Here is a 56385-nt window from a genome sequence, read left to right as displayed (position 1 = left end):
GTATTGGTGTTTTCTAATTGTTTTTCAAAAGTTGTTTTGTCTACAATAATCTGTTCTTTTAGTTGATTGAATTGGGAAGAAAATGCAATCAGTTTTTCTTCTAAACTAATTTTTTCCGACTGGAATCGGGCAGAGAAAATCAGTTTACCGATGAAAATACCAATAACGAGAGCAACAATGAAAATCAATAAAAACGGAAGCATATTTGACATAGAATTTCTTTTTGTAAGTTTGTAAAAATAAACAAAAGTTTCCTTGTTTCCTTTCGGAAATCAAAATACTACCTTAAGTTTTAGTATTGAGGGATTTGTAAATTTAGTTGTCAATTAATTTTTATACTTTTAAAAATATGCAGGATAAATCTTTAAAATTGAATTCTCGTTTTTTTGCAATTATAGCTATTGTCGGTTGGTTTGCTGTTGTATTGCAATTGTATCTTATCATTATCAATCGTGTGGCCTCTCTTCCGGAGACAATTGTTCGATTTTTTAGTTTTTTTACGATTCAAACGAATATTTTGGTGGCTATATGTTTTACTTTTCTTTGGCTTAAGCCAAAATCCAAATGGGGTTTGTTTTTTTCGAAACCTAAAAACACAACAGCAATTACGTTATACATCACCATTGTAGGACTTGTTTACAATGCGATTCTGCGATTTTTATGGGCTCCAACGGGTTCTCAAAAAGTAGTGGATGAATTGTTGCATTTGGTTATTCCAATTTTGGTTTTCGTATATTGGATTCTTTTTGTTCCTAAAAAAGCATTGGGATTCAAAGACATTTTCCTTTGGCTGATTTTCCCTTCCTTATATTTGGTTTACACTTTAATTCGGGGCGCTTTTTTTAATTTTTACCCGTATCCGTTTATCGATGTGAATCTGTTGGGTTACAATACAGTGTTGCTTAACAGCTTTTTTATGCTATTGGCTTTTCTTTTTTTTGGGACTTTATTGATTGGGATTGGGAAAATAAGAAGCAGTAATTTAGATAGAAAATAAAAATGGCCAATACGGAATTAGATTTGTATTGGCCTTTTTAAACTAAATTAATTTTTATTCGTCTAGTTTGATATTCCCTCTGTCTTCTTTGTTATCAGGATGTTCATTAGGATATCGATTTGGGATGATGTCTGAGTTATGATCTTTATTTTCTACCATTTTTTTAGCTTGTTCTTCGGAAACATTCGCGACATCTGAACTTAAGTTTTTAGGAGTACAGTCCTCATTCTGTTCGAGAGTTCCGTCAATATTACGTGCTCTTTGAACAATTTTTTGATTTCCATGACTATCAGTTTCTACCTCTGATTTTAGATGTGATACTTCAGGATTCGTATTTTTGGCTAGATTCTGACCGCTAAATCCTTCGTTTATATTTTGCTTATTGTTTGTTTTTTTTGAACCTAAATCGTTATTTTCCATGATGTTTAATTTTAATGATATCATATTAGCTATTATAATATTACGTCTTTTAAACGAAGTAATTTAATCATTTAACTTAGCTTTTGGTTTACACCAATAAATGTATCGCAACACTATTTTAAATCCAGCAAAAACAAAACTATATTTGCACGCACAAATAATACAATAAAATGTCTCATTCTCATTTCATCATTCACAAACCTTACGGGTATCTGAGTCAGTTTATTTACGAGTTAAAAAGAAAAAAGAAACTGCTTGGAGAATTGCACAATTTTCCCAAAGGAACGATGGCAATAGGCCGTCTTGACGAAGATTCCGAAGGATTATTGTTGTTGACCACGGACGGAATGATGAGCGAAATCATAAGAAGTAAAAAAGTCGATAAAGAATACTATGTTCAAGTTGATGGGGTTATCCATCAGGAAGCAATTGAGCAATTGCAAAAAGGTGTCGAAATAGGTTTTAATGGCACCAAATACATAACGAAACCTTGCAAGGCGTTCCTGATAAACGAAATTCCCGATTTTGGTGCAAGAGGGAAAAAAATACGGGATGAACGTCACGGACCTACTTCTTGGGCTTCCATTACAGTCAATGAAGGAAAGTTTCGCCAAGTACGAAAAATGACTGCTGCTGTGGGTTTTCCTACGTTACGATTGGTTCGTGTTCGAATAGGAAACGTACATCTTAATGATTTACAAGCGGGAGAAGTTCTGGAAGTAGAAAATTTTCAAATAGAAATTTAAAGGATTTGATCTGAATTTTTCAATTTTTTAATTTTTCAATCTTTAAAAAAGTATAATATGTTAAACATCGTTTTAGTAGAACCTGAAATCCCAAATAATACGGGAAATATTGGCCGATTGTGCGTAGGTACCGAAAGCCGTTTGCACTTAATCCATCCTTTTGGGTTTGTCATTAATGATAAAAACCTGAAACGTTCCGGCCTGGACTATTGGGTGCACCTTGATGTTACAGAATATCAAAATCTAGCCGAATGGAAAGTACAAATTCCAGATTTATCCCGGGTTTTCCTGATGAGTTCCCATGCTGAAAAATCGTATTTGGAGAATGATTTTCAAGATGGTGACTGGTTGGTTTTTGGAAAAGAAAGTAAAGGTTTGAGTGCAGCTGTCTTAAACGAATTTCCCAATCATCTGACAATTCCAATGTCGCCGTTAATTAGAAGTTTCAATATTGCAAATTCAGTGGCGTTTGTCATTGGCGAAGCAAAGAGGCAAATAACCGGTAAATTTTAGACTCTAAAAATACAGTCCGTTTTATGGGTAAAATGTCATATATTTGAGAAGGTGATTCCGGATTAAATTGTATTTTCCCTCCTTTAAAGCTTATTTTATGATTGATAAAGTTCTCCTTAGAAGTACCATTTTCAAACATTTGGATGGTTTGGTTACTGCACCTGTTGCGTATGAATTGCATAAAAAAGGAGTGCTGTCTTATATTCTTGACCGAAAGGAAGTGACACTTACCGAACTTACCTCACATTTTAAAGCAAATGAAGGTTATCTCAACTTGGGTTTACGGAATTTATGTTCTCAAGGATTTCTGAATTATCATGTCAATAATGCTACCGATACAATTAAATTTAGCATCAATGATAAAAGTGAAACTGCTTTTTCGATGTTTCATTTGTATAAAGATGTGATTGATTTATTGCATTTTTCGATGCAATTTCACCCTAGATTATTTGAAGAAGCTCCTTTTGAACGGTTGCGTGTTATTTTCGAAAAATACAAGCGCAATTACGAAATTTCTTTTTCGATTGATCCGCTGACGAATTCTGTTCAGCATCAGATTTTAACACATATAGAAGGATGTTTGGTAGGTCCTACTTTAGTTCGTCTTGGGATGAGTGGCATGTTTCACAAATATTTTATGGAGATTTCCTTCCGTCCCGAAGAATTTCATAAGTCCCCCGAAAATTTCAAAATAATTCTCGATTTCTTTACTCATTTGGGGTGGTTTACCCAAAAAAAAGGGAATTATCAGTTTACGGAAATGGGTTTGTTTTTTGCCAAAAGAGCTGCTGCTTATGGTGTGACGGTTTCTTATTTGCCTACTTTCAGTAAAATGGAGGATTTGCTTTTTGGTAACCCAAATATACTGCGAACGGTTGCCGAGGGTGAAGATGAAATTCATGTGGACCGAGAAATGAATGTTTGGGGAAGCGGAGGCGCACATGACACGTATTTTAAAGTTGTAGATGAAATTATTATCAAATTGTTTAATTTGCCAATTGAGGATCAGCCAAAAGGAATTCTCGATATGGGTTGTGGAAACGGAGCATTTATTGAACATATTTATACTGTAATCGAAAGACAAACCTTGCGGGGAAAAATGCTGGATGACTATCCTTTATTCCTTGTGGGTGCCGATTATAACCAGGCGGCGTTGAAAGTAACCCGAGCCAATTTAATCAAAGCTGATATTTGGGCCAAAGTAATTTGGGGAGATATTGGCCAGCCGGATTTGTTGGCCAATGATTTATTGGAAAATTATAACATTGATTTGAAAGATTTGCTGAATGTGCGAACCTTCTTGGATCACAACCGAATTTGGGAAATGCCTAAACAAATCACCAAAGGCAGACTGAGTCATTCCACTGGAGCATTTGCACATAGAGGAGAACGAATCCATAATAGTTTGGTCGAAGAAAACCTATTGGAACATCTGCATAAATGGTCGCCATATGTTCGGAAATTCGGATTGTTAATGATTGAATTGCATACGATTGCTCCAAATTTGACTGCTGCTAATCTGGGGAAAACGGCTGCTACGGCTTATGACGCCACGCATGGCTTTTCGGATCAGTATATTGTTGAAATTCCGGTTTTACACAAAGTAGCTGCTGAAGCGGGATTGTATCCGGATCCTAATTTCTTCAGGAGATTTCCGGATTCTGATTTAGCGACTGTCAGTATTAATTTATTGAAAGGGCAATGATTTAGACAATTGTAAACTTCCCTTTGTCAGCGTCAAAAACAATATGTTCATCTTTGAATAAAGTATTAAAACTTCCTTTAGAAATAAAATTACAAGGCTCGTCTTGAAGCACTGTTTCCGGTGTCATGATAATCATTTCGTCACTCAATTGTATCGCCATATCAATATCATGGGTAGAAAATAAAATGCATTTTCCGGTTTCATGGGTAAGCTTTTTCAAAAGTTTGAATAAAGCTACTTTATGCAATAAATCCAAATGAGTGGTAGGTTCATCTAAAATTATTAACGGAGTGTCTTGGGCCAATGCGCGTGCAATCAACACTTTTTGTAATTGTCCGTCACTGATCTCATAATGTTTTTTTGTTGCTAAATGACTGATTTGAGTCAGTGCCATGGCCTCGTTAACTTTTACAATATCAAGATCCGATAAAGTTCCCATCCAATTGGTGTAGGGCTGTCTTCCTAAAGCAATGAGTTCAAAAACGGTTAAATTACTGGGCGGTAATTTTTCAGTCAAAACGATACTTAGGTTTTGTGCTAAATCCAAAGGTTCGTAATCAGTAATTTTCTTTTCATTCAAGAATACAGCACCGGAAAGCGGTTTCTGGATTCCCGTTATCGTTTTTAAAAGGGTAGATTTTCCGATGCCATTGGCACCAATTAAAGCAATCAGTTTTCCTTTTTTTAAAGTAATAGAGATATTCGAGGCCACTACGATTTTCTCTTTTTTATGAGAATAGCCAATGCTGATTTGAGACGCTTGTAAGATGATTTTTTTTTCCATTAGGCAATCATTTTTCGTTTACTGACCAACAACCAAATTACTACAGGAGCCCCAATTATTGACGTCACCGCATTGATTGGCAAAGTGATCTCCAATCCGGGCAATTCTGAAATTACATCACAAATAAGCATAATCGAAGCCCCTAAAAGTAACGTACTCCAATACAAAACCGAATGGTTGCTGGTTTGGAATACTAATTTTGCTATGTGCGGAACTGCCAGTCCTACAAAGGCAATTGGGCCTGCATACGCGGTGATGCTTCCGGCTAAAATACTTGTTGCAAAAATAATAATTAATCGTGTTTTTTTGAAATTCAAACCTAAACTGCGAGCGTAATTTTCGCCCAATAACAATGCATTCAGTGGCTTGATGCTAAACAGACTTAATAATAAGCCAATTCCCACACAAACGGATAAAATTAATATAGAAGACCACGATAAGTTGCCTAAATTTCCCATGGACCAAAACGTAAACTTTTGCAATTGTTCAGCCGAACTAAAATACGTAAGAACACCTACTATTGCGCTGGTAAAACTACCAAACATTAACCCTACAATTAAGATGGCCATTGTATCGCGCAACCGTTGTGATACCATTAAAACGGCGAGTAATACAATAGAGCTTCCTATAGTTGAAGCTAAAACAACACCATACGAGGATAGTAAAATTGTACTTAGAAAAGGCGGAAGTAAGCTCGCTCCTAATATTACGAAAGCAACGCCTAAACTGGCACCAGAACTCAGTCCTAAAACATAAGGTCCGGCCAATGGATTTCGAAATAAAGTTTGCATCAGTAAACCACTGATTGATAATCCCATTCCAACGAGAATTGCCGTAATGGCTTTGGGTAACCGATAATTGATGATAATATATTCCCAAGTAGATTTACTCGCTTGACCACCCGTTAAACTGGTATAGACTTCTTTAAAAGGTATGGTGATGGAACCAAAACTAATGTTTACAAAAAACAATAGAACAAGCCCCAAAGTAAGCAAGAAAAATAGAATCGTATTTCGTTTTTGATTCGCCAATTTAATTTAGTTTTTGTGCAAAAGTAAAAGTATAATTTGGAAGCAGTTCAGGATGGAAGATTTTAATGTAATCTTTCAAGACCAAATCCGGTCTGCTTGGCGCCAATTCATAATAAATGGTTCCTCCTGTTGCGCCTAATTTACTTTCAAAAGTATATACATTTTTAGATTTTAAAGCGTCAAATTGCCCGTAATGCGTATTGCTGTTTTCGAATTCAGTACTATTTTTAAAAGAACCTGTTGCTATCCAATATTTCGCTGTTTTTGCTTTCTCTAATATTTTTTCAAAAGGCAAACTAAGACTTCCTGTTCCTTCCACATTTGCCCACAAATAATTTGCTTTGGCATCTTTCATAAATTGGGCTACCCAGCTATTTCCTCTTGCTACATACCATTGATTTTGATACATAGATCCGTATAAAACGGTTGCTGTTGGTTGTTGGGTTGCAACCAATTGTATCGCGTCATTGTAATTTTTAACGATTCCATCAAAAAGCGTTTTGGCTTCTTTTTCTTTTCCAAATAAAGCACCGTACAGCTTAATCCATTCTGCTTTTCCAAGCGGCGTTTGTTCCATCCAGTCCGCTTGTATGAGTACATTAAGTCCGCTTTTTTGTAAATTATCAATCATCGGATTGTTGTTGTCAACTCCAAAAGTTACAATTAAATTAGGCGCCAAATCAATGAGTTGCTCCATGTTTAATTTTTCGTTTTGTCCTATATTTTTAACAGCGCCACCATCAATTAGTTTTCTGGTTTTTTCAGAAGAAACATAATCAGTATGCGGAAAACCCACCAGTGATTTTTCAACTCCCAGCATTTCCAAAAAAGGAATATTGGTCGTTGAGGTAACGACGATTGATTCTAAAGGAACTGAAATTGTTGTGTATTTTTGAAGGCTATCAGGAATGCTGCCGTTTTTTTCTTTTAATATATAAGTGAAGTTTTTATTGGCTTCAGGCCAAGGATTTGAAACCGTCACTACTGAATATCCTTCGTAGGTATTAATAGAAAGTCCCGAGGCATATTCGATTGCATTTTTTGAATCAGTACTTTCTTTTACGGTTAGGTTTTCGCTTTTTTTACATCCAACGAAAGTTGAAAAAGAGAGAACAAAAAGGATTAATTTAAAGGTGAATTTCATGATTTAATTTTTCGATAGCGACAAAGGTATACCAAATTTATAAAATTTCTTGTTTATTTTTAGCAGTAAAAAATTGAACAAATACTATCTTTACGAAATGAATAGCATTAAAGTCAAAAACTGTTCTACTTGCGGAACTCCTTTTAATTGTGGGGACACACCTGAAGGAAGTAAATGCTGGTGCAATAATTTTCCACCCATTTTTACTCCGTCAGAAGTGGTGGATTGCTTGTGTTCCAGTTGTTTTACAACTGCCTGCTCCACTAAAATTGACGAATATGTTGCAACACTATCTTCTGAAACTGCAACGGATAATAAAGCCAAAGATTTACCCAAAACGACGAATCTCATAGAAGGAATTGACTATTATTTAGAAAATGGGAACTATGTTTTTAAAGCTTGGTTTCATCTAAAAAGAGGTAATTGTTGTGGCAATGGATGTCGACATTGTCCGTATGGATTTAAAAAAATATAAAAATGATATATTTAATAACTGGCGGTGAACGCTCCGGTAAAAGTAGTTATGCCGAAAATTTAGCAAAAGGATTGTCGGATAAACCAATGTATGTGGCTACAGCCCGAAAATGGGATGATGATTTCCAAAAGAGAATCGATCGCCATCAAAAAGATCGGGACGAACGATGGATTAATATCGAAAAAGAAAAACACTTGAGCGAAATTGATTTTTCGGAAAAAGTAGCTATCGTCGATTGTGTTACGCTTTGGTTAACGAACTTTTTCGTGGATACTAAAAACGATGTTCCCTTGTGCTTAGAAGAAGCTAAAGCCGAATTTGACGCCATTGCCAATCAAGAAAATGCAACTATAATTATTGTAACAAATGAAATAGGAATGGGCGTTCATGCAGAAACTCATATTGGTAGGAAATTCACCGAACTTCAAGGTTGGATGAATCAATATATAGCTGCAACTGCCGATACCGTTGTGCTTATGGTTTCTGGAATTCCTGTAACGATAAAAGGGAAAAAATGAATTTTGTAACTTCTTGGAGTGGCGGAAAAGACAGTTGTTATGCAATGATGCAAGCAATTCAGCAAGGATTTATTCCAAAAGTGCTGCTCAATATGATGAATGAAAACGGAAAAGTTTCCCGTTCTCACGGATTGCCTTTGTCTATTTTGAATCAACAAGCCCAAAAAATGGGATTACCTCTGGAAGGAATTCCCGCAACTTGGGGTGATTATGAAGCCAAATTCATTGCAGTTTTGAAAATGCTGAAAGCCAAATATGATTTGGAAGCAGCCGTTTTTGGTGATATTGATTTGCAACCTCACAAAGATTGGGAAGATAAAGTATGTGCAGCAGCATCGCTAAAAACAATTTTACCTTTGTGGCAACAAGACCGAATTATTTTGGTAAACCAAATGCTTGAAAACGGAATTGTAACGATGATTGTTTCTTGTAATATAATGATGGGAGAACATTATTTGGGAAAAATTTTGACCAAAGAATTAGCCCACGAATTACACGAAAAAGGCATAGATCCTTGTGGTGAAAATGGGGAGTTTCATACGTTGGTAATTAATTGTCCGCTGTTTTCGGGAGCGATTGAACTGCCCGAATTTACTAGAATTACCTATGAGAATTATTGTTTCATTGTTTGGGAAGAATAACTTTTCAATAACAAAATCAATATCAAAGCAATGTTTTTTCAAATTAATTTTGCCATTGTCATTGATTTTTGCCATTGAACTTTTAAATAAAAAAACATGACTTATTTAGATGAAATCTTAAAATCCCGTCGCGACACCCGTCATTTTACGGAGGATCAAGTACCGGATGCTGTTCTAGAAAAAGCGCTGCAAGCGGGATATTGGGCACCTTCTGTGGGTTTGACTGATGCTACAAAATACTATCTGATCAAGTCGGCTGAAATAAAGAAAGCTATTAAAGTTTTGTTTTTAGATTATGATGAAAAAGCTGTTGCGCTAACGGATGACGAACAACAAAAACTAGCATACAAAGCTCTTAAGTTGGAAGCGATTGAAGAAGCACCACTTGGTTTGGTCATTTGCTATGACCGTTCGGTTTTGAATAATTTTACGATTGGAACCGTTGGGAGTAATGAAGCGGTAAAGTTTAGTGCCGTTTGTGCGGCGCAAAATATATGGTTGTCTTTAACCGAGCAAGGGTATTCTATGGGTTGGGTTTCCATATTGAATTACCATCAGTTCAAGCAATTATTAGGCTTGCCTGAAAATATGGAGCCCTTGGGGTATTTTTGTGTGGGAAAACCGGCTACTAATTATGACAATCAACCCATGTTGCAACAACTGAATTGGAAACAAAAACAAGAAATTCCATTGGTTGAGGAAATCAGTATTTTGCACGAAAGTAAGGTGGAGAAAGTGTTTTTTGATTCTAAAAAGGAAATTGATACTGCTGCTTTTGCAAATGCGTTACAACATAAAATCGATCAAAAAACCAAGCCCACGGGTTCATTAGGAGTTTTAGAAGTGCTCGCCAAACAAATCGGTATCGTGTTTCAAACTTTAGAACCTAAAATTACAAAACCAAATATAGTTGTTTTTGCAGCGGACCACGGAATTGCAAATCATGGTGTAAGTGCCTATCCGCAAGATGTAACCCGACAAATGGTGAGTAATTTTTTGAGTGGTGGCGCAGCAATCAATGTGTTTTGTAAACAAAATAAGATTCAATTAGCTATTGTAGATGCGGGTGTGAATTATGATTTTCCTATGAATACGGATTTGATTTCGGCTAAAATAGGGAAGGGAACACACTCTTTTTTACAAGGACCTGCAATGAGTAAAACAGAAGTTGAATTGTGTTTTATGAAAGGAAGTGAAATTGTTGCCTCTATTGCAAAAACGGGCAGTAATTGTATTGGTTTTGGTGAAATGGGTATTGGGAACACAGCTACTGCTTCAGTTTTAATGAGTATTATTTTAGAATTACCAATTGAAGATTGCGTAGGAAAAGGCACTGGTGTAAATAAAGAACAGTTGAATCAAAAAATTAGTATCCTTAAAAAATGCCTTGCTAATTATGATGGTTCGGATGATTTAGATAACAAGTTAGCCTATTTCGGTGGATTTGAAATCATGCAAATGGTAGGTGGAATGCTTCAGGCAAAAGAAGCCAATATGTTGATTCTTGTTGATGGCTTTATCTGTAGTGTCGCTTTTTTAATTGCCTCTAAAAAGAATCCGTCCATTATTAAAAATGCTATTTTTTGCCATTCTTCTGCTGAGCAAGGACATCAAAAAATATTAGATTATCTAGGAGCTCGTTCTATATTGCAACTCGATTTGCGATTGGGCGAAGGAACGGGTTGTGCCATTGCTTTTCCTATAATTGAGTCGGCTGTAGCTTTCTTGAATGATATGGCGAGTTTTGAATCTGCGGGGGTTAGCGGTCGATAAACGATAGAGACGTACGATTGTAGAGACGCACTGCAGTGCGTCTCTACGTGAGAAATAAAATCAAAAAATAATTCCAAAAATGAAAAAAGAAGTACACATATTTTTTACGGCATTAATGTTTTACACCAGGATTCCGTGTCCTAAAAACATCGATCATAATCCAGATTATTTAAATAAAGCGTCCCGTTATTTTCCATTAATTGGGTGGATTGTAGGTAGCGTTGCTTTTGGAGTATACTGTGTTTTTAATTATTTAATTGCTCCTGAAATTGCGATAATCTTCTCTATGATTGCTTCCGTTTTAGTGACGGGAGCTTTTCATGAAGATGGTTTTGCTGATGTTTGCGATGGTTTTGGTGGCGGTTGGACCAAAGAAAAAATACTGATGATTATGAAGGACAGCGCCATTGGTGCTTATGGAGCTATTGGTTTAGTGCTATTGTTAGTGCTTAAATTTCAAGGGTTGACTCAATTAATTGATGTGTCGGATAATCCTAAATTTATAATTTACAATTCACAATTTGTAATTTTATTATTGCTTATTACAGCGCATTCGATCAGTCGGTTAGCGGCGATTTCAATTGTTTTTACCCATGAATATTCTCGTGAGGATGCTTCCAGTAAAAGCAAGCCTATTGCACAAAGTTATTCCTGGAGAGAAGTGGTGGGAGCTTTCTTTTTTGGATTACTACCATTAGTTATTTTATCCTATAACCAATTGCAAATACTGTTGGTTTTAATCCCTGTTTTTCTGACTCGATTTTTTTTAGCCCGTTATTTTCAGAAATGGATTGATGGATATACCGGAGATTGTTTGGGTGCAACCCAACAGGTTTGTGAAGTAGTTTTTTATCTATCAGTTATTGCATTATGGAAGTTTATTTAGTACGTCACACGGAAACGGTTTGCGAAAAAGGAATTTGTTATGGACAATCGGATGTGAAAATCATGGAGCCTTATGACGCTGTTTTTTACTCTGTTTTGAGCCAATTGCCTCAAGATGCAATATTATATTCGAGTCCTTTGCTTCGCTGTGTGCTTTTGGCAAATTATATAAAAGACAATTCAGAAATTGCTGTTATTAATGAAGATTTCCGTTTAATGGAAATGAATTTTGGGGATTGGGAAATGAAAAATTGGGATGTAATTCCACCTGATGATTTCACACCTTGGATGACTGATTTTGTAAATGTTCGTGTACCCAATGGAGAGTCATTTACAGATTTACATGATCGAGTAGTTGATTTTATAAATAATGAACTTCATGCAACCAATTCAAAACCAGTAATCATTGTGGCACATGCTGGAGTGATCCGAAGTTTTTTATGTAAAATTTCGGATATATCGCTAAAGGATGCTTTTCAGAATAAAGTAGATTTTGGGGCTGTAATTAAAATTGAATTATAAAATTCGCAATTATTTAGGTTATTAACTTAATATAATTTTATCTTTGCCGCCGTATTGAGGTTGAGGTTTGTTTTTTCAAACCACATTAAAAGGGAAGAGAGTGATTGAAAATTAACGATTTTAGATTTAAAAATCAGAAATCATTATTCAAATTCAAAAATCTCACGCTGTACCCGCAACTGTAAGCTACCAAGCTTGTTGTTATCTACAAAACCACTGAGTTAGCTGAATTCATTTCAGTTTCTTGGGAAGGTAAACAACAAGACGCAAGCCAGGAGACCTGCCTATTACATCGAGTATCAAACTTTCGGGAAAAAAGGTTTGGGTATGGGTCATTCTATGCTTTTCTCCCAACAATTATTAAAATTTACATTTTTAAAATGAACAAAAAATTCATTCGCTTTAGTGCGATTGCATTGTTATTTGCAATGAACACGTATGCACAAGAACAAGAGCCAAAACAACTTGATGAGATTGTTGTTTCCGATTCGAAATTTGCATTGGCAAAAGAAAAATCAGGAAAAGTTATCGTGAAAATTACTGCTGCAGATTTGAAGAAAAAAGCAGGACAATCAGTAGCTTCAATTTTAAGTACGGTAGCTGGTGTTGAAATCAATGGAAATCAGAGTCGTAATGGGAAAGATTTGGGACTTTACATTCGTGGAGGAAGAAATCATCAGGTTTTAATTTTGATTGACGGTGTTCCGGTAACAGATGCTTCCGGGATTAGTTTATCGTATGATTTGAGATTGCTTCCTGTGGAGCAAATTGAAAGTATTGAGATTATGAAAAGCGCTTCAAGTACGTTGTACGGCTCTGGAGCAGCAACTGGTGTGATTAATATTACACTTAAAAAAGCAGGTAAAAAAGCTATTGCTGGAAATGCATACGTGAATATTGGTACGCAAACAGCTGCCAAAAATGCAAATTATAGCATACAAGATTACAATCAGGGCTTTGCTGTAAATGGTGGTTTTGAAAAAGTAAATTATTTTGCTTCTTTAAATAGTACTGAAACTACAGGAATTTCTGAGGCAAGACCATTAAATTCAAATACTAAATTTGAAAGCGATGATTTTTCAAGAGTAAATTCTTTAGTGAAAATTGGTTTTACGCCAACTAAGAAATTATCGTTGGATTTCTTTGCTAATTATGACCGAATGAAAAACGGTTTTGATGCAGGTTCATTTTCAGATGATTTAACAAACTTTAGCCTTTCAGAGCAATTTAGAGTTGGTTTTTCTCCAAAATATAAATATAATAAAGGAGAATTGGTAATTAATACGGGTGCAAATGTAATCAACCGTGACATCTTTAGTTATGGATCTTTATTTCAAGCAAAGTCAAGAAGCGTTAATGTGGATGCCTTTAATAAATATGAAATTTCATCTCAATTATTTGTGGTTACAGGAGCGCAATTTCAGTTCCACGAAATGTCAAACACAAGCCAGTATGATGCAATTACAACTGATGTAGCAAAATTCAATATGATTGATCCCTATGTAACGGCTGTTTATAATTCTGACTTTGGATTAAATTTAAATGCCGGAGCACGTTATACTATTCATAGTAAATACGGAAATAATTTAGTGTATAACGTAAATCCATCGTATAGCTTTTCAGAATCATTAAAGGTATTGGCTTCTTATAGTACTGCATTTGTTACTCCAAGTTTGTACCAATTATACTCTCCGTATGGTGATTTGGATTTATCTCCAGAGAAAGATGCGACTGCCGAAGTTGGTTTTGAAGTAAGTTTAGTAAATAAAAAATTGGTTTTAAATGTAGTTGTTTTTCAAAGAGAAGAGGAAGATGCAATAGGATTTGATTTGATGACTTATAAATACTTTAATGTTGATGGTAAAAACAAAGCCAAAGGTCTTGAAACAATGATTTCTTATGCTTTTAATGATAAAGTAAAATTCAATGCCAATTATACTTTCACCGAATTAGAAAGACAATCTCGTATTCTAAATCCAAAACATAAAGTAAATGCTTCCGTGGATGTGCAAGCATCAACACGTCTTGCCTTTAATCTGGCGTATCAATTTGTGTCAGACAGATATTTAGAATACACGACTTACCCGGGGCCTACTTATAATCCTGTTTTAAACTCCGAAATTTTGAAAGACTATCAATTGGTAAATGCCGTTGTTCGTTATGAATTGATAAAAAATAGATTGAATATTTTTGGTACAGTAGATAATATTTTGGATAAAGATTTTGTTGAAAGTCGCGGATACACTACTAGAGGAAGAAATTTTAAATTAGGTTTGAATTTCTTGTTCTAAAAAATAAATAAAAAAAAATTATTTTAGTTTTAGTCTTAATTCCCGTTCCCTAATTTGGAACGGGTTTTTTGTTGGGAAAAATCGGATTCTTTAATTTTGGATTATAAAAAAAAGAGGCTTTCAGTGATGAAAGCCTCTTTTTTTTATAATTTATGAAATCAATTTTATTCCAATGCTTTCAAAAGTCCTTCTGGAGCTTTCTCAATATACATCTGATTTTGGATTCCTTTTATTGATTTCGAATCTTTAAAAAACTCAAAATCTACACCAGTGCTTTGTTTCAACATTCTGGATGTTCCGGTTATTTTTCCAATAGCGGTACTCAATAAAGGCTCAGCAGTGTCTCCAAGAACGCCATAAGTACTAATTGTTTCTTTTATTAAATAATCAGGTTGTAATCCATTGAAATAATCTCCAAAACCATTTGAATTCACAATTTTTAATACAATCGGTTGCATGGCATATCTGTGGTTTGGGTTTCTGTTTTCTGAACCAAAAGTAGGAGAGTCATATAGTGTAACTGACCCAACATTTTTCCCTACAGTTACATCGCCAATTTGTATTACATTGATGTGAGGCTCTAATCCGTTGATAACAAGTTCACTAGCTGATGCTGAACTTGCGCTAGTCAAGATATAAACTTTAGTCAAGTTTAAACTGTTTATTGCGGTAGTTCCTATTTTGTCAGTAAAGCTATTTATTAAAGCTGCTGGATTGTTAGTTTCAAAATACGCATTAATTTTAGCATTCCATTGTTGCTTTGCAAATACCTTTCCGGTAAATTGTCCCGTAATCATACTCGCTAATCGTGTAGCAGTTTGTACAGAACCACCACCATTGTAGCGTAAGTCTAAAACTAAGTCGGTAACTCCTTGTGATTTTAGAGAAGCAAAAGCATCGTTCAATTGCGTATCATAATTAGCATAAAAACCATTGTACATTAAATATCCTATTTTATGTGAACCGGAAGTTATTACTTTGTTGATTAAAATTGGATTTTCAGATAAAACGGTTTTCGTTAATTCTACTGATTTTCCGTTGGCAACAATAGTAGTTCCGTTATAATCCGCTAGATTTAAGGTGTAAGTTTCGTTTGCACCAAACAATAGTGCCTCATAATTGCTCAAAGTAAGTTGAGTTCCATTTACGGCAGTAAAGAAATCACCACGTTTGATGTTCTTGTTCGATGCATCTGAATTTGCAATGATATAACGAACATAACCAAATATTTCAGTAGTGCTTCCAGGTTTTTTGCTTAAACCAAAATCAATACCGTTATTTTTAGTAGTTCCTTGAAGTGTTCCTTCCAGTTCTAAATAATCATCTACAATCCAACTGAATCGATCAATAGTTTTGTCAACTCTAAGCGCGTCAAACAAATCTTCAGGAACTGGATATCCTCTTAGAAACGTATTTAATTCAGTTTGGTCTGCAAATCTATCATCTGCTAAATTTGGAACATCTGCCTGCCATAAGTAATATTGGTTGAGTCCTTTCCAAATAAAATCTTGAATATCTAAACTGGCTGGTGGTGCAACATCATCATTGTCTTGACAGCTTTGAAAAGTGAAAGCTGCTATAAATAATAAAAGTGTAATTTTGAAACTTGTTCTCATTATGTGGGTTTTAATATAATTAACGTAAAAATAGTAACTTTAGTTTTATTTTATGTTTTTTGTTGCAAAAATAAAAATGAATCGTCTCCATTATATAACCAGTTTAAAAACCTAATTTTTTATGAACCAAAATGAGTTTGTGCTGCTCGTCACTCCTTTTAAAGACAAAGTCTTTAGGCTGGCTAAGCGATTGCTCGTAAGTACTGAGGAAGCCGAAGACGCTACTCAGGAAGTTTTGGTGAAATTATGGAGTAAAAATGGAAATTTAGCGGGGTATAGCAGTGTAGAAGCATTTGCAATGACAATGACAAAAAATTATTGTTTGGACCAGCTAAAATCGAAAAGAACCGGAAATCTAAAAATCGTTCATACAAATTATGTAGATAGAGAACCGGGTCTGGAGAAAAAAATGGAAGATTTGGACAGTTTGAATTGGGTTGAGAAAATAATGGATAAATTACCCGTTCAACAAAGATTGATAATTCAAATGCGAGATATTGAACAATATGAATTTGAAGAAATCGCAAAAATACTCGATATGAATGAGAGTGCGATTCGGGTGGCGCTTTCAAGAGCAAGGAAAACGATACGGGATTATATGACAGAAACACACAATTATGGAATCAGTTAAAACAGAAAATTTATTAGAAAAATACTTTCAGGGAGAAACCAGTATTGCTGAAGAAAATGAATTACGTAATTATTTTTCTTCATTGAATGTTGCGCAGCATTTAGAACAATACAAACCCATATTTGGGTATTTCTCTCTTGCGGCAGCCCATCAGTTTACGCCAGAAATTCCACCACAATCTAAAAAACGTAATGTTGCGTGGATATCAATTGCGGCTTCGGTTGTTGTTTTGCTGGGAATAGGAACCTATGCTTATTATAGTGCTGATGTTGTAAATAAAAGTCAGGATTTAGGAACGTATGACGATCCTGAAAAGGCTTTCAGAGCAACTCAAAAAGCATTGTCATTATTGTCAGATAATGTAAATGTTGGCATAGAAAGTGTACAGTATATTCAAGAATATCAAACCACAAAAGACAAAATATTCATTAATACTAAAAAACAGTCCGGTGGTTCTTAATTGCCTTGAGTAAACAGTAAAAACAAAAAAATAATAGTTTTAAACCATAAAAATTTAAAAAAAATGAAATCAATAATCAATAACAACAAAATGAACAATAATTTAAATAAGAGTAAAAAAATTATACTCACATTGGTCTTTGCATTAGTTTCAAGTACATTTTTTGCACAAGCGACTTTTGATAAATTCGACGGGCAAGAAGGCGTAACATCTATCATTGTCAATAAAAAAATGTTTGACTTGATGAGTAAAGTAAAAATGGATGCTTCTGACAAAGAAACACAACAATACTTGAGCTTGATAAAGAAACTGGATGATTTGAAAGTGTTTACGACTAAAAGTGCCAGAATAGAAGGCGAAATGAAAGCTGTAGCCGATAAATACATAAAGACTGCTGGATTAGAAGAGTTAATGCGTGTCAATGAGAATGGCAGAAGTATTAAAATTTTAGTAAAATCAGGGGCAAGTGATTCTCAAATAAGAGAGTTGTTTATGTTTATAGAAGGTGCTAAAAATGACGATACCGTTTTAATGTCTTTGAAAGGTAATTTTGATTTAGATGAACTGTCCGTTCTGACTAATAAGATGAAAATTCCTGGAGGGGAAGATTTGAAGAAAGCAACTAAAGGAAAAAAATAAGATGAAAACAGTTTATGGATTAGCGCTGCTGTTGAGTTTATTTCTCGTGAGCTGTAACTCGGAACCAACCTTGCAAAAGTATTTTGTGGAAAATACCGAGAACAAAAATTTCATCGCTCTTGATATGTCACCTAATATTTTGAATGTTGATAAAACAAAATTATCACTGGCACAGAGTGATGCTTTGAAGTCGTTTGACAAGATGAATGTTTTGGCTTTCAAATTAAATGGTAAGAATAAAGCGGAATTTGAAATTGAACGTGCCAAAGTTAATTTGATTCTAAAAGACAAAAAGTACCAACAGCTTATGAAGTTTGGCTCAGGTAAAGAAGGTGCTTCGGTGAGCTTTGTAGGGACTGATGAGCATATTGAAGAGTTTGTGTTCTTTGCTAATAAAAAGGAAAATGGTTTTGCTATTGTTCGAATTTTAGGCAAGGATATGAATCCTGCTAATATTATGACTATGATGAGCGTTTTACAGCAATCTAATATTGATTTAGAGCAGTTGAAGCCTTTGCAGCAGTTAATGAAATAAACGCATTCTTAAATCATAAAAAAAGCGTCTTGATAGTATGTCAAGACGCTTTTTTTGTTGGTATTGATTTTATAATGAGTATAGAAATACAATTACTTGCAAAACATTTTTATGTTTTTAATATCACATTTGCTTCCGTATTCTATAGCTTTAATAAAACGCTAGGTAAGCCCGCTTTTTGACTTCAATTGGAACGTTGAACAATCATCAATGACGCTTTGTTGTCCTTCACTATGTTGTTTATATTAGCTCTGATGATGAAGGCATCTCCTTTTTTTTGTTTAAAGTATTGTTTTTTTTGCTTATCCACCCGTTTATTATTAAATGAAATATCACCTAAAGGGGGTATTGTGGAAACAGTTTTTTGGTTGTTATTTTGCAATAGACATACTCACAATTTGTTATGTTTTGGAAGTTTATATTGCATCAAAAGGTAAAGAAATGGTTAGTAGAAGGGAATAATAAGGCATGAGAAAAGAAAACAAAAACGATAAGAGATTCCTCTATTTAGGGGCATTTTTTTTTATTACGGGGAGTTTATCGATGGTTTTTTTGATAATAATATTTTTTTTGATTAAACTTGAAGGAACTTTATAATACCGCACAAACCTAATAATACAAGATTGAAGTTGTAAATCGATAGTTGTCGTGTGCATTGTCGTTTAAATATTTAGTATAAAAAAACGCAACTCCTTTATTTATTGAGGTTGCGTTAGTTTTTTTAATTTCTGATGTGACCACGGTGGGATTTGAACCCACACGCCCTTGCGAGCACCAGCCCCTCAAGCTGGCAAGTCTACCGTTTCTCCACGTGGCCTTAAAAAAGAAAAGGTCAAGTAATAAATTACTCGACCTTTTGTGACCCGACTGGGGCTCGAACCCAGGACCCCATCATTAAAAGTGATGTGCTCTACCAACTGAGCTATCGAGTCAATGCTTCAAGAAAAGTATGTGTTGATCACAAAATTTGTGACCCGACTGGGGCTCGAACCCAGGACCCCATCATTAAAAGTGATGTGCTCTACCAACTGAGCTATCGAGTCATATTCTTTCCTTGAATGCGGGTGCAAATATAAGGACTTATTTTGGAGTTTTCCAAGCAATTTTATTATAAATTTGTCTTTTTTTAACAAAATCACTCAACACCTTAATTTGTAAGGTTTTATTCAGATGAAAAAAATTATATTATTAGGTTATATGGGTTGTGGTAAGTCCACAATTGCAAATAAGTTGTCAAAAAATATCGAAATCCCTTTTGTGGATTTGGATAAAAAGATTGAAGAGAAAGTAAATTTGTCCATAAATGCCATTTTTGAAAAGCACGGAGAAATTTATTTTAGAAAGTTAGAACACGAAGTTTTTATCGAATTATTGAATTCGCCGGAACAATTAATCATAGGTTTAGGTGGAGGAACTCCATGTTATGCCAATAATCATGAGTTGCTAAAAGGCGATAATGTAGTATCTGTTTACCTCAAAGCTTCAATAGATACTTTGTTCAATAGATTGAGCCATAATAAAAGTAAGCGTCCTCTTATTGCAAATAAAAGCGACGCTGAGATGAAAGAGTTTATTGCTATGCATCTTTTTGAGAGAAGCTTTTATTACAATCAAGCGCAATATAAGGTTGTTGTTGACGATAAGACAATCGACCAAACCGTACTTGATATTGTTGCAATTTTAGCTTAAATAGGCATAATTATCATCGTTCTCATCAAAAACTACTTGCACATGCTCCAATAATGATGTTGAAAGAGATATGCCTTTAAAATCAGCTTTTACAGGATACTTTTTGTGGTTTCTATCAACAAGCACTGCGGTTTTAAATTTTTTCAAAGGAACGTCTATAAAATGCCTTACTGCATAAATTAATGTGGTGCCTGAATTTAATACATCATCAACAAGAACTAAGCCTTTATTGGCGTACTGTTCTTTTGATAAGGAAGTGTGAATTGGTAATTCGGGATTTTGTTTATTAATTTGTACTTCGCAAAGCGAAACTTTAAGAGGAGAAATGGTTTCTAAAACCAAAGCTATTTTTTTTGCAAATGTAAAACCGTTAGTGGCAATTCCTGCGATTACAATTTCTTCTTCATCTACAAATGTTTCATAGATTTGGTAAGCAATTCTTTTTATTTTATGCTCGATTTCTTGATTCGTTAAGATGATATTTTTGCTCATTATTTTAGTTTGTTGTTTAACGGTTTACTGTTTAAAATTGAAATAATCATTTTGATAGGTTAAAAAAGTAATGCTGTAGTTTTACTCGTCATCCTCTTTAGTAATTATTTCATTCCCAAATTCATCGATATCTCTTCTGTCTTTTTTGGTAGGTCTTCCTGTGCCATTTTTTCGATAATGCTCTTTGGATAATTTCAGTAGTTCTAAATGTTGATAGGCTTCTGCCGGAGTATCATTTCTTCGATAGATATCAACTAATTTAGCTCCAACACGATTCTCTGGTATATCCAGAACGGTAATGATTTGGGTAATTTGGTCTTTCCGAAACGTAATTTTATCAGTAGGAAAAACCTCTTTTGATGGCTTGGCAACAAGACCGTTTACAGTCACATGATTCTTTTTACAGGCTTCGGTAACCATATTTCTGGTTTTATAATACCGCATGCACCATAAATATTTATCTATTCTCATAAATTTTCTAAAATCGGAGTTAAATAGTTTACAAAAATCAATCAATATTGTATCTTGCGCACTTAAAAAATTAGCTATAATGAACAAATTTAAGTATTATTTTATTCTATTAATTACAACTGTCTCTTTATTTTCATGTTCAAAAGATGATGCTGCCGCAGAAATGGAACCACCTAGAGATTATGCAGTACAATATGCTACTGATTTAACGGATATTGAAGAATATTTAAAAACATATTATATCGAGGAAGTTTCAGCTGATTTTGATATAAAAATCACAAAAATTCCAAATGGAGGATTGCAAAAATCAATTTGGAATCAAACGGATTATCAGCTTAAGAGCAGAGACGTAAAGCTTCATGATATTACTTATAAATTATATTACTTGGTTTTAAGAGAAGGAGTGGGACGGTCTCCATCTAATGTTGATGGTGTATTAGCGGCATATAAAGGCGATTATTTAGAGCGTATAACCACATCAGGAGCTGCGGCATTAACTGCTGTCTTTTTTGAAGAATCAAAAAATCCACAGCAATTTTTTAATCTAACAACTACAATAACTGGATGGGGGGAAGCTTTTCCTCAATTTAAAACGGGCACCTATACTTCTAATGCTGATGGAACGGTAACCCACAAAGATTTTGGAGCAGGAGTGATGTTTCTTCCGTCAGGATTAGGTTATTATAACTCAGGAAGTGCCACTATTCCAGCTTATGCGCCTTTAATCTTTAGTTTTAAATTATACGAGATTAATAGACTTGATTCTGATGGAGATGGAATTATGAATTTTCAAGAAGATGAAAACGGAGATGGTTACATGAGAGTTTTTGCAACAGGAGTCCCAAATCCGGATGATACGGATAAAGATGGAATTCCTAACTTTTTAGATATAGATGATGATGGAGATGGACTTAGTACAAAATTAGAAATTACAGGTACTAATGGCGTTTTAATTCCTTTTGCAGATATACCAAGTTGTGATGGAAATACCACTAATCCAGACAGAATCAAAAGACATTTAGTGAAGTGCAATTAAAAAATAGAAACCAAAAAAAATCCAGTTCAATTGAACTGGATTTTTTTTAGTGTAAAAGGAAAAGATTATTTTCTTTTCATTACTCTTTCTACAGCTTCAACAATTGCTTGATTGTTCAATTTGTATTTTTCCATTAATTGTTCTGGTGTTCCAGATTCTCCAAAACTATCATTTACAGCTACAAACTCTTGTGGAGCAGGACTGTTCAATGCTAATACTCTGGAAACGCTTTCGCCAAGACCACCAAGGATATTGTGTTCTTCAGCAGTAACAATACATTTTGTTTTTGCCAATGATTTCAAAATCGCTTCTTCATCCAATGGCTTAATGGTGTGAATATTGATTACTTCAGCAGAAATACCTTTTGCTTCTAAAGCTTCGGCTGCGATTAAAGCTTCCCAAACTAAATGTCCAGTTGCAACAATTGTTACATCAGAACCTTCGCTTAAAAGAATCGCTTTTCCTATTACGAAAGGCTCATCAGCTGGCATGAAATTAGGAACAACCGGACGGCCAAAACGCAAGTAAGCCGGACCATGATGATCTGCTAATGCTAAAGTAGCCGCTTTGGTTTGATTGTAATCACAAGTGTTAATTACAGTCATTCCCGGTAACATTTTCATTAATCCAATATCTTCAAGAATTTGGTGTGTTGCGCCATCTTCACCCAATGTTAATCCAGCGTGTGAGGCACAAATTTTTACATTTTTCTCAGAATACGCCACTGATTGACGAATTTGATCATAGACTCTTCCTGTAGAAAAGTTAGCGAAAGTTCCTGTAAAAGGAATTTTACCACCAACTGTTAAGCCCGCTGCAATTCCAATCATATTTGCTTCGGCAATTCCAATTTGGAAAAAACGCTCCGGGTGATTTTTCTTGAAATCGTCAAATTTCAATGATCCAATTAAATCAGCGCAAAGTGCAACCACATTTTCATTCTTTTGACCTAATTCAGTCATTCCCGCTCCAAAACCCGAACGAGTATCTTTACTTCCTGTATTTGTATATTTTTTCATTTTTCTTTTAAAATTGAAAGATTAAAAAATTGAAAGATTAAAAAATTCTGAAATCAGAAATCGTTAATCAACAATCTCAATTCTTAGTAGTCTAACTCGCCTCCAGTATTATAGTTTTGTGCTAGAGCATTCTCCAGTTGAGCATCATTAGGCGCTTTTCCGTGCCATGCATGAGTATTCATCATAAAATCTACGCCATTACCCATTTCAGTATGCAACAACACACAAACTGGTTTTCCTTTTCCTGTTCTTGATTTTGCGTCATTCATTCCGGCAATGATAGCTTCGATGTCATTCCCTTTTTCAATTTCTAAAACATCCCAATCAAAAGCTTCAAATTTAGCGCGGATACTTCCCATTGCTAAAACCTCGTCAGTTGTTCCATCAATTTGTTTTCCGTTTAAATCGATTGTAGCGATAAGATTGTCCACTTTTTTTGCAGAAGCATACATAATTGCTTCCCAGTTTTGACCTTCCTGTAACTCACCATCTCCGTGAAGCGTATAAATAATATGGTTGTCACCATTTAATTTTTTAGCTTGAGCAGCACCAATCCCTACTGATAATCCTTGTCCAAGAGAACCTGATGCAATTCTGACTCCAGGTAAACTATCATGAGTAGTTGGGTGACCTTGTAATCTTGAATTGATCAAACGGAAAGTTGCTAATTCCGATACCGGAAAATAACCGCTTCTCGCTAAAACGCTATAGAAAACAGGAGAAATATGTCCGTTTGAAAGGAAGAAAAGATCTTCTCCAATACCGTCCATATCAAAACCTTCTTTGCGTTCCATCAAGTTTTGGTATAAGGTTACCAGAAATTCAGTACAACCTAGAGAACCACCTGGGTGACCTGAATTGACAGCGTGTACCATTCGAAGAATATCTCTTCTGACTTGGATTGTTAAATCGTTTAATTGTTGTGTGTTAGGCTTCATTTTGTGTGTAAAAGTTAAACTGGTGCAAATGTAATTTTTATTTAGGGTTACCGCAAAAGTTTTTAGGAATATTTAATGTAAGATTCCGTTAGAATTTAACTGGAATAAAATTCTCGGTTTAACTTTGTATAATCCGCAAAAAAGCCCGCATTTGGCGGGCTTTTTTGTAGATGGAGAAATAAAATATAATCATAGATTCTCCAAATTATAATTATATTTAAGTATTAGTAATTGTGTCAGCTCTAAAGGCTTGTCTATTGATGGTAGATACAGCAATTCCGGTTAGTGCAGCATCCATTTTTTTCTCTTCATCAAGGCTCATGGCCAATAGATTTGCTGCTTTGTCTTCTCCTAAAGTTTTAGCAAAAGCATGTAAAGTGCCATAGGCTGTAATTTCATAATGTTTTACTTTTTGATCAGCCGCAATCATCCCCGCATCCCGTACCATACCAATATCGGTTTCTTTGATAAGGCCATTGGTCTCTTTCAATATCCCTTGCATGGCATCACATTTTTTTGCAATTGGTGCAATACTTGTTACTTCAAATATTTTTTCCAGACGTGATACGTGCTCTTGTGTCTCACTTAACTGTTTTTTTAAAGTGTTAACTAATTCTGGTGATGAAGCATTTTTTACCATTTTTGGCAACGTTTTAGTCAATACTTTTTCTGCCCAATAAATATCTTTTAGTCCAACTTCAAATAAATCTCTCAAGCCATGTGCTGGATTTGCACCTGCTTTTACAACTCCACTCACATTTTCTTTGTTATTAATTACGGTTCTCATAATAGTTGTTTTTTAGATTAATTTTTTTTTCTAAGTAATACTGAATTCGTTACAAACGGATTACTTAATTTTAAGTTTGATAAAATTAAACATATTAAAATTTAATCAACTGTTAATTAACTAATTGTAAATACGAAATATATGATTTTTAAAGAAATTAACTTTCTGTTTTTAGTTTTGAGTGGTTGTTAGTAATTCCCTTTTAACTGATTTGAGATAGATAATAATTGACATTCAGCCATGAACCGCCGTTGTAACATTCAATCCCTTGTTGGGTCAAAAAATGCTGCCCTTGTCCACTTCGATTTCCCGATGCGCAACAAAGGATTAAAGGTGTTTTAAGTTCCTGTATTTCTTGCATTCTATGTGGTATCTCATTCAAAGGGATATTGAAGGAACCAGCAACATGACCACCCATAAATTCATCATAAGAGCGAACATCGATTATAGTTCCCAGTTTTTCTTTAATTATTTTTGCTACTTCCATTTTGTTATTTTAAAGATTATTAATCTATCAGGGCATAAAGCTGTTTCGCTCTTTCTAAATTTAGGGGTTGATTCAATGGAATTTCTAAAAAATAGTCCACTTGCCATTTTTGGGTTTTTTGCGCTTGTTTGCTCACCGTCAAATCCCAAGGAGGGTAAATGCGAATTGCTCGCTTTCCTTCTTTTAAATTGGTACTGATAATTCCTTGTTGACAAAGCACAGATTTTGGAAATATAAATTGACCAAATTGATTGTCACTTTTAGTGTTTATAATAAAAAAATCAACCTCGTCTGAAATAGCGTAAGGCTCGATAGGTCCTTTTTCAATTCTCTTCCAAAAAGTTACAAATTGCCCAATCTTTGTAGGGGTAATTTTGGCAACACGAAAGAGTATTTTGACTGTGTCAAGATCAAATTTACAGGCGCCATATTCGGTACTTTCTTTTTCTATTTCAAGATTTCGGAGTTCAAAACCGCATTTGTCAAATACAAGATTTTTAGTTTCAATTAGGCTTTCTGGAATCATTATTAGTGTTATTATTTGGATCTTTTTATAAGAAAAATTAATTTTCTAAAGGTTGTAAGTCAGTATCAGGTATGATTTTTTCTTCTTCTTCCTCATCGTTCAATTTATAAAGTAAAGGTTCAATTTCAGAATAATCTTTAATGACTTTTACAGTAATTATGGCGAGAGGTATACCAATTATTGAAGCAATAAGACTAGCAACTGTGCTCACAGTCAATTCATCAATTGTCTCAGCTTTCGAGGAATATCTAAAAATGAATTGGCCTAATAATGAAGAAATAATCCATAACGCCCACCACCATCCAATGGAATGGGATGTTAGATTTTGAGCATAATTTTCATTCTTTTTAGATAACAAATTTTGAGTTTCCTGATACAACTCTTTCATAATTTGGTTGGGTCTATAAAGACATATAATTGGTACAAACCAGCAACCTGCAGCCCAGCCTTCGGTGAAGGATAAACTTTCTGCTTTTAGATGAAGATTGTAATAGGCTCTCCTAAACCATTGTATAAAAGTAATCCCCGAAATTATAAATACTGCCAAATAAATCATTGCTATAATTTTTTGTCTTAAATCATTCTCTGTTGCTGTTTCTGTAGAGATTTGCCCACCATTTGCAACAGTTTGTAATAAATCATATTGCAAATAATCAGAAAGTATTGAAATTATTTCGACTGTAAGCACAATCCATATTAACATAATGGCAATTTTTGCTCTTTGGCCGTTGGGTCTTAAATTTTCCATTTATGATTCCTTATTTTATAATTTCTACAATTTTAAAGCGTTTATTCATTCCAGTTTAATTGGAGTAAATGTATACGATTTAACTGATATGAAATTGTTTTTTACAATGCTTTTCTTTTCAAAACAGCATCCATTGAATAGGTACCGCTTCCCAATAAAAATAGAGCACAATAGGATAGTAAATATAGCAGTGCAGATTCCATTGTTCCCAGATCGTCATTAATATGAACAACAAACACAGCAACTCCCATTGTAATAATTAGCGGAATCAACGCCAATCTGGTCCACAAACCTATTACAATTAATAGGGAGCACAAAACCTCGGCAAAAACAGTCAAAGCCAATGATGCAGGAGCACCAATGCCTATTGGGTCACCAAATTCCATTGTGCCACTCATTAACTTCATCAGTTTAGGAATACCATGACTCAACATCAATAAACCAAGTGTTAATCGTAAAATAAGCGAAGCCCAATCGGTTGCATTTGCGGACCAAGAATTTGGGGAGAACAGTTTTTGAATCATAATTTAAAGTTTTTAGTGTAATGTTCTTACAAACGTAAGATATTTTTATAAGAATTTGCTGCGTGAAATAGCTTATTTTAGTGATAGTTCTTGAAACGATGTATTTTATTTTGTCGTTTTAAAGTGAGTTTTTTCAATGCTAATTACGGTCAAAATGCCAAGAATATAGGCAAGTAAATCCATCCAGGCAAATGAATTTCCAAAAACTACTTTAGCGATTTTGTAGTGCTGTAATCCTAGTTTTTCAACCGTATTAAAATATTGTGCGATTTCGATAGCAAATGAAAAGAGCAACACAAGGCCAGCGGCGACCCAAACGGAAACGTTTAGAAACGATTTCAGAAAACAATAGAGTAGCATAACCACTAAAAAATCTCCAAAATAAGGTCTTATAAAGTTGTCATGAACAAACAAAGCGATGGCTGTTTCCAGTAGAAAAAGGAATACTGTAAAAGCAAAATAAGTGCGGTTGAATTGAAGCATTTTGGTTGTTTAATTATTTAGTATTTTACTTTTTATTGCATTCGTTTTTGTTGTTCACTGATTTGTATAGTTTTTTCAAGCCGTGATATTCTGGTTTTTTCTTGTTTTGCTGTCATTATCCAATGTATCATTACCTTTTTGTAGGAAGGCGCTTGTGCATTAAAAAAGTCCCAGGCTAATGTGTTCGTTTTAAATTGGCTTTCGTAATTTGGGGCAAGAGCAACCGATTCTTTCTCGTGAGAATAAATTCGGGATTTATTTTCTGTACGTAAATCAAATGCTTTTTGTCCCTCGGGAGTCATTAACCCGGCTTTAGTGAGTTCCTCGACTTTCTGGATGTTGATGGCACTCCAAATACTGGTGCTTCTTCGTGGCGTAAAACGAATGCTGTAACTTTCATTATCAATTGATCTTCGTACACCGTCAATCCAACCAAAGCAAAGTGCTTGATCCACGGATTGCGACCAAGTCATGGAAGGTTTGTCGCTACTCACTTTATAGAAACCAACGAGTAGTTCAGTTTCCTTTTTGTGGTGCTTTTCTAACCATTCTCTAAATGCTGCTTGTGTTGCAAAAAAGGATAGTATCATTTTAAAAAGAAGTTTATTATATATCAGATCGCTTTGTATTTACAAACAATCGTTAGCGCAGTTTTGCAAACTGTGCCCATTCCAATTTAGCAACTAAAATCACCTCTGATTCATTTTTTAGTTCGTTCTTCGGCTGTTGTGACTTTATACTTTGTAGATATTTTTGGTTTTAAAAATAACAAAAAGCCATGAATTACTCATAATTTGTTGTCCTATTTTCTCATTATTGTGGGCACAGTTTGCAAAACTGCGCTAACGATTGTGGAATAGCAACGCGGTCGGGAGAAATCAAAAAAGGATTAGAGTTGTCAGGTTTAGTGATAGGCATTTCAACTATTTTTTCAGAATAATATTTAGTGATGGATTTAGCTTCTTCATTAGTGAATATTCTCATAATATTTTTGGTTAATGGTTAATTTCGGTTTCTTTTTTCCACGATTTAAGTTATATGTATTAAAAAAAATGTCAAACTCAGATAAAAACCTAAAAATGACAATTTCGAAACTTTAATTTTTTGGATAATATATATATTTAACTAATATTAAGTTTAATTTTTTTCTATCCATTCATAAAGATATTGTAGATTATATCCCATAGTTTTTAAGTTTGTGGACAAATGTAGTGAAGGTATTTCCTTATCTTGTCCTCTATGAGTTATTGTTCTTATGCAATTTGGACATTTCCAATGTTCGTGTGAAGTTCCTTTGTGTCTTTTTTTAGAACATCAGTGAGCAAGCAAAAATTTTTCCCAATCGCTTTTTTTTACGGGTCTATTATTGCCCAACTTATATTGTTTCTAAAATTGTTTTTTTAACTTTTTCAGGGAAATCAAAATTTTGTAGTACTCCGTTCTCGTCTATATAAGATTTTGAGTATTTTTTTTTAAACAGTTTATTTAAAACCCAACCAAGTCTATTCAATTCTCCTCTTCTTTGGGTCTCAGTCACAGAAAATAAATCGTCACAAAATAAAGTAGCATTGTAATTTAAGTCTTTTATAGACTCTTTTTCCGTCTTACCATATCCAGAAACATTAAGTGAAGGTATAATGCTAACCCAAAAATCTCCTTGTTGTCCTGTATAGCATTTTAAATTAGCTTTTAAAGTATGAGCATTCAACACTAATTTTTCGACTACAGTCTCTACTTTAGATTTAGGTAATTCCTTGATAATTAAACTAGACATATTATATATGATTATAAATATAGTTACGAATATGTATATCTTGTATGTATTTTAACAATTCATAATGATTATAAATTAAAAATATTAATCTTACTGTGAATGATTATACGTAAAATATCTACTTAAAGTTACAAACTTATTCTAATTACTTTAATTTATTTGTGTTATTGGTTTCGTTCTTTAGTGTGATTTTTATCAAATAAAAATCATTAAGAACAATGCTTTTTATTTGATAATTTTATCTTTTAAAATGTAAAGTTTGTATATAGTTAAACTATCTTTAAGTCTTCTGTTCTCCTTCTACTAAACTGTATGACAACTTGTTTATAGGTCTGAAGCATCATACTTTATTAAAATCAAATATGTAAAATTAATAGTATAAATTGGGATTTTGGATTGAAGTTGAACATTGATTTTTAAAACTGCCATTCAAGTTCTTTTGCGTGATGGATAGCAGTGGAAATCCTCCCGATTTTTCTTCGGGAGATTACTTCACCTAGTAGTTATTTTTTATAGGAGTTCAGTGAACTTCGTTTGCAACGGATAGCGCGACCTTTTTAGGGCACGCCCAAAATGATTTTCCAAATGGTAATTAAATTTTTAAATTATGTAATTATCTAATTTTCTTCCGAAAAAGTATTTAAATTTTGGTTGTCAGGAACCCACTATTTTATTTTATTGGAAGAAAAATATTTTTTGATGTGGGTTTCAAATTAACCTATCTTTGCCAGCCGAACAATCGGGTGAAATACGTTACTATGAAGTTTGATTTATTAAAAAAAGATCCGCAGTCCAAAGCCAGAGCGGGAACTGTTACCACTGATCACGGTGTGATTGAAACCCCAATTTTTATGCCTGTAGGAACCGTAGGTTCTGTAAAAGGGGTGCATCAACGTGAATTGAAAGAAGACATCAACCCAGATATTATTTTGGGAAATACTTACCATTTATACTTGCGACCACAAACCGAAATTCTGGAGAAAGCGGGTGGTTTGCATAAATTCATGAACTGGGACCGTAATATTTTGACGGATTCTGGTGGCTACCAAGTGTATTCTCTTTCGGCGAATAGAAAAATTAAGGAAGAAGGCGTGAAGTTCAAATCGCATATTGACGGTTCGTACCACTTTTTTACGCCAGAGAATGTTATGGAAATTCAGCGTACCATTGGTGCCGATATTATCATGGCTTTTGATGAGTGTACGCCGTATCCATGTGATTATAACTATGCGAAACGTTCGATGAAAATGACCCACCGTTGGTTGGATCGTTGCATCAATCATTTAGACACACAGCCTTTTAAATACGGGTACGAACAAACGTTTTTCCCAATTGTTCAAGGAAGTTGTTATAAAGATTTGCGCCAACAATCAGCAGAATATATTGCGAATTCAAACCAACAAGGAAATGCGATTGGCGGACTTTCGGTAGGGGAACCTGCAGAGGAAATGTATGCGATGACCGAAATAGTTTGTGAAATCCTACCCGAAGATAAACCGCGATACCTGATGGGCGTGGGAACTCCAATCAATATTTTGGAAAATATTGCCCTTGGAATTGATATGTTTGACTGTGTAATGCCTACGCGTAACGCCAGAAACGGAATGTTATTTACGGCCAACGGTTCGATAAATATCAAAAATAAAAAGTGGGAAGATGATTTTTCTCCAATTGATGAAATGGGAATCACGTATGTGGATACTGAATATACAAAAGCGTATTTGCGTCATCTTTTTGCTGCCAATGAATATTTAGGGAAACAAATTGCCACGATACACAATCTTGGTTTTTATATGTGGTTGGTTCGTGAAGCCAGAAAACATATCTTAGCAGGCGATTTCAGACCTTGGAAAGAAATGATGGTGAAAAATATGAACCAAAGATTATAAAATTATTATGATGTATAAATTAGGAGTTAGCGTGTAGCTCATAATTCATAATTCATAACTCATAATTTAAAATATGCTAACAATAATTGACAAATACATCCTAAAAAGATATTTAGCCACATTTACGGTGATGCTGTTGTTGTTTATCCCCATAGGAATTGTTGTTGACGTATCCGAGAAGATCAATAAAATGTTGGAAAATAAAGTTCCGTTTTTAGAGATTGCGCTCTATTACTACAACTTTACGGTTTATTTTGCAAATTCCCTTTTTCCGATATTTTTGTTTTTATCGGTGATTTGGTTTACCTCAAAACTGGCGAATGATACGGAGATTATTGCTATTTTAAGCTCCGGAATTTCATTCACACGTTTTTTAAGACCTTATATAATTGGCGCTTCCATTGTTTCTGTTTTTGTATTGCTAATGGGTTTCTTTGTGGTTCCTGCAGCGAGTGAAGGATTCAATAATTTTAGATATACGTACTTGAAAGGGGGCGGAAAAGAAGCGATGCGTGGTGATAATACGGACGTTTACAGACAAATTAGTGATAATGAGTTTATCTACGTAAACAGTTTTAATACAGAGTCTAAAACTGCATTTAATTTTTCGTTGGAAAAGTTTAAAAACCAGAAGTTAGTCCATAAAATTACCGCTTCCAGAATAAAATGGAACCCGAAAGATAGTACGTACACCATGTATGATTATACCAAAAGAACGGTGGGCGAACTCAATGATAAAATTGAAAAACTACCTGAAAAAAAGGCTGTTTTTACTTTTGATTTAGAAGATTTAACGCCAGTAGTTTACATTGCAGAAACCTTGAGCTTAGGGAAATTGAATGCCTTTATTAAAAAAGAAAAAGAAAGAGGATCATCCAATATTAATGTGTATTTGGTGGTTTTATACAAAAAATATAGCGTTCCGGTATCGGCATTTATTCTTACCATTATTGCCGTTGCAGTTTCGGCCATGAAGCGAAGAGGCGGAATGGGTACCAATTTAGCTATTGGAATTGCATTGGCTTTTGCCTTTGTATTTTTTGATAAAATCTTTGGCGTATTGGCCGAAAAATCGAGTATTCCACCCATGTTAGCCGTATGGTTGCCTAATATTGCTTTTGGAATTTTAGCCATTTATTTATTACGAAATGCAAAACGATAAATTAAAAAGTTATTTAAACCTTCATTTGATCGTTTTTATTTGGGGTTTTACCGCCATTTTAGGAGCTTTAATCACCATTACAGCCGATGCTTTAGTTTGGTACCGCATGGTTTTAGCAGGGCTGTTTTTAGCCTTGTTTATTGCATTCAAAAAAATATCATTTAAGATTCCTTTAAAATCGTTCTTGAAATTGATTTTTGTGGGACTGCTGATAGCCTTACATTGGATCTTTTTCTTCAAAGCCATTCATGTTTCTAATGTATCCATAACACTATCCGTTTTTTCGTTGGGAGCCTTTTTTGCTTCTATATTAGAGCCTGTTTTTTATGGCCGAAAAGTACTTTGGTACGAAGTGTTTTTTGGTCTTATCATTATTGCTGGTTTGGCATTGATTATGAAGGTCGAAATTAACTATTTGGAAGGAATGTTATACGCCTTGGCATCTATCCTATTAGGTGTTTTGTTTACGTTAATGAACGGAAAATTGATAGAAAAGCACGAACCTTCAGTGATTTCTTTTTACGAATTTCTGGCAGGTGTTTTCTTTATTACCATTTACTTTTTGTTCCAACAAAAATTCACCGCTGACTTCTTTATTCTAACGGTAAATAATTGGATTTTAATACTGATTCTGGCTTCCATTTGTACGGCGTATGCTTTTACGGCATCAGTAAAAGTGATGCGGAAATTAACGCCGTATACCGTAATGCTGACCACAAATTTAGAGCCGGTATACGGAATTTTTTTGGCGTACTTTATCCTTGGCGGAAAAGAGAAAATGAGCTTTGAGTTTTACATCGGCGCACTAATAATAGTAATCACCGTAATCCTGAACGGAGTTATAAAACACTATCAAAAGGACAAATAAGAATAGCTTTCTCAACCTTTTGAGAAGCAAATTTTTACACATAAATATAAAATTTACCTTTTTGAACGATTTAAAATTTTATATTTGCGGTTCCAAATAAAAACAAAAACGCAAAAATCCTATGGAATATTTAGATTTTGAGCTTCCAATAAAAGAACTAGAAGAACAGTTAGATAAATGTCTTATTATTGGTCAGGAATCGGATGTTGATGTAACGAATACTTGCAAACAGATCAACAAAAAATTAGAAGAGACTAAAAGAAAAATTTATAAAAACTTGACTGCTTGGCAACGTGTCCAGCTATCAAGACATCCAAGCCGTCCGTATACGATGGATCATGTGCGTGCTTTATGCGGTGATACTTTCTTAGAACTTTTTGGAGACAGAGGTTTTAAAGATGACAAAGCCATGATTGGCGGTTTAGGAAAAATTGACGGACAATCGTTTATGATTGTTGGTCAACAAAAAGGATTTAATACAAAGACTCGTCAGTTCCGTAATTTCGGAATGGCAAATCCTGAAGGATATAGAAAAGCATTGCGATTGATGAAAATGGCAGAGAAATTCGATATTCCTGTTTTGACTTTGATTGACACTCCCGGAGCCTATCCTGGATTGGAAGCAGAAGAACGTGGACAAGGGGAAGCTATTGCCAGAAACATATTTGAAATGATTCGTTTAAAAGTGCCTATCATTACAGTAATTGTTGGTGAAGGAGCTTCTGGAGGAGCATTAGGAATAGGAGTTGGTGACAAAGTATACATGATGGAAAACACTTGGTATTCTGTTATTTCACCAGAATCGTGTTCTTCGATCTTATGGAAAAGTTGGGAGTATAAAGAACAAGCAGCCGAAGCATTAAAATTGACTTCTGCTGATATGAAAAAACAAAAATTAGTTGATGATATTATTCCAGAACCTTTAGGTGGAGCACACTATGATAGAGAGACTGCTTTCAAAACGGTGGAGCAATATATCATGAAAGGTTTTAATGAATTAAAAGACTTATCAACAGAAGAATTAATAGCCCAAAGAATGGATAAATACAGTAAAATGGGTGAGTATAAAGAGTAAAATCTTACAAATCAATCTTTAATCCGAAGCCTTACCGTTTCGGATTTTTTTTTGGTTATAAACAAAAAATAGTTACTTATGAACAATTATTTGTAACAACTCAATGACAATATTTTTTTAATTTTTGCTACTTTCGCTCCATGGAAAACTTCAGAAATATAAACCCTGTAAATGTAGATAAAACAACAATTATAAGCTTAGAAAAAGGGAAATTGCCTCCTCAGGTTCTCGATTTAGAAGAGGCGGTGCTGGGTGCCATGATGATTGACAAAAAAGGGGTTGATGATGTGATTGACATTTTACAACCAGATGCTTTTTATAAAGATGCACACAAACATATTTTTGAGGCTATTGTCCAGCTGTTTACAGAAACACAGCCTATTGACTTATTAACCGTTTCTGCCCAACTTAAGAAAAATGCAAAATTAGATTTAGCAGGCGGCGATTTTTACTTAATTCAACTAACACAAAAGATTTCCTCTTCGGCGCATATTGAATTTCACTCCAGAATTATTTTACAAAAATTTATTCAGCGTAGTTTGATTCGAATATCTTCAGAAATTATAGAAGAATCCTATGATGAAACAACAGATGTTTTTGATTTATTGGATAGAGCCGAATCTAAATTATACGAAGTAACACAAGGAAATATTAAACGAAGTTCCGAAACAGCGCAGAGTTTAGTGTTACAAGCCAAAAAAAGAATCGAGGAAATTGCCGGTCAAGAAGGACTGAGTGGGGTTGCGACAGGTTTTGATAAATTAGATAAGATTACTTCGGGCTGGCAACCAAGTGATTTAATTATTATAGCGGCAAGGCCAGCAATGGGTAAGACAGCCTTTGTATTGTCGATGGCACGAAATATGGCGATTGATTACGGAATGCCAGTTGCCTTGTTTTCTCTGGAGATGGCATCGGTTCAGTTGATTACCCGTTTGATTTCTTCTGAAACAGGTTTGTCATCAGAGAAATTACGTACCGGAAAACTGGAAAAGCATGAATGGGAACAATTGAGCACCAAAGTTAAGAATTTAGAAAAAGCACCTTTGTTTATTGACGATACACCATCATTGTCTATTTTCGATTTAAGGGCTAAAGCAAGACGTTTGGTTTCGCAACATGGTATCCGAATTATTATTGTCGATTACTTGCAATTGATGACGGCTGGTGGAAACGGAAAAGGAGGAGGAAATAGAGAGCAGGAGATTTCTACGATTTCCCGAAACTTAAAAGCATTAGCAAAGGAATTAAATGTTCCGGTTATTGCCCTTTCTCAATTGTCGCGTGCGGTGGAAACCCGTGGTTCGAGTAAAAGACCTTTGCTTTCTGACCTTCGTGAATCGGGTGCGATTGAGCAAGATGCTGATATTGTATCGTTTTTATACCGTCCTGAATATTACAAAATTGACGAGTGGGATGATGATGAAGCCTCACCAACTGCAGGGCAGGCAGAAATAATGATTGCCAAACACCGTAATGGTAGTATTGAGAACGTTAGACTAAAGTTTATTGGACATCTGGGAAAATTTGATAATCTGGAAGATTTCAGTGGCGGTTATGATGATTTACCATCGAGTATGAATCAGGAAGATAATCCTTTTATCACTAAAAATCTCCCGTCAGCCAACGATGCTTTTGGAAGTAATTTGAATGATCCGGATGATGATAGCGATGTTCCTTTTTAGAATACTATCACTTTTTTGAAATACCATTGAAGCCTACGTTTGTAGGCTTTTTTTGTAACTAAAATTCATGTTCAATTCTTCTTGGTAGATTATTGGAACTCTCAAAACTGGTGGCATTTATTTAGTGTGACATTTTTTTATTTTATATATAAACCTTTTCTTCATAAAAGCACAAAAAAAACAGTAATTTAGCTCCTCTCTCTCTTAACGGAAAAGTGGTATAACCAAAAAAACTAAACACTATGTCAGAAGAAGCCACAACAGGAAATAATGCAAATGGCGTTGCAAAAAAAGTAAATACTATTCCGCTAATAGAGGCACAAAGATGGGCCAAACGATGGACCAAAAAAGAAGGGAACTACAACAAACACCATGAATTGCATGCATTCTTAATCCCAAAAGTAGATTTGATCGAAGTATTAGCCGAAGGAGTAGATGCCGTAAGAGCCTATATTGGTATTGATGATCATGGAGTGGAGAAACTAATGATTGTGGGTACGAAATACGATCCTGTAACAAAAATTTATGTAGATATGATTACCGTTGGGGTGGGGAATGCGACTGCCGAGCAGGATGATATTTATGATTTTACAAGACCTTGTCCAACTGACTGTGATCCTAGTAGTCCTTTACTAACATAGTATTTATGAATCAAATATTAGCATATATTGGATATTTGATTTTATTATTGAATTTAATCCTTTTTTTTATAAGTTTTCCCAATCAAGGGAAAGCTTATAAATTTTTTGTTTTGTATTTAGGATTAGTTTTTGTCGTTCAAATTTGGGCTGAAATTTTGATTCAACAAAAGTGTAATAATTTGTTTTTATCACACTTTTATTTTGTTGGGCAATTTGTCATATTAAGTCTTTTTTATGAAAAAATTTTAAAAGAAGAGTATCAAAAAAGGATTGTAAAGATAGGATTTATTATCGGTTTGTTAGTCCTAGCAATTCAGTATTCCACTGATGTCAGCTTGTTTATTAAATTTAATTTATTCGAAATATTCCTCACTTCTTTTATTCTGATCGTGTTTGCGAGTTTTCATTTTTATAATTTATTGAATGAAAAAAAAGAATTCTATTATATTAATATGGGAATTCTCATGTATTTATGCGGTAGTACCATTTTATTTCTTACTGGAAATTTGGCAATTATGTTGCATTCAAAATTTAATAAAATGCCGTGGATTTTGAATAGCTTTTTGTATATTATTTATCAAGTGTTTATACTGGTCGAATGGAAAAAGAGTTTTTCAAATAAGATACGTCAATAATAAAAGTGATGAAAATAAATCTGGCATACGAAAAAGAAATTGTTGCAATCATTTTGTATACTTCGGCATTTTTTATAATAATGTCAGTGGTTTTAGTCTTATTTTTTTATTTTTCGAGAAAGAAAATTATCCAACAGGAAATAGAAAAAAAAGATTTAGAAATCCAGTATCAAAAAGAGCTTTTAAGTGCGGTAATTATTACGCAAGAAGAAGAACGGAAACGAATAGCTCAAGATTTGCATGATGATATCAGTTCTAAACTCAATATAGTTTCACTGAATTCTCATTTGTTGACAACACCAAATTTGTCCGAAAACGAGATTAATGAAATTACGGCTAATATTATTAATCTTACGGCGAAAGCTTTAGATAATTCCAGAAAAATTGCACATGGTTTATTGCCTCCCGTTTTAGAAAAATTTGGGCTTGATGCAGGTGTGGAAGAATTGTGTTTGGAATTTAGTAGTTCCAAAGCTGTCACAGTAAATTATGAAAATAGAACGCAATTTGCTATTGCTGATAATGACAGGCATTTGCATGTTTTTAGAATTTTACAAGAGCTTATGAATAATTCACTCCGTCATGGAAAGGCCATTTCTATTTCTATTCTTTTTGAAGAAAAAAATGGATTGAGAAGTTGTCATTACACGGATAACGGAATTGGTTTTGACATGAAAAATGATACCAATAAAAAAGGTCTTGGAATGAAAAATATAGAGAGCAGAGTGGCCTTTTTAGATGGCAGTATCACTATTGATTCCGCTGTGAATAAAGGAGTTTCAGTAGTTTTTAATTTTTAAAAATGAACAAAACTATAAAAATAATATTAGTGGATGATGAAATTCTCTTTAGAAAAGGAATTTCTTTTTTATTGGGACGTGAAACAAATATTGAAATTGTTTTTGAAGCTTCTAATGGTGATGAATTGATTTCTTTCCTCCACAACAATAAAAATAATCACCCGGATATTATTATCATGGATTTGAAAATGCCAGTAATAAATGGAGTTGAAGCCACAAAGATTATTCATAAAGAGTTTCCTAAACTTAAAATTATAGCTTTAACGAGTTATGATTCGAAATCTTTTGTGGCTAATATGATAGCAGTTGGAGCAGTTTCTTATCTGATAAAGAATGCAACACCCAAAGAATTGTTAGCCACCATAAATGGAGTGGCTGCAAAAGGTTTTTATTATACGGATTATGTGATGAAAATTATTCAGGAATGTGCGGTCTCTCCCAATAAAATATCGAAATCCAGATTTGATGAGGAACATTTGACCAATAGGGAAAAAGAAGTGCTGTTGTTATTATGTAAACAATATAACAGTAATGAAATAGCCGAAAAGCTATTTATCAGTTCCAGAACAGTAGAAGGGCACAGAAATAATTTATTATTGAAGACGGAATGTAAAAATATTGCAGGATTAGTGGTTTATGCTATACAAAACGAGATTGTGACTCTTGGGGATTTATTAGAATAAAGAAATTTCCAGTTCGTTAGTTTATAAGCTGAAATATTTATCAAGAAAAAAAGACAGAAGAGACTGCTCAAAAATTAATTTTGAGCAGTCTCTTCATCATAGTTTTTTAAAAGACAGCTGCATTATTTTTTAATCTGACCGTCTGCATATACTACAATAGTGTGTGTTTCATTTTCTTTCTCTATTTTAATCTTGTACTGTTTTTTTGTAACCATGCCATTTTTTTGAGAAAAAAAATACGTGTCCTGTGTAACTACCCAACCTGGGAGCTCTTTTAGAATAGAATGCATAACGATAGCAGGTAGTTTTATGTTTTTATATTTTTCATCTACGCTAATTAATTTTTGATCTTCGCTATATAATGCGAGAATAGTACCTTTTTTGCTTTCCAGATCAAGTCTTTATATGGGATTTTCTCCATTGTTTTTTAGAATAGAATATTCTACAAATTTTTTCTGAAGTTCTCTTACTGCTGCATCGGGATGTTTATCGGTTAAATATACATATGAAACTTTCCCGTTTGTTTTTATAACCATGCCAGGTAATCCTTCTGTTTCCAGATTTCCATTTTCAAAATCACTAAGCATATTGTCTTGACTGTATGTTGCATTTGTAAAACTTACCAATAACAACGTAATAATAAATGTTTTCATGATGTGTGGTATTAATAAAAATGTTTTGTAAAATGATATTTCGGTATTCATTTTTCCTTATAATCAGTTGTTCCAATAGAAATGATGATTGGATAAACCAAATAATGCAATGGTTTCTTTATAAAGGAAAATGGAATCGATTTTTAGGCTTTGTCCCTATTTTTTACGCTTTTATAAAAAGATGGAATTAAGGCCTATTTTAAAAAATAGAGTCATAGGCATTTTGTTTTATGGATTAATAAAAAAGCCAATAGTAATGTTGGGTAGGTTTTCTCAATGACTTGGAGTGGGGGACCAAGATTCAAGGTGTCATGACTTTTTAACGCTTGAATATTTTAACTATATTTGAAAGAGCTATTGTATAGTTTTGGAGCTATAGCTTATTTCAGGAGTAGGATTTAAAAAATTTAAATTTTACTTTAATGGTTTTTTAACAAATGTCAATTTTTTTAAAATATTGAAAATTAAGAAAGAATAAATTGAATAGAAAGTACATAATACACAACGAGTATTACGATTAATAGGAACAAGCCAATTCTTTTTAAAAAAATTTTAAAAGGCTGATTTTTTTTTCTCTCTTGTATAGCATTATTATTCATGATCTTCATATGTCTTAATATATTATTCAAAGCTAGCGACTTCGAACAGTGTATAAATGCGTATTTTTACCTGTTTTTATAGCTAACATAGATTTATACTTATGTCCAAAAAAATATTGTATTCGTTTTTTTTTCTGTTATCAATAACAGCTAAGGCTTCTTTTATTTTGTTGCCAATGGATGAAACGAGCCAGCAAAATCATCTGAAAGCATACGGAATAACCTATTGGTGTTTAGATAAAAATTACAAAGCCAGTTGGTTACTTAACTATCGTGGAGGTTCCTTTTTATTGCCTGATGCTGAAGAAATTAGAAAAGAATGTCAAATTAGAGGAGTAAGTTTTGAGGTCATTTCTGATGGAGAAGAGTTAGCCATTTTAAATGAAATATCCAGTCCTTCCCAAAATATGGAATCTGTTGTACTGGAAAAAGCACCTAAAATTGCTGTTTATACTCCTAAAGGAAAACAGCCTTGGGACGATGCGGTGACTATGGTGTTAACGTATGCTGAAATTCCTTTCACACCAATTTATGATGAAGAAGTTTTAAGCGACCAACTATTACTTTATGATTGGTTGCATTTGCATCATGAAGATTTTACGGGACAATACGGTAAATTTTACGGAGCTTATAAAAATGTACCTTGGTATATTGAGCAAAAGAAAGAAGCAGAATCACTGGCAAGTAAATTAGGATTCCCTAAAGTGTCTCAAGAAAAAGTCGCTGTTGCTAAAAAAATTAGAGACTTTGTTATAGGTGGTGGATTTATGTTTGCCATGTGTTCCGCAACGGATAGTTTTGATATTGCTTTGGCAGCGGATGGTGTGGATATTTGTGAAGCTATGTTCGATGGGGATCCGAGTCAAGGAAATTACCAATCAAAAATGAATTACAGTAATTCATTTGCCTTCAAAGATTTTATTTTAGAAAGAAGACCGGAACAATATGAATTTTCAGATATTGATATGACTTCGAAAAGAAGAGTTCCTATGGAGAAAGATTATTTTACATTAATGGAATTTTCGGCAAAATGGGATCCAATTCCAAGTATGCTGTGTCAAAATCATACCCAATTAGTAAAAGGATTCATGGGACAAACCACCGCTTTTGATGTTCCTTTAATTAAATCTAATATTCTGGTGATGGGTACTTGCGAGGTTAATGGTGAAGCGCGTTACATTCATGGTCAAAAAGGAAAGGGGATGTTCACATTTTATGGTGGACATGACCCAGAGGATTTCCAGCATCAAGTAGGTGATCCTCCTACGGTGTTGGATTTGCATCCTAATTCGCCGGGGTATCGTTTGATTTTGAATAATGTATTGTTTCCCGCTGCGAGAAAGAAAAAATTGAAAACGTAAAAGATTTAGGATTTAATCTTTCGCCTGCGCTCAGGGTAACAATTAATATTTACAATTGATAAGGCAATGAACTACGAGGCTATTTTACAAGAAGTATATCAAGAAGCAAAAATGATTCCAACTATTGGAAACGTTTCCACTTCAATTCCGGAATTGTCAAAAGTTGATCCTGATAAATTTGGGATACATTTGACAACTATTGATGGAGAAGATTATGGAGTTGGGGATTGTAATGAAAAATTTTCTATTCAAAGTGTCTCCAAAGCGTTAACGGTTGCATTGGCATTTTCCTTTTTGGATGAAAAAATATGGGAACGAGTGGGAGTGGAACCTTCTGGAAGTGCTTTCAATTCCTTAGTGCAATTAGAATATGAAAAAGGTATTCCTAGAAATCCATTTATAAATGCAGGCGCAATAGTTATAGCAGATATGCTTGTGAAACATTTGAAAAATCCAAAACAAGATTTTCTGGATTTTATAAGATTGATTTCTGGAAGTCCAACTGTTGATTTCAATTTTAAAGTAGCGCAATCTGAAAAAGACTTTCGTTTCAGGAATGCTGCTTTGGCAAATTTTTTAAAGTCGTTTGGGAATATTACAAATGATGTAGAAACGGTTTTGGATTTTTATTTTTATCAATGTTCCATAGAAATGACATGTAAGGAATTAGCCCATGCTTTTTTCTTTCTTGCGAATGAAGGTAAAACCAAATCAGGGGTTCACGTTTTGGCGCGAAGTCAAGTAAAAAGGTTGAATGCTCTTATGCAAACATGTGGTTTTTATGATGAGTCGGGAGAGTTTACTTATAAAGTAGGATTACCAGGAAAAAGTGGAATTGGAGGAGGCATCGCTGCTTTGTATCCGAAAAAATTTGTAGTTGCCACTTGGAGCCCACGCCTAAACGAGAAAGGAAATTCAGAGTTAGGAATGAGTGCATTGGAATTATTGACCACTAAAACGGGGATGTCTATTTTCTAAAATGTTTTTGTTTCAGACAGTAATTTTTGGCCTGATGGCAGTGGTAACCTTTTTTACGTCAGTTCGAGTTCGCTTGAAAAACGAGTATCGAGAACAAGTGAAAAAGATATAACGGACAGCTCGAGTCAAGCGAAGCGAACTGACGAAGTTATAGCTATTGAAAAAGTCATTGGTAAAATAAAAATAGTTTAATTTCAAAAAAAGCTACCTGTTACAGTAGCTTTTTTCATTTAATGGGGAAAACTACACGATTCCGTGTTCGTTTTCTTTGTCTAAATATTCTTGTACAATATCGATAGCATTGGTAACTACGTCACTCAATGCAGTGATAAAACTTCCTTCTTCGGCACAATTTATGGCATGTTTTATCGCCTCAGTTTCTTTAGGAATAATTTCATACGTTACAGTTTTACCTGAATTCTTAATTCCATCAAGGATTAAATCAATGATTTCCTCTTCGGTTCTTCCTCTCAGGTATTTTTCTTGTCGGATGATAATATGGTCAAACATTCTGGCGGCTATTGAAGCGCATTCTCTAATGTCTTCATCACGACGGTCACCCACACCAGCAATAATCCCAATTTTTTTGGTAGCCTCAACACTTTGTAAATATTCTTCGACACCTTTATAACCGGAAGCATTATGAGCAAAGTCAATCAATACTTTGAATTTTTTAAACTCAAAAATATTCATACGACCTGGAGTTTGTGCGGCACTTGGAATAAAAGTTTGTAATGACAAACTGATATCTTCGGTTTTAAATCCCCATAAATAACTCGCTAAAGTAGCAGCAAGTACATTGGCAATCATAAATTTTGCTTTCCCGCCTAATGTTAATGGAACATGGGTGGCGCGTTCGATCCGGATTTTCCATTCCCCTTTTTTGATGGTAATGTATCCGTTTTCATATACCGCAACTGTTTTTCCTTCGGCACAAAGTTTTTTGATAAAATCACTGTCTTCACTCAAACTAAAATAAGCGACATTGCAATTCAAATCTTGGCCTATTTTTATACAATGTTCATCGTCACCGTTTAAAACTGCCCAGCCGTCTTTCTTGATGCTTTTTACAACCGTGGCTTTTACTCTGGCCAAATCGTCTAAGGAATGAATGTCACTTAAACCCAAATGATCTTCCTGAATATTAGTAATAATTCCAATATCACAACGGCTAAAGCCCAAACCGGAACGAAGGATTCCACCTCGAGCCGTTTCTAAAACTGCAAATTCCACCGTTGGATCTCTCAAAACATATTCAGCACTGATAGGTCCGGTAGTGTCGCCTTTTTCCATCATATGGTTTTGAATATAAATCCCATCTGATGTGGTGAATCCCACTTTGAATCCATTATTTTTTACAATATGAGCCAAAAGTCGGGTGGTGGTAGTTTTTCCATTTGTTCCCGTAACTGCGATTATAGGAATGCGACACGATTTTCCCGGAGGATACAACATGTCAATTACTGGCGAGGCAACGTTTCTTGGCAATCCTTCAGAAGGAGCAAGGTGCATTCTAAAACCTGGAGCCGCATTGACTTCCAGAATTACGCCGCCATTTTCTTTTAACGGTTGTGTTAAATTCTCCGCCATAATATCTACACCACACACATCGAGTCCAATTACTCTTGAAATTCTTTCGGCAAGAAATATATTTTCTGGGTGCATCATATCGGTAACATCCACAGAAGTTCCGCCAGTACTTAAGTTTGCAGTAGATTTTAGGAATACAATTTCACCATTTCTCGGAATGGTTTCTAAAGTATAGCCTAGTTTTTCTAATAAATCTTCGGTGTCTCGATCGACATCTATTTGAGTTAATACATTTTCATGGCCATAACCTCTTCTTGGATCCAGATTAGTTGTTTCAATTAATTCCTGAATAGTGTCTTTTCCGTTTCCTATTACATGTGCAGGAACACGTTTTGCAGCAGCAACTAATTTATTATCAATTACCAATATTCTAAAGTCAAATCCGGTAATGAATTTTTCTACAATGATTCGTTTGCTGTATTCTTTGGCGAAAGCCAAGCCCGAAACGGCATCTTCCCAATTAGTAACATTTATTGAAGCTCCTTTTCCATGATTTCCATCCAATGGTTTTAATACGATAGGGTAACCAATTTTTTTTATAGTCTCAGCCAAATCCTCTTCGTCTACACAAATGCTTCCACTGGCAACAGGAATTGAGGCCATATCCAACATTTTTTTAGTGAGCTCTTTATTGCACGCTATGTCAACCGCAATACTACTGGTTTTACAGGTGATTGTTGCCTGAAAACGCATTTGGTTGATTCCATATCCTAATTGAACCAAAGAATTTGTTCCCAATCGTATCCAAGGAATATTTCTGGAAACTGCTTCCTCAACAATACTTCCGGTACTTGGTCCTAGACGAACACGCTCCCGTATTTCACGCATTTTTTGTAAGTCGGCATTCAAGTCATAGTCTGTTCCAGCAATTAATGCTTCGGCAATTGCTACAGAAGATTCTGCGGCAAAAAGGCCCACATTTTCTTCGGTATAACTAAAGACGACATTGTAAGTTCCGGGAGTTTTGGTTTCTCGGGTTCTACCGAAGCCCGTTTCCATACCTGCCAAAGATTGTATTTCAAGGGCAATGTGTTCAATAACATGTCCCATCCAAGTGCCTCGTTCCACTCTGGAAAAAAATCCGCCGCGACAACCTTCTGAACAACGATGTTCAATCATCGTAGGAAACATAGCTTCGATACGTTCTCTAAATCCATCTATTTTGTTAGTTGGAAACTGTTCCATTTCTTCCAAATCCAATCGCATTTGGATTAATTTTTTTCTTTGTATGCTCCAAATATTGGGACCACGAAGTGCTTGTACTTTAATTATTTTCATAAAACGAATAGATTATTTTTGAACTAAAAATAGATGCGTGATAACTTAATTTGAATACAATAGATTCTAACTTATAAAAGAACTGATTATGAGAGGATATTCTTTAAAAAAAAGAATAGAATAGAACTAAAGTAGTTTTTTAAAAATAGGAATCAAAATTTATAACCTTAAAAATAAACAATAAACATTGAGTTTGTGATAATTAAAAAAAAAGGCGTACTTCAATAGCTTCTTTTATCTTTTTAGTTATTTTTACAAAATGAATATACTAGGAAAACTAATAATAATAGGTGGTGCGGTAGATAAAGGAAGTTTTACTGAAACTGATTTGGATAAAAATGCAACTAACAATTTAAACTTTTTTGAAACTGGAATTTTAAAAAGGATACTAAACGAATCAAAACACAAAGAAAATTCACGAATAGAAATCATTACAACTGCTTCAATTATTCCACGCGAAATTGGCCCAGAATATGTTAAGGCTTTTGAATATTTGAATGCTAAAAATATAGATATACTTCATATCGAAAGACGGGAACAAGCAGCAGAAGAGGAAGTTTTGACTCGATTAAAAGCGGCAGATATTGTTATGTTTACCGGTGGCGATCAATTGCGATTGACTTCCATTCTTGGTGGGACACCATTTCATGACATTTTATTGGATAAATACCACAATGAAGAATTTATTTATGCAGGAACTTCAGCAGGAGCTGCAGCGGCCTCTAATAATATGATTTATCAAGGCAGTAGCTCAGAAGCTTTATTGAAAGGTGAGGTGAAAATTTCAAGTGGATTAGGCTTAATTGACAGAGTTATTATCGATACCCATTTTGTACAACGCGGGAGAATTGGCAGGCTTTTTCAAGCTGTTGTTGGGAATCCAAGAGTTTTGGGAATAGGACTTGGAGAAGATACCGGTTTGTTGATCACCAATAATGTAGAGATGGAAGCAATAGGTTCCGGGTTGGTTATTTTGGTAGATGGCCGTGAGATTAAAGATACCAATTTGACGAAAGTAGAATTAGGCCAGCCGATATCAATCTCACATTTGGTAACGCATGTCATGAGCAAATTTGACACCTACAATCTAGAAACCCATAAAATGCACATTCAATCTTCACATTACGTATAATTTAATTAGGTTTTGGGTACTTAGTTTAGGGCTTTAGTCTAATATCCAACACTCAACACTTAATTCCCAATACTATGAAACTAATCATACATGGAGGTTTTTTTTCGGAATCATCCACCAATCACGAAACAAAAATTGCCAAACAAAATGCATTAGAACGAATTGTAAAAGATTCCTATGCGTTTTTAAAAACACATTCAGCATTAGAAACTGTTGTTTATGCAGTTTCACTTTTGGAGGATGATGAATTGTTTAATGCAGGAATTGGTTCCCAAATTCAAAGTGACGGAAAAATCAGAATGAGCGCCGCAATTATGGATGGAGAAACCCAGAAAATGAGCGGTGTCATCAATATCGAAGAAGTGAAAAATCCTGTTCAGGTGGCTCAAATATTGATGCAATATGATGATAGGATTTTAGGTGGAAGTGGAGCAACTAATTTTGCAAGAGAAAATGGTTTTGAACCTTTTTCGACTGAAATTCCACAACGTCGCGTTGAATATGAAGCAAAGTTAAAATCATTAGGAACCGGAACTGTGGGTTGTGTCGCTTTAGATACAAATGGGAAAATTGCTGTAGCAACTTCAACAGGAGGAAAAGGTTTTGAAATTCCTGGACGCATTTCAGATTCTGCAACGGTTGCGGGAAATTATGCCAATGCATCTTGCGGAGTGAGCTTGACAGGAGTAGGTGAGGACATTGTGAGTAATGCTACCGCTGCTAAAATTGTGACTCGCGTTACAGATGGTTTTACATTACAAGACGCCTTTATTAAAACTTTCAACGAATTAAAACCTTATGATGGTTTTGCGGGTGCAATTGCTATTGACAACCAAGGAAATATATTTCATAAGGATTCGCATCCCAGTATGGTTTTTGCCAGTTTTGATGGAGATAAATTTGAGGTTTTCGATTAGCCTTTAGTGTAATCGATACCTATTTTTGAGATTAATTTAAAGAGAATTCAAACCAAATAGGAATATGATCGGATATTATTCTGGCTTCTTTTAGGGAATTAAAATTTTCATGAAAAGGGATAATTCCCGAATTCAGAGTTTTTATTTTTGAAGTTTTGTAATACATATTGTCAAATTCAGAAGCGAGACATTTACCATTTTTACATTCTTGTTTCAAAGAGGTTTTCTGGTTGACCAAAATCGATTGATACCCCATTTCTTTCAAAGGATTAAAAACCGTGTGTGATTGCGGACAATTGAAATCACCTGCAAATATTAAATTCAAGTTGGGATATTCATCGGGTAAAAACTTGAAGTATTTTATCTCTGTTTCAGGTTGTTTATTTTTAGTAATAGCATGAAAATTAACGACAGTAAATTGTTTATTTCCATATTGAAACGTACAGAAATAGGGTTCTCTATCAATCTTTAGATGGTATTTTTTTTCGAGCCAGGCTCTCCCTATTTTCTTGACTTTACTCGTTTTCCAAATAAAGGCATAACGTTCCGTTTTGTAAGCACTGCTGCTGGTCGGATCACTAATTACATAATCCCATTTGGCTCCTTTTCGATTGAGTTCATCACCTAATCGGGCTACTGCTTGGGCACCACCATAACCCGCTACAACCTCTTGAATCGCAATGATATCATAGTCACGAAGTGTATTGGCTATGTAGCTTATCGTTTCATCGGATTTAGATTTTCCAAGGTTTTCTATGTTCCAAGAAAGGAGTTTGGTTTGGGAGAAAGTAACGGAGGAAATAAGTAAAAGTAGAAGTGAAAAGAGAGGTTTCAATTTGGGGATTGTATTTTAAAGTTTTTTAATTAAAGAATAACGGAAATTACCGATCAATAATTGTTTGAACCTCATATTTAATTATGAATTTAGAATATTTTGTTTGATTTTTTTCGGTGATATTCCTCTTTATTTCTTCTCTTTCTAAGACAGGTGTGATGGCAAAAATAGTGAATTAACTCTGAAATTTCTGTTATGTAATTTTTTAGTTTTTGAATTTAATAAATTAATGATTCTTCCTTTTGTTTTAAAGCTAAACCATAAAAATAAAGCATCATTTTACGATTTTTTTATTTTCATCTCCTTTTCCAAATTTTATATACTAAAAAAATGATACAGATTGAACCCAAAAAAATTATAGCTACATGTGCTGAAAATAACAGATTGGATTTCAAAATAATTGACGACTTCATTGATTTTTTTTTTTTTAATTTGTGTAAAACTACCTACTAAAAAGAATAGTATTTTACGGTTTTCCTCATTTGGATAAAAAACAGACTATTTTATTCAAAAACAGTATTATGAGTTTTTGTGTTATTTTTTATGTAGATAATTTTCCCTTTTCGATGTCTGGAAAAATGTTTGACTGGGCGTTGCTTATCAGAAAGACCTATTGTGGTTTGTATGGGATCATCAAATTTATTTAATGGATGTTTGTTTTGATTATTCATTTGTTGCTTTTCATTCGCATCATATTTATTTTGTGTATCTCTTTGTTTTTCTGGTTGTTCTTTTGAGGAAAAAGAGAATAATGCTATGAATAACAAGAGTCCTAGAAGTATAATTTTTTTCATTTATTTTTGAAGAATATATTAGTTACAACATGCATTCTCTATTTTTTTCGAATTTTAAAAACTTTTGTAAGTTGCTTTTTTGTTAATAGTTCTTTCTTTATTCCTTTATTCAGTTTTTTGCTTAATCTTTCAGACTTTACTTTCAAATATGGATATTTTGATAATGAAACGCTATTCCCTTTAAGAGATTTTTTATATTACATAAGATACTCTTTGACATAATTATTATAGTCATTGAGTTTTTCATCCCATTTGTCTAGAATTAGTTCCTCTTTATTTTTTTCGGGTACGTTCAGAATGGATTTAGCTTCGTTTTTCTTCATGACCACAATTATTTTTTTAAAATCACTTGGATTTTTTATCTCATCAAAAGTAAGTTTGATAAAGGAGATTGCCTTACGGGAACCCGTAAACGATCAAAAAAAAGAAATGCATTGAAATAAAAGACTATTATAGTTTTACCCAATTACTTGCAATCCAGTCTAATAATTGAGATCTGTAGATTTCGTTTTCCAAAGAGGGATGTTGTAAAAAGCCTTCTGCTTTTTGAAAACTTGCTTTAGTTTGAGGAACTTTGTATTTCTTTAAAAACTGATTACAGAAATGTATTACTTCAAATTCTTCTGTTTTATCAACATAAACCCTATCAAGAACTTCGATAGTTTTAGGGTAATCGTCAGCATCTATTGTTTGCGAATATCCAGTAAATGCTAAGTCCTCTCTCGTGAAATCTGCCATTTTATATGATTTTAAGTTTTATTGGCCAAACCTAATATCTTTAGAAATCATTTCTTTACGGGAAACCGTAAAAGAGGTAATTATTTTTTTAAATAATAGCATTCAATTTCTAAGATTTGAAATTGTTGGTTTTCTTAAACGGATTCTATGATTGTTGTGCCGTTTTTTATTGGAGAGAAACAGAAACTATTATACTAAACCTAAATCTTTGGTAATGGCAATAAGATGTACATTATTACTGGCTTTGAAGTATATTTTTAATCTGTTGATTCGTTTTTCGAGACTACTACTGCCATTTGGAATGATTCCAGAGTCTTTAAATTCCGATGAAATATCCTCAAGAGTTAAACCTTTAGATAATGATCTCAAAAGTGAAATGTCATAGGATTCAATTTCAAAAAGGGATTTGTCTCTTAATGCATGAGATATTTCAGATGATGGTTTGATTTCTTCATTGTTATAAATGCGTTGAATCGCTTTTTTTAGCTCAGGAATGCTATCTCTTCCTTTAGATACATAGGCATTAATTTCTAAGTTATTGAATAATGATTTTATTCTAAAGGATTTGTCTTCTATAGAGAATACTATTGTCTTGATATCAGGTTGTACTTTTTTTACTGCCTCAATTAGTTCTTCACCAGAGCCGAGCTTGTTTTCTCTATGGTCTTGTTTAAATGACAAATCACTAATTAATAAGTCATAAGGCTGATTGTCATGAAATGCTTTTTTTATTTTTAAAAATGCATCATCACAGTATTTGGCATGATGAATTTCTAAGATAGAAATTTCCTCTAGAGCTTGAATAACTGCTATACTGATACTGTCTAAATCTTCGGCTACTAAAACTTTATGAAACATAGAATCGTATATTATATTGGAATAATAAATTGCACTTTAAATCCTTTATTAGATTTAGTATCAAAAGTAATTATTCCTTTTATGGCCTGAATACGGTTTTCCACATTTTGGAGCCCATTTCTCGAATTTAATTGTTCTAATGTTGCTCCGGCCCCGTTATCAGTATAATCTATTTGTAATTTGTTTCCTATTTTTTTAAAAGTTAAAACAACTAAACTGCATTTGCTGTGTTTTTTCATATTGACTAACAATTCTTGGATAACACGATAAATGATGATTTTTTTGTTACTATCTAATGCCATCCAATTGATTGAATCCATTCCATTAGTTATCACATTTACTTCCTGTGTATTAAACCCGGACATCATTTCTTTCAAATCAGATATAAATAAAGGCCCGGTTTGCATAGCATTATTTTCTCGGGATATATTTCGTGTCCTTGAATAAATGGTGTCTAGATTGGAAATCAATATTTCTTTATTATGATTTGTGGATAAATCTTGAGTTTCAGCAAAAGCCATAGTTTGATAAACATCATTAGCTAATTCATCGTGAAGTTTTTTAGAAATCCGAATTTCGGTATTATAAGAAGCTTTGATCTTTTCTCTTTTATTTCTGGCTAAAAGTAAATTAGTTATAAAAACACTTATTATAGTAATGGTTCCCACAACTAAATATAAGATTAAATTTCTCTTTTTTTGATGTTCTGATTGAAGTATTTTTTGGGCTCTTAGTTTCTGATTTTCATCTTTTTCTTTTTTTGAATCGTATTTTATTTTGGCAAATTGATTCTTAGCCTTTTGTCTCACTTTATTTATACTATCATTGATATGGAGGTATTTCAGAGAATATTCTTTGGATTTATTTCCAGTATTGAGTTCAATTAATAATTTTAAGCTAAGCAATCGACCTTCAATATTGTTTAGCTTTGTTGCTTTTCCATAAGTTATTAGGGCATAATCTATAGCTAAATTTGGATTATTTTTTTGATAAAATTTAGAAAGATTGTGATAACTTGAAATCAGTCCCCAGTCATCCTTTCTTTGCGTTCTTATTTTTAAGGATTGATTCAAATAATTAATTGCTTTTGAATCACCAACTTTAAAATAGGAATAGCCTAAATTATCGATTACCCTCGAAAATGATTCGGGATTATTTAAAACTTCTTTTTTGAAAGTTAAAGGTTGTAGAATTTTTATTGCGGTATTATAATCTTCCTTTTCCATAAATACAGCAGCAATGTTATTTTTTATATCTGATTTTCGAAGTTCATCAGTTTTTAAATTTAATGCTTTATTGTAGTAATAAAGAGCATTTTCATAATCATATACATATAAATAATTTATACCCATTATGGTATAAATATTCCATTTATATTTGGGATTTGTAGTTTTTTCTAAAAAAGGAATCGCCTCCATAGCGGTAGTTTCACTACCAGAATAATCCCCTTGGTTTTGTTGAATAGTAGCTAAATTTGATATTGAATAGATGATTTTAGAAACATCTTTTTTTTCATCACAGGCTGATTTAGCTTTGTTGAAATAATAATAGGAACTATCATATTCTGATTCCTCAAAATATTTGTCTCCTAGGTCAACCAGTCGGTCAATTTCAGCTGTATTATGTTTTTTATTGGGATTGTTTAGCGTCTTTTTTTCACAGGAGTGAAGTATTAAAAAGAAGAACAATGATAAAAAATAAACTATGGTGTGTAACTTTTTTAGAATCATTTCTCGAAAATACAGAAATTAATTAAAATACTTAATATATCTCCTAAGCAATTTAGAGTATAGTTTTAGAAGAAGAGCTAGAGTTTTCAGTTTCTATGTGTCAATTAAATTATTCTTAGTGTTTTAAATGGTTACATTGTTTTAATTTCTTTAGTTAAAACTTTATGAAACATAGAATTGAGTATTATTTTGATTATTTTTAGCAGATGATATTGGGACAGTTTCATCTCCAGATTTACATCCTGTAACTGATAAACCATTAAAACCTATTACGCAATATATTATTGATAAATATCTAAAACAATAGTATTATTTAAAACTAAATTTTAAAAACAAAAAAACCCCAATCTTTCGATTGAGGTTTCTATATAAGTAAGTAATCTAAATTGAGTTGATAAAACGTTTATTTTACTTTATTAAGTACTGCTTTGAAAGCTTCTGGGTGGTTCATAGCTAAATCTGCAAGAACTTTACGGTTCAATTCGATTCCGTTAGCTTTTACTTTACCCATGAATTGTGAATAAGACATTCCTTCCAATCTAGCTCCAGCGTTGATACGTTGAATCCATAAAGCACGGAAATTTCTTTTGTTCACTTTTCTGTCACGGTAAGCGTAGCACATTGCTTTCTCTACCGCATTCTTAGCAACTGTCCAAACGTTTTTACGTCTACCAAAGAAACCTTTGGCTTGCTTCATTATTTTTTTTCTTCTTGCTCTTTTAGCAACTGAATTTACCGATCTTGGCATAATTTTGATGTGTTTTTGTAGCAGGCGGCTTGAATTTAATCAAAAGCACTTAATGGCCATACTCCAAGGTTATTTTAAATTGTTTTAACCTAAAGATTATTTAGTCAAAAGTTATTAAAGTCGAATGTCGAAAGTCTTTAAGACCTTTGAGTTTTCAACGTTAAGACTTAATTAAATAATTCTTAATTGTTGTTTGATGCTTTTCATATCTGTTTTGTGAACTAGCGCTGAGTGTGTCAAAGCTAATTTACGTTTTTTAGACTTTTTAGTCAAGATGTGACTTTTAAAAGCATGCTTTCTTTTAATCTTTCCAGAACCAGTAACTTTGAAACGTTTCTTGGCGCTAGATTTGGTTTTCATTTTAGGCATTTTTTCCTAGTGTTTTAATTTATTCTTACTTACTATCTTTTAGTCTAAAGTTTAAAAGTCTAAAGTTTAAAAGTCAGCTTATGACTTTCGGCTTTATGACTTTCGACTTTAAGACTTATTTCTTCTTTTTCGGAGCAATGAACATAATCATTCTCTTTCCTTCAAGAACTGGCATCGCTTCCACTTTACCAAACTCTTCAAGATCTGTTGCTAGTCTCAATAATAATATTTGACCTTGATCTTTATAGATAATCGAACGCCCTTTAAAGAAAACAAAAGCTTTCAATTTAGCTCCTTCTTTCAAGAACTTCTCAGCATTCTTTCTCTTAAATTCATAATCATGCTCATCTGTTTGAGGTCCAAAACGAATTTCCTTAACGACTACTTGTGTAGATTTCGCTTTCAGGATTTTATCACGTTTCTTTTGCTCGTAAACAAATTTCTTGTAATCCATGATTTTACAAACCGGCGGATCAGCATTTGGTGAAATCTCAACTAAATCCAATTCAAATTGATCAGCTAATCTTAAAGCTTCCGAAAGTTTAAAAACTCCAGGCTCAATATTTTCACCTACAAGTCTTACTTCTTGTACACCACGAATAAGGCTGTTTATTCTGTGGGCATCTTTTTTTTCTACGCGAGGTTGGTAACCTCTGTTGCTTCTTATTGCTATGACTTTATAATTTAAGTTAAACTGTAAATACTTTTAATGTTTTATTGATCTCTTCATTTACAATAGCAGCAAATTCTTCTATTGTAACGCTGATATTTCCTTTTCCTTCCTGCCCATGACGACGGATAGATATAGTGCCATTTTTCTCTTCTTCCTCGCCTACGATCAACATAAACGGGGTTTTTTGCATTTCGGCATCCCTAATTTTCTTACCTATAGTCTCGTTTCTGTTGTCAATGAGGGCGCGAATTTCGTGATTTTCTAGCAAATCTAAAACTTTTTTCGCATATATTTCATATTTCTCGCTCAAAGACAATATTATAGCTTGTTCCGGCATTAGCCAAAGAGGGAAATTTCCTGCTGTATGTTCTAATAAAATCGCAATAAATCGTTCCATAGATCCAAAAGGTGCTCTATGAATCATCACAGGTCTATGTAATTCGTTATCAGATCCTTTATACGTCAAATCAAAACGTTCTGGTAGGTTGTAATCCACTTGAATCGTTCCTAATTGCCATTGTCTTCCTAAAGCATCTTTTACCATGAAATCCAATTTTGGACCATAGAAAGCTGCTTCGCCGTATTCAACAACAGTATTCAATCCTTTGTCGGCAGCGGCATTGATAATGGCATTCTCTGCTTTTTCCCAGTTTTCATCGGTACCTATATACTTATCTCTATTTTCTTTATCTCTCAAAGAAATCTGAGCTGTAAAGTTTTCAAATCCTAATGAACCGAATACATATAGTACCAAGTCAATTACTTTCTTAAACTCTTCATCCAGCTGTTCCGGAGTACAAAAAATATGGGCATCATCTTGAGTAAAACCTCTTACACGAGTCAAACCGTGTAATTCACCACTCTGTTCGTATCTGTAAACTGTACCAAACTCAGCATAACGTTTCGGTAAATCTTTGTATGACCAAGGACGTACATTGTATATTTCGCAGTGATGAGGGCAGTTCATTGGTTTCAATAAAAACTCTTCTCCTTCAGCTGGAGTACTTATAGGTTGGAAACTATCGGCACCGTATTTTGCATAATGTCCTGAAGTTACATATAATTCTTTCTGACCTATATGTGGCGTAACCACTTGCTCATATCCGCCTTTTTTCTGTGCTTTTTTCAAGAACTGTTCTAGGCGATCTCTCAAAGCTGCTCCTTTAGGCAACCACAATGGCAAACCTGCGCCTACTTTTTGTGAAAATGCAAACAGTTCAAGTTCCTTCCCTAGTTTTCTATGGTCACGACGTTTTGCCTCTTCCAGTAATTCCAGATATTCAGTTAGATCCTTTTGTTTAGGAAACGAAGTTCCATAAACACGAGTCAACTGTTTGTTTTTTTCATCACCACGCCAGTAGGCTCCGGCAACACTCATGATTTTCATTGCCTTGATAATTCCGGTATTTGGAATATGACCACCACGACATAAATCAGTAAATGTATCATGATCGCAAAACGTAATTGTCCCGTCCTCAAGATTGGTAATCAGCTCTGTTTTGTAAACGTTGTCCTTATATAGTTCCAAAGCTTCAGCTTTAGAAACTGGGCGTAGTTTAAATTCATGCTTGCCTCTTGAAATTTCAAGAATACGATCTTCGATTTTTTTAAAGTCGGCATCTGTGATTTTCTGGTCTTCAAAATCTACGTCGTAATAAAATCCATTAGATATTGCTGGTCCAAGAGTTAATTTTATCCCAGGATACATTTCTTCAAGAACCTGCGCCATTACGTGTGAAGTCGAATGCCAAAAAGCTTTTTTTCCGCCTTCGTCATTCCATGTATATAATATAAGACTGCCGTCCGTCGTCAAAGGAGTTGTTGTTTCCACAGTTGTACCATCAAAAGAAGCCGAAATTACATTTCTGGCAAATCCTTCACTAATGCTCTTGGCAACATCCATAGGAGTTGTCCCTGGAGCAAATTCTTTAACTGACCCGTCGGGCAAAGTAATCTTAATCATTGTTTGTTATTTTAAGAATGCAAATATAGACCATTACAAAAATACATACAATATATATGTAAGGTTTGTTACTATATAGGTGTAAAAACAAAATAGGTACACATTATATATAGGTAAAGAGCAAATTTTTTTGTTTAGGAGCTATTTCCCGCTATTCGTTACAAATGAAATTCACTGAAGTCTAATAAAAATAAAAGTATAGTGAAGTAATTTTTTCTTTCGTAAAAGAAACGAGAGAGAAAAATTTTCACTGTTGTCGGGGCTAGGAGAGTGGTTTTGGTTAGTTATATTTCGCTTAAATCATCCGTAATGCTGCGTAATTGGGAATATTGAATAAAAAGGAGGATAAAGATAAAGGATACGTATGTATAGTATAGAGTTGATAAAAGGAGGATTTGGTGTGTTTTTCGGTTCTTCTTTTTAATTTAGTC

General features: G+C 33.9%; 62 protein-coding genes, 3 tRNA genes and 1 riboswitch (1 of these 66 only partly in view). Of the genes, 30 read left to right on the top strand and 35 right to left on the bottom strand.

What is annotated here, in order from left to right:
* Nucleotides 1-212, bottom strand: partial view of a DNA recombination protein RmuC gene (gene rmuC / locus E0H99_RS06580; protein WP_131992770.1) — the start only. It extends 1159 nt beyond the left edge of the window; the window shows 212 of its 1371 coding nt (coding positions 1-212); it begins with the start codon at nt 210-212; the stop codon falls past the left edge of the window.
* 137 nt (nt 213-349) lie between these two features.
* Here rmuC and E0H99_RS06575 point away from each other — a divergent pair, with 137 nt between their 5' ends.
* Nucleotides 350-997 carry a Pr6Pr family membrane protein gene (locus tag E0H99_RS06575; RefSeq protein ID WP_131992767.1) on the top strand — a complete coding sequence of 216 codons (648 nt, stop codon included), beginning with the start codon at nt 350-352 and terminating at the stop codon, nt 995-997.
* A gap of 54 nt (nt 998-1051) precedes the next feature.
* Here E0H99_RS06575 and E0H99_RS06570 read toward each other — a convergent pair whose 3' ends face one another.
* Nucleotides 1052-1417: a hypothetical protein gene (locus E0H99_RS06570; RefSeq protein WP_131992764.1), complete on the bottom strand. Its 366-nt coding sequence runs from the start codon at nt 1415-1417 to the stop codon at nt 1052-1054.
* A 170-nt stretch (nt 1418-1587) separates the two neighbouring features.
* Here E0H99_RS06570 and E0H99_RS06565 point away from each other — a divergent pair, with 170 nt between their 5' ends.
* From E0H99_RS06565 to E0H99_RS06555, 3 genes are all read left to right on the top strand, one after another.
* Nucleotides 1588-2163, top strand: a complete 576-nt coding sequence (locus E0H99_RS06565) for a pseudouridine synthase (protein WP_131992761.1) — start codon at nt 1588-1590, stop codon at nt 2161-2163.
* 57 nt (nt 2164-2220) lie between these two features.
* Entirely contained in the window at nt 2221-2676 is a 456-nt protein-coding gene (locus E0H99_RS06560; protein WP_131992758.1) for a tRNA (cytidine(34)-2'-O)-methyltransferase, read from the top strand.
* Nucleotides 2677-2773: 97 nt separating this feature from the next.
* The gene (locus E0H99_RS06555) at nt 2774-4381 is read left to right on the top strand and encodes a class I SAM-dependent methyltransferase (RefSeq protein WP_131992755.1); all 1608 of its coding nucleotides are present in this window, start codon (nt 2774-2776) and stop codon (nt 4379-4381) included.
* A gap of 1 nt (nt 4382) precedes the next feature.
* On the opposite strand, the gene E0H99_RS06550 is transcribed toward E0H99_RS06555, so the two are convergent.
* The 4 genes from E0H99_RS06550 to E0H99_RS17400 all read right to left on the bottom strand — a co-directional run bounded on the left by E0H99_RS06550 (nt 4383) and on the right by E0H99_RS17400 (nt 7691).
* Nucleotides 4383-5165, bottom strand: coding sequence for an ABC transporter ATP-binding protein (locus E0H99_RS06550; protein ID WP_131992752.1), 783 nt, complete (start codon nt 5163-5165; stop codon nt 4383-4385).
* Entirely contained in the window at nt 5165-6196 is a 1032-nt protein-coding gene (locus E0H99_RS06545) for an iron ABC transporter permease (RefSeq protein ID WP_131992750.1), read from the bottom strand. The genes E0H99_RS06550 and E0H99_RS06545 overlap by 1 nt, the downstream gene beginning before the upstream one ends.
* A gap of 1 nt (nt 6197) precedes the next feature.
* A complete protein-coding gene (locus E0H99_RS06540; RefSeq protein WP_131992747.1) occupies nt 6198-7340 on the bottom strand; it encodes an ABC transporter substrate-binding protein in 1143 nt (380 codons plus the stop codon).
* A 90-nt stretch (nt 7341-7430) separates the two neighbouring features.
* Nucleotides 7431-7691: a hypothetical protein gene (locus tag E0H99_RS17400; RefSeq protein ID WP_233206937.1), complete on the bottom strand. Its 261-nt coding sequence runs from the start codon at nt 7689-7691 to the stop codon at nt 7431-7433.
* Between E0H99_RS17400 and E0H99_RS17395 the strand changes: the two genes are divergently transcribed.
* The 7 genes from E0H99_RS17395 (at nt 7609) to E0H99_RS06505 (ending at nt 14445) form a co-directional block, all read left to right on the top strand.
* A complete protein-coding gene (locus E0H99_RS17395) occupies nt 7609-7815 on the top strand; it encodes a DUF5522 domain-containing protein (RefSeq protein WP_240723460.1) in 207 nt (68 codons plus the stop codon). The two genes, E0H99_RS17400 and E0H99_RS17395, sit on opposite strands and share 83 nt — an antisense overlap.
* 2 nt (nt 7816-7817) lie before the next feature.
* On the top strand, nt 7818-8333 hold the full coding sequence (gene cobU, locus E0H99_RS06530; protein ID WP_131992741.1) for a bifunctional adenosylcobinamide kinase/adenosylcobinamide-phosphate guanylyltransferase: 516 nt from the start codon (nt 7818-7820) through the stop codon (nt 8331-8333).
* Complete coding sequence (locus E0H99_RS06525) at nt 8330-8974, top strand: diphthine--ammonia ligase (protein ID WP_131992738.1); 645 nt, start codon at nt 8330-8332, stop codon at nt 8972-8974. Before cobU ends, E0H99_RS06525 begins: the two co-directional genes overlap by 4 nt.
* A 96-nt stretch (nt 8975-9070) precedes the next feature.
* Entirely contained in the window at nt 9071-10747 is a 1677-nt protein-coding gene (gene cobT, locus E0H99_RS06520; protein WP_131992735.1) for a nicotinate-nucleotide--dimethylbenzimidazole phosphoribosyltransferase, read from the top strand.
* A 79-nt stretch (nt 10748-10826) separates the two neighbouring features.
* Complete coding sequence (locus tag E0H99_RS06515; protein ID WP_131992732.1) at nt 10827-11633, top strand: adenosylcobinamide-GDP ribazoletransferase; 807 nt, start codon at nt 10827-10829, stop codon at nt 11631-11633.
* Entirely contained in the window at nt 11618-12154 is a 537-nt protein-coding gene (gene cobC / locus E0H99_RS06510) for an alpha-ribazole phosphatase (protein WP_131992729.1), read from the top strand. Before E0H99_RS06515 ends, cobC begins: the two co-directional genes overlap by 16 nt.
* Before the next feature lie 46 nt (nt 12155-12200).
* Nucleotides 12201-12457, top strand: a riboswitch (cobalamin riboswitch).
* A 77-nt stretch (nt 12458-12534) separates the two neighbouring features.
* Nucleotides 12535-14445 carry a TonB-dependent receptor plug domain-containing protein gene (locus E0H99_RS06505; protein ID WP_131992726.1) on the top strand — a complete coding sequence of 637 codons (1911 nt, stop codon included), beginning with the start codon at nt 12535-12537 and terminating at the stop codon, nt 14443-14445.
* Nucleotides 14446-14609: 164 nt separating this feature from the next.
* On the opposite strand, the gene E0H99_RS06500 is transcribed toward E0H99_RS06505, so the two are convergent.
* Entirely contained in the window at nt 14610-16061 is a 1452-nt protein-coding gene (locus tag E0H99_RS06500) for a S41 family peptidase (protein WP_131992723.1), read from the bottom strand.
* Between the two features lie 121 nt (nt 16062-16182).
* Between E0H99_RS06500 and E0H99_RS06495 the strand changes: the two genes are divergently transcribed.
* The 4 genes from E0H99_RS06495 to E0H99_RS06480 all read left to right on the top strand — a co-directional run bounded on the left by E0H99_RS06495 (nt 16183) and on the right by E0H99_RS06480 (nt 18326).
* Complete coding sequence (locus E0H99_RS06495; protein ID WP_131992720.1) at nt 16183-16692, top strand: RNA polymerase sigma factor; 510 nt, start codon at nt 16183-16185, stop codon at nt 16690-16692.
* Entirely contained in the window at nt 16679-17152 is a 474-nt protein-coding gene (locus E0H99_RS06490) for a hypothetical protein (RefSeq protein ID WP_131992717.1), read from the top strand. Before E0H99_RS06495 ends, E0H99_RS06490 begins: the two co-directional genes overlap by 14 nt.
* Nucleotides 17153-17215: 63 nt before the next feature.
* Complete coding sequence (locus E0H99_RS06485; RefSeq protein ID WP_240723451.1) at nt 17216-17791, top strand: DUF4252 domain-containing protein; 576 nt, start codon at nt 17216-17218, stop codon at nt 17789-17791.
* A gap of 1 nt (nt 17792) precedes the next feature.
* Nucleotides 17793-18326, top strand: coding sequence for a DUF4252 domain-containing protein (locus E0H99_RS06480; RefSeq protein ID WP_131992714.1), 534 nt, complete (start codon nt 17793-17795; stop codon nt 18324-18326).
* Between the two features lie 734 nt (nt 18327-19060).
* Here the strand turns inward: E0H99_RS06480 and E0H99_RS06475 are convergent.
* The 3 genes from E0H99_RS06475 to E0H99_RS06465 all read right to left on the bottom strand — a co-directional run bounded on the left by E0H99_RS06475 (nt 19061) and on the right by E0H99_RS06465 (nt 19369).
* Nucleotides 19061-19143 (bottom strand) — tRNA-Leu (locus E0H99_RS06475).
* A gap of 42 nt (nt 19144-19185) precedes the next feature.
* Nucleotides 19186-19258: transfer RNA gene (locus tag E0H99_RS06470), tRNA-Lys, on the bottom strand.
* Between the two features lie 38 nt (nt 19259-19296).
* Nucleotides 19297-19369 (bottom strand) — tRNA-Lys (locus E0H99_RS06465).
* 127 nt (nt 19370-19496) lie between these two features.
* Here E0H99_RS06465 and E0H99_RS06460 point away from each other — a divergent pair.
* Complete coding sequence (locus tag E0H99_RS06460) at nt 19497-20015, top strand: shikimate kinase (RefSeq protein ID WP_131992711.1); 519 nt, start codon at nt 19497-19499, stop codon at nt 20013-20015.
* Here the strand turns inward: E0H99_RS06460 and E0H99_RS06455 are convergent.
* Nucleotides 20007-20507 (bottom strand): phosphoribosyltransferase family protein, encoded by a 501-nt coding sequence (locus tag E0H99_RS06455; RefSeq protein WP_131992708.1) that lies wholly within the window; start codon nt 20505-20507, stop codon nt 20007-20009. The two genes, E0H99_RS06460 and E0H99_RS06455, sit on opposite strands and share 9 nt — an antisense overlap.
* Nucleotides 20508-20588: 81 nt before the next feature.
* Complete coding sequence (locus E0H99_RS06450; RefSeq protein ID WP_131992705.1) at nt 20589-20978, bottom strand: RNA-binding S4 domain-containing protein; 390 nt, start codon at nt 20976-20978, stop codon at nt 20589-20591.
* Nucleotides 20979-21057: 79 nt separating this feature from the next.
* Between E0H99_RS06450 and E0H99_RS06445 the strand changes: the two genes are divergently transcribed.
* On the top strand, nt 21058-22014 hold the full coding sequence (locus E0H99_RS06445) for an FKBP-type peptidyl-prolyl cis-trans isomerase (protein ID WP_131992702.1): 957 nt from the start codon (nt 21058-21060) through the stop codon (nt 22012-22014).
* A 65-nt stretch (nt 22015-22079) separates the two neighbouring features.
* Here the strand turns inward: E0H99_RS06445 and E0H99_RS06440 are convergent, their stop codons facing one another.
* The 11 genes from E0H99_RS06440 to E0H99_RS06390 form a co-directional block, all read right to left on the bottom strand.
* On the bottom strand, nt 22080-23033 hold the full coding sequence (locus tag E0H99_RS06440; protein ID WP_131992699.1) for a transketolase family protein: 954 nt from the start codon (nt 23031-23033) through the stop codon (nt 22080-22082).
* A gap of 83 nt (nt 23034-23116) precedes the next feature.
* Nucleotides 23117-23971 carry a transketolase gene (locus E0H99_RS06435; protein ID WP_131992696.1) on the bottom strand — a complete coding sequence of 285 codons (855 nt, stop codon included), beginning with the start codon at nt 23969-23971 and terminating at the stop codon, nt 23117-23119.
* Nucleotides 23972-24188: 217 nt separating this feature from the next.
* Nucleotides 24189-24758 carry a ferritin-like domain-containing protein gene (locus E0H99_RS06430; protein WP_131992693.1) on the bottom strand — a complete coding sequence of 190 codons (570 nt, stop codon included), beginning with the start codon at nt 24756-24758 and terminating at the stop codon, nt 24189-24191.
* Between the two features lie 202 nt (nt 24759-24960).
* Nucleotides 24961-25245 (bottom strand): rhodanese-like domain-containing protein, encoded by a 285-nt coding sequence (locus E0H99_RS06425; RefSeq protein ID WP_131992690.1) that lies wholly within the window; start codon nt 25243-25245, stop codon nt 24961-24963.
* A 19-nt stretch (nt 25246-25264) separates the two neighbouring features.
* Nucleotides 25265-25771: a MepB family protein gene (locus tag E0H99_RS06420; protein WP_131992687.1), complete on the bottom strand. Its 507-nt coding sequence runs from the start codon at nt 25769-25771 to the stop codon at nt 25265-25267.
* Nucleotides 25772-25808: 37 nt separating this feature from the next.
* Nucleotides 25809-26519, bottom strand: coding sequence for a DUF4328 domain-containing protein (locus tag E0H99_RS06415; RefSeq protein ID WP_131992684.1), 711 nt, complete (start codon nt 26517-26519; stop codon nt 25809-25811).
* Between the two features lie 101 nt (nt 26520-26620).
* A complete protein-coding gene (locus E0H99_RS06410) occupies nt 26621-27043 on the bottom strand; it encodes a DoxX family protein (RefSeq protein WP_131992681.1) in 423 nt (140 codons plus the stop codon).
* A gap of 105 nt (nt 27044-27148) precedes the next feature.
* Nucleotides 27149-27526 (bottom strand): DUF2809 domain-containing protein, encoded by a 378-nt coding sequence (locus E0H99_RS06405; RefSeq protein WP_131992678.1) that lies wholly within the window; start codon nt 27524-27526, stop codon nt 27149-27151.
* Between the two features lie 32 nt (nt 27527-27558).
* Nucleotides 27559-28116 carry a YdeI/OmpD-associated family protein gene (locus tag E0H99_RS06400; RefSeq protein ID WP_131992675.1) on the bottom strand — a complete coding sequence of 186 codons (558 nt, stop codon included), beginning with the start codon at nt 28114-28116 and terminating at the stop codon, nt 27559-27561.
* 223 nt (nt 28117-28339) lie between these two features.
* Nucleotides 28340-28510: a hypothetical protein gene (locus E0H99_RS17180; RefSeq protein WP_165930265.1), complete on the bottom strand. Its 171-nt coding sequence runs from the start codon at nt 28508-28510 to the stop codon at nt 28340-28342.
* A gap of 391 nt (nt 28511-28901) precedes the next feature.
* Entirely contained in the window at nt 28902-29300 is a 399-nt protein-coding gene (locus tag E0H99_RS06390; RefSeq protein WP_131992672.1) for a hypothetical protein, read from the bottom strand.
* 758 nt (nt 29301-30058) lie between these two features.
* Here E0H99_RS06390 and tgt point away from each other — a divergent pair.
* The 9 genes from tgt (at nt 30059) to E0H99_RS06345 (ending at nt 38738) form a co-directional block, all read left to right on the top strand.
* On the top strand, nt 30059-31189 hold the full coding sequence (gene tgt, locus E0H99_RS06385) for a tRNA guanosine(34) transglycosylase Tgt (RefSeq protein WP_131992669.1): 1131 nt from the start codon (nt 30059-30061) through the stop codon (nt 31187-31189).
* Nucleotides 31190-31262: 73 nt separating this feature from the next.
* Nucleotides 31263-32351 carry an LptF/LptG family permease gene (locus tag E0H99_RS06380; protein WP_131992666.1) on the top strand — a complete coding sequence of 363 codons (1089 nt, stop codon included), beginning with the start codon at nt 31263-31265 and terminating at the stop codon, nt 32349-32351.
* Entirely contained in the window at nt 32338-33219 is an 882-nt protein-coding gene (locus E0H99_RS06375) for a DMT family transporter (protein ID WP_131992663.1), read from the top strand. The genes E0H99_RS06380 and E0H99_RS06375 overlap by 14 nt, the downstream gene beginning before the upstream one ends.
* 121 nt (nt 33220-33340) lie before the next feature.
* Nucleotides 33341-34294, top strand: coding sequence for an acetyl-CoA carboxylase carboxyltransferase subunit alpha (locus tag E0H99_RS06370; protein ID WP_131992660.1), 954 nt, complete (start codon nt 33341-33343; stop codon nt 34292-34294).
* A 140-nt stretch (nt 34295-34434) separates the two neighbouring features.
* Nucleotides 34435-35979 carry a replicative DNA helicase gene (dnaB, locus tag E0H99_RS06365; protein WP_131992657.1) on the top strand — a complete coding sequence of 515 codons (1545 nt, stop codon included), beginning with the start codon at nt 34435-34437 and terminating at the stop codon, nt 35977-35979.
* A 242-nt stretch (nt 35980-36221) separates the two neighbouring features.
* Nucleotides 36222-36620 carry a hypothetical protein gene (locus E0H99_RS06360; protein WP_131992654.1) on the top strand — a complete coding sequence of 133 codons (399 nt, stop codon included), beginning with the start codon at nt 36222-36224 and terminating at the stop codon, nt 36618-36620.
* Nucleotides 36621-36730: 110 nt separating this feature from the next.
* Nucleotides 36731-37255, top strand: a complete 525-nt coding sequence (locus E0H99_RS06355; protein WP_240723450.1) for a hypothetical protein — start codon at nt 36731-36733, stop codon at nt 37253-37255.
* Nucleotides 37256-37263: 8 nt separating this feature from the next.
* A complete protein-coding gene (locus E0H99_RS06350) occupies nt 37264-38055 on the top strand; it encodes a sensor histidine kinase (protein WP_131992648.1) in 792 nt (263 codons plus the stop codon).
* Nucleotides 38056-38057: 2 nt separating this feature from the next.
* Complete coding sequence (locus E0H99_RS06345) at nt 38058-38738, top strand: response regulator transcription factor (protein WP_131992645.1); 681 nt, start codon at nt 38058-38060, stop codon at nt 38736-38738.
* Between the two features lie 401 nt (nt 38739-39139).
* On the opposite strand, the gene E0H99_RS06340 is transcribed toward E0H99_RS06345, so the two are convergent.
* On the bottom strand, nt 39140-39391 hold the full coding sequence (locus E0H99_RS06340; RefSeq protein WP_131992642.1) for a hypothetical protein: 252 nt from the start codon (nt 39389-39391) through the stop codon (nt 39140-39142).
* Nucleotides 39392-40091: 700 nt separating this feature from the next.
* On the opposite strand from E0H99_RS06340, the gene E0H99_RS06335 reads away from it, so the two are divergent.
* Together E0H99_RS06335 and E0H99_RS06330 are read left to right on the top strand one after the other, a co-directional pair.
* The gene (locus tag E0H99_RS06335) at nt 40092-41351 is read left to right on the top strand and encodes an asparagine synthetase B (protein WP_131992639.1); all 1260 of its coding nucleotides are present in this window, start codon (nt 40092-40094) and stop codon (nt 41349-41351) included.
* A 66-nt stretch (nt 41352-41417) separates the two neighbouring features.
* Complete coding sequence (locus E0H99_RS06330) at nt 41418-42329, top strand: glutaminase (protein ID WP_131992636.1); 912 nt, start codon at nt 41418-41420, stop codon at nt 42327-42329.
* Between the two features lie 243 nt (nt 42330-42572).
* On the opposite strand, the gene cphA is transcribed toward E0H99_RS06330, so the two are convergent.
* A complete protein-coding gene (gene cphA, locus E0H99_RS06325; RefSeq protein WP_131992634.1) occupies nt 42573-45197 on the bottom strand; it encodes a cyanophycin synthetase in 2625 nt (874 codons plus the stop codon).
* A gap of 259 nt (nt 45198-45456) precedes the next feature.
* Here cphA and E0H99_RS06320 point away from each other — a divergent pair, with 259 nt between their 5' ends.
* Nucleotides 45457-46329 (top strand): cyanophycinase, encoded by an 873-nt coding sequence (locus E0H99_RS06320; RefSeq protein ID WP_131992631.1) that lies wholly within the window; start codon nt 45457-45459, stop codon nt 46327-46329.
* A 74-nt stretch (nt 46330-46403) separates the two neighbouring features.
* Entirely contained in the window at nt 46404-47246 is an 843-nt protein-coding gene (locus E0H99_RS06315; RefSeq protein WP_131992628.1) for an isoaspartyl peptidase/L-asparaginase, read from the top strand.
* A gap of 31 nt (nt 47247-47277) precedes the next feature.
* Here E0H99_RS06315 and E0H99_RS06310 read toward each other — a convergent pair whose 3' ends face one another.
* From E0H99_RS06310 to thrS, 10 genes are all read right to left on the bottom strand, one after another.
* Nucleotides 47278-48081, bottom strand: coding sequence for an endonuclease/exonuclease/phosphatase family protein (locus E0H99_RS06310; protein WP_131992625.1), 804 nt, complete (start codon nt 48079-48081; stop codon nt 47278-47280).
* Between the two features lie 503 nt (nt 48082-48584).
* Nucleotides 48585-48875 carry a hypothetical protein gene (locus E0H99_RS06305; protein WP_131992622.1) on the bottom strand — a complete coding sequence of 97 codons (291 nt, stop codon included), beginning with the start codon at nt 48873-48875 and terminating at the stop codon, nt 48585-48587.
* A gap of 197 nt (nt 48876-49072) precedes the next feature.
* Complete coding sequence (locus E0H99_RS17535) at nt 49073-49204, bottom strand: hypothetical protein (RefSeq protein ID WP_262711300.1); 132 nt, start codon at nt 49202-49204, stop codon at nt 49073-49075.
* Nucleotides 49205-49325: 121 nt separating this feature from the next.
* Complete coding sequence (locus tag E0H99_RS06300; RefSeq protein WP_131992619.1) at nt 49326-49613, bottom strand: hypothetical protein; 288 nt, start codon at nt 49611-49613, stop codon at nt 49326-49328.
* A 189-nt stretch (nt 49614-49802) separates the two neighbouring features.
* Entirely contained in the window at nt 49803-50471 is a 669-nt protein-coding gene (locus E0H99_RS06295; RefSeq protein WP_131992616.1) for a response regulator transcription factor, read from the bottom strand.
* Nucleotides 50472-50482: 11 nt separating this feature from the next.
* A complete protein-coding gene (locus E0H99_RS06290) occupies nt 50483-52201 on the bottom strand; it encodes an ATP-binding protein (protein WP_131992613.1) in 1719 nt (572 codons plus the stop codon).
* 403 nt (nt 52202-52604) lie between these two features.
* Nucleotides 52605-52949 carry a 50S ribosomal protein L20 gene (rplT, locus tag E0H99_RS06285; RefSeq protein WP_035633036.1) on the bottom strand — a complete coding sequence of 115 codons (345 nt, stop codon included), beginning with the start codon at nt 52947-52949 and terminating at the stop codon, nt 52605-52607.
* Nucleotides 52950-53120: 171 nt separating this feature from the next.
* Nucleotides 53121-53318: a 50S ribosomal protein L35 gene (gene rpmI, locus E0H99_RS06280; RefSeq protein ID WP_022827375.1), complete on the bottom strand. Its 198-nt coding sequence runs from the start codon at nt 53316-53318 to the stop codon at nt 53121-53123.
* A 115-nt stretch (nt 53319-53433) separates the two neighbouring features.
* Nucleotides 53434-53991, bottom strand: a complete 558-nt coding sequence (infC, locus tag E0H99_RS06275) for a translation initiation factor IF-3 (protein ID WP_369800971.1) — start codon at nt 53989-53991, stop codon at nt 53434-53436.
* 16 nt (nt 53992-54007) lie between these two features.
* Nucleotides 54008-55954, bottom strand: coding sequence for a threonine--tRNA ligase (gene thrS, locus E0H99_RS06270; RefSeq protein ID WP_131992610.1), 1947 nt, complete (start codon nt 55952-55954; stop codon nt 54008-54010).
* Between the last annotated feature and the right edge of the window lie 431 nt (nt 55955-56385).

The sequence above is a fragment of the Flavobacterium sp. GT3P67 genome (assembly GCF_004349155.1).
GTDB classification, from domain to species: Bacteria; Bacteroidota; Bacteroidia; order Flavobacteriales; family Flavobacteriaceae; genus Flavobacterium; species Flavobacterium ranwuense.
The sequence above is the reverse complement of the archived record's forward strand: the minus strand, read 5'-3'. Positions and strand labels throughout refer to the sequence as shown.

What these genes read in the sequence shown, in the direction of transcription:
- E0H99_RS06565 (WP_131992761.1), top strand. Translation starts at nt 1,588, where the DNA reads ATGTCTCATTCTCATTTCATCATTCACAAACCTTACGGGTATCTGAGT.
- E0H99_RS06330 (WP_131992636.1), top strand. Translation starts at nt 41,418, where the DNA reads ATGAACTACGAGGCTATTTTACAAGAAGTATATCAAGAAGCAAAAATG.
- E0H99_RS06295 (WP_131992616.1), bottom strand. Translation starts at nt 50,471, where the DNA reads ATGTTTCATAAAGTTTTAGTAGCCGAAGATTTAGACAGTATCAGTATA.
- E0H99_RS06570 (WP_131992764.1), bottom strand. Translation starts at nt 1,417, where the DNA reads ATGGAAAATAACGATTTAGGTTCAAAAAAAACAAACAATAAGCAAAAT.
- E0H99_RS06390 (WP_131992672.1), bottom strand. Translation starts at nt 29,300, where the DNA reads ATGTCTAGTTTAATTATCAAGGAATTACCTAAATCTAAAGTAGAGACT.
- E0H99_RS06335 (WP_131992639.1), top strand. Translation starts at nt 40,092, where the DNA reads ATGTCCAAAAAAATATTGTATTCGTTTTTTTTTCTGTTATCAATAACA.
- cobC (WP_131992729.1), top strand. Translation starts at nt 11,618, where the DNA reads ATGGAAGTTTATTTAGTACGTCACACGGAAACGGTTTGCGAAAAAGGA.
- thrS (WP_131992610.1), bottom strand. Translation starts at nt 55,954, where the DNA reads ATGATTAAGATTACTTTGCCCGACGGGTCAGTTAAAGAATTTGCTCCA.
- E0H99_RS06540 (WP_131992747.1), bottom strand. Translation starts at nt 7,340, where the DNA reads ATGAAATTCACCTTTAAATTAATCCTTTTTGTTCTCTCTTTTTCAACT.
- E0H99_RS06305 (WP_131992622.1), bottom strand. Translation starts at nt 48,875, where the DNA reads ATGAAAAAAATTATACTTCTAGGACTCTTGTTATTCATAGCATTATTC.
- E0H99_RS06455 (WP_131992708.1), bottom strand. Translation starts at nt 20,507, where the DNA reads ATGAGCAAAAATATCATCTTAACGAATCAAGAAATCGAGCATAAAATA.
- E0H99_RS06480 (WP_131992714.1), top strand. Translation starts at nt 17,793, where the DNA reads ATGAAAACAGTTTATGGATTAGCGCTGCTGTTGAGTTTATTTCTCGTG.
- E0H99_RS06575 (WP_131992767.1), top strand. Translation starts at nt 350, where the DNA reads ATGCAGGATAAATCTTTAAAATTGAATTCTCGTTTTTTTGCAATTATA.
- E0H99_RS06525 (WP_131992738.1), top strand. Translation starts at nt 8,330, where the DNA reads ATGAATTTTGTAACTTCTTGGAGTGGCGGAAAAGACAGTTGTTATGCA.
- E0H99_RS06425 (WP_131992690.1), bottom strand. Translation starts at nt 25,245, where the DNA reads ATGGAAGTAGCAAAAATAATTAAAGAAAAACTGGGAACTATAATCGAT.
- E0H99_RS06290 (WP_131992613.1), bottom strand. Translation starts at nt 52,201, where the DNA reads ATGATTCTAAAAAAGTTACACACCATAGTTTATTTTTTATCATTGTTC.
- E0H99_RS06560 (WP_131992758.1), top strand. Translation starts at nt 2,221, where the DNA reads ATGTTAAACATCGTTTTAGTAGAACCTGAAATCCCAAATAATACGGGA.
- E0H99_RS06370 (WP_131992660.1), top strand. Translation starts at nt 33,341, where the DNA reads ATGGAATATTTAGATTTTGAGCTTCCAATAAAAGAACTAGAAGAACAG.
- E0H99_RS06300 (WP_131992619.1), bottom strand. Translation starts at nt 49,613, where the DNA reads ATGGCAGATTTCACGAGAGAGGACTTAGCATTTACTGGATATTCGCAA.
- E0H99_RS17400 (WP_233206937.1), bottom strand. Translation starts at nt 7,691, where the DNA reads ATGAGATTCGTCGTTTTGGGTAAATCTTTGGCTTTATTATCCGTTGCA.
- E0H99_RS06340 (WP_131992642.1), bottom strand. Translation starts at nt 39,391, where the DNA reads ATGAAAACATTTATTATTACGTTGTTATTGGTAAGTTTTACAAATGCA.
- E0H99_RS06315 (WP_131992628.1), top strand. Translation starts at nt 46,404, where the DNA reads ATGAAACTAATCATACATGGAGGTTTTTTTTCGGAATCATCCACCAAT.
- E0H99_RS06490 (WP_131992717.1), top strand. Translation starts at nt 16,679, where the DNA reads ATGGAATCAGTTAAAACAGAAAATTTATTAGAAAAATACTTTCAGGGA.
- E0H99_RS06440 (WP_131992699.1), bottom strand. Translation starts at nt 23,033, where the DNA reads ATGAAAAAATATACAAATACAGGAAGTAAAGATACTCGTTCGGGTTTT.
- E0H99_RS06505 (WP_131992726.1), top strand. Translation starts at nt 12,535, where the DNA reads ATGAACAAAAAATTCATTCGCTTTAGTGCGATTGCATTGTTATTTGCA.
- E0H99_RS06460 (WP_131992711.1), top strand. Translation starts at nt 19,497, where the DNA reads ATGAAAAAAATTATATTATTAGGTTATATGGGTTGTGGTAAGTCCACA.
- E0H99_RS17180 (WP_165930265.1), bottom strand. Translation starts at nt 28,510, where the DNA reads ATGAGAATATTCACTAATGAAGAAGCTAAATCCATCACTAAATATTAT.
- E0H99_RS06360 (WP_131992654.1), top strand. Translation starts at nt 36,222, where the DNA reads ATGTCAGAAGAAGCCACAACAGGAAATAATGCAAATGGCGTTGCAAAA.
- E0H99_RS06550 (WP_131992752.1), bottom strand. Translation starts at nt 5,165, where the DNA reads ATGGAAAAAAAAATCATCTTACAAGCGTCTCAAATCAGCATTGGCTAT.
- tgt (WP_131992669.1), top strand. Translation starts at nt 30,059, where the DNA reads ATGAAGTTTGATTTATTAAAAAAAGATCCGCAGTCCAAAGCCAGAGCG.
- cobT (WP_131992735.1), top strand. Translation starts at nt 9,071, where the DNA reads ATGACTTATTTAGATGAAATCTTAAAATCCCGTCGCGACACCCGTCAT.
- E0H99_RS06555 (WP_131992755.1), top strand. Translation starts at nt 2,774, where the DNA reads ATGATTGATAAAGTTCTCCTTAGAAGTACCATTTTCAAACATTTGGAT.
- dnaB (WP_131992657.1), top strand. Translation starts at nt 34,435, where the DNA reads ATGGAAAACTTCAGAAATATAAACCCTGTAAATGTAGATAAAACAACA.
- E0H99_RS06495 (WP_131992720.1), top strand. Translation starts at nt 16,183, where the DNA reads ATGAACCAAAATGAGTTTGTGCTGCTCGTCACTCCTTTTAAAGACAAA.
- E0H99_RS06435 (WP_131992696.1), bottom strand. Translation starts at nt 23,971, where the DNA reads ATGAAGCCTAACACACAACAATTAAACGATTTAACAATCCAAGTCAGA.
- E0H99_RS06445 (WP_131992702.1), top strand. Translation starts at nt 21,058, where the DNA reads ATGAACAAATTTAAGTATTATTTTATTCTATTAATTACAACTGTCTCT.
- E0H99_RS06405 (WP_131992678.1), bottom strand. Translation starts at nt 27,526, where the DNA reads ATGCTTCAATTCAACCGCACTTATTTTGCTTTTACAGTATTCCTTTTT.
- E0H99_RS06420 (WP_131992687.1), bottom strand. Translation starts at nt 25,771, where the DNA reads ATGATTCCAGAAAGCCTAATTGAAACTAAAAATCTTGTATTTGACAAA.
- E0H99_RS06500 (WP_131992723.1), bottom strand. Translation starts at nt 16,061, where the DNA reads ATGAGAACAAGTTTCAAAATTACACTTTTATTATTTATAGCAGCTTTC.
- E0H99_RS06345 (WP_131992645.1), top strand. Translation starts at nt 38,058, where the DNA reads ATGAACAAAACTATAAAAATAATATTAGTGGATGATGAAATTCTCTTT.
- rpmI (WP_022827375.1), bottom strand. Translation starts at nt 53,318, where the DNA reads ATGCCTAAAATGAAAACCAAATCTAGCGCCAAGAAACGTTTCAAAGTT.
- E0H99_RS06485 (WP_240723451.1), top strand. Translation starts at nt 17,216, where the DNA reads ATGAAATCAATAATCAATAACAACAAAATGAACAATAATTTAAATAAG.
- E0H99_RS06375 (WP_131992663.1), top strand. Translation starts at nt 32,338, where the DNA reads ATGCAAAACGATAAATTAAAAAGTTATTTAAACCTTCATTTGATCGTT.
- E0H99_RS06380 (WP_131992666.1), top strand. Translation starts at nt 31,263, where the DNA reads ATGCTAACAATAATTGACAAATACATCCTAAAAAGATATTTAGCCACA.
- rplT (WP_035633036.1), bottom strand. Translation starts at nt 52,949, where the DNA reads ATGCCAAGATCGGTAAATTCAGTTGCTAAAAGAGCAAGAAGAAAAAAA.
- E0H99_RS06415 (WP_131992684.1), bottom strand. Translation starts at nt 26,519, where the DNA reads ATGGAAAATTTAAGACCCAACGGCCAAAGAGCAAAAATTGCCATTATG.
- cphA (WP_131992634.1), bottom strand. Translation starts at nt 45,197, where the DNA reads ATGAAAATAATTAAAGTACAAGCACTTCGTGGTCCCAATATTTGGAGC.
- E0H99_RS06430 (WP_131992693.1), bottom strand. Translation starts at nt 24,758, where the DNA reads ATGAGAACCGTAATTAATAACAAAGAAAATGTGAGTGGAGTTGTAAAA.
- E0H99_RS06515 (WP_131992732.1), top strand. Translation starts at nt 10,827, where the DNA reads ATGAAAAAAGAAGTACACATATTTTTTACGGCATTAATGTTTTACACC.
- E0H99_RS06450 (WP_131992705.1), bottom strand. Translation starts at nt 20,978, where the DNA reads ATGAGAATAGATAAATATTTATGGTGCATGCGGTATTATAAAACCAGA.
- E0H99_RS06410 (WP_131992681.1), bottom strand. Translation starts at nt 27,043, where the DNA reads ATGATTCAAAAACTGTTCTCCCCAAATTCTTGGTCCGCAAATGCAACC.
- cobU (WP_131992741.1), top strand. Translation starts at nt 7,818, where the DNA reads ATGATATATTTAATAACTGGCGGTGAACGCTCCGGTAAAAGTAGTTAT.
- E0H99_RS06320 (WP_131992631.1), top strand. Translation starts at nt 45,457, where the DNA reads ATGAATATACTAGGAAAACTAATAATAATAGGTGGTGCGGTAGATAAA.
- E0H99_RS06350 (WP_131992648.1), top strand. Translation starts at nt 37,264, where the DNA reads ATGAAAATAAATCTGGCATACGAAAAAGAAATTGTTGCAATCATTTTG.
- E0H99_RS06400 (WP_131992675.1), bottom strand. Translation starts at nt 28,116, where the DNA reads ATGATACTATCCTTTTTTGCAACACAAGCAGCATTTAGAGAATGGTTA.